Source organism: Novipirellula caenicola (assembly GCF_039545035.1).
Classification (GTDB): domain Bacteria; phylum Planctomycetota; class Planctomycetia; order Pirellulales; family Pirellulaceae; genus Novipirellula; species Novipirellula caenicola.
This window is the reverse complement of sequence record NZ_BAABRO010000028.1, coordinates 1-57,671: the sequence shown is the minus strand read 5'-3', so window position 1 is coordinate 57,671 and position 57,671 is coordinate 1. Positions and strand designations below refer to the sequence as shown.

Annotated in this window: 49 protein-coding genes (1 of these 49 running past the window's edge); 33 read left to right on the top strand and 16 right to left on the bottom strand. The window is 56.4% G+C overall.

Annotated features, from left to right (window positions below):
* The 7 genes from ABEA92_RS29210 to ABEA92_RS29180 all read left to right on the top strand — a co-directional run.
* Positions 1–164: the end of an alpha/beta hydrolase gene (locus tag ABEA92_RS29210; protein WP_345689033.1), read on the top strand. Its footprint begins 685 nt before the window's first position; 164 of the gene's 849 nt are visible here — the last part of the coding sequence; its start codon lies off the left edge, out of view; it ends in the stop codon at positions 162–164.
* Between the two features lie 300 nt (positions 165–464).
* The gene (locus tag ABEA92_RS29205; RefSeq protein ID WP_345689031.1) at positions 465–917 is read left to right on the top strand and encodes a response regulator transcription factor; all 453 of its coding nucleotides are present in this window, start codon (positions 465–467) and stop codon (positions 915–917) included.
* The gene (locus ABEA92_RS29200) at positions 914–1,351 is read left to right on the top strand and encodes a DUF423 domain-containing protein (RefSeq protein ID WP_345689029.1); all 438 of its coding nucleotides are present in this window, start codon (positions 914–916) and stop codon (positions 1,349–1,351) included. The genes ABEA92_RS29205 and ABEA92_RS29200 overlap by 4 nt, the downstream gene beginning before the upstream one ends.
* 301 nt (positions 1,352–1,652) lie before the next feature.
* A complete protein-coding gene (locus tag ABEA92_RS29195) occupies positions 1,653–2,654 on the top strand; it encodes an aspartate carbamoyltransferase catalytic subunit (RefSeq protein ID WP_425572520.1) in 1,002 nt (333 codons plus the stop codon).
* Positions 2,647–3,930, top strand: coding sequence for a dihydroorotase (locus ABEA92_RS29190; protein WP_345689028.1), 1,284 nt, complete (start codon positions 2,647–2,649; stop codon positions 3,928–3,930). The genes ABEA92_RS29195 and ABEA92_RS29190 overlap by 8 nt, the downstream gene beginning before the upstream one ends.
* A gap of 130 nt (positions 3,931–4,060) precedes the next feature.
* Entirely contained in the window at positions 4,061–4,918 is an 858-nt protein-coding gene (locus tag ABEA92_RS29185) for a fumarylacetoacetate hydrolase family protein (RefSeq protein WP_345689027.1), read from the top strand.
* A gap of 124 nt (positions 4,919–5,042) precedes the next feature.
* Complete coding sequence (locus ABEA92_RS29180) at positions 5,043–6,635, top strand: aldehyde dehydrogenase (NADP(+)) (RefSeq protein WP_345689025.1); 1,593 nt, start codon at positions 5,043–5,045, stop codon at positions 6,633–6,635.
* Between the two features lie 95 nt (positions 6,636–6,730).
* Here ABEA92_RS29180 and ABEA92_RS29175 read toward each other — a convergent pair whose 3' ends face one another.
* On the bottom strand, positions 6,731–7,696 hold the full coding sequence (locus ABEA92_RS29175) for an RluA family pseudouridine synthase (RefSeq protein WP_345689023.1): 966 nt from the start codon (positions 7,694–7,696) through the stop codon (positions 6,731–6,733).
* A gap of 5 nt (positions 7,697–7,701) precedes the next feature.
* Entirely contained in the window at positions 7,702–9,057 is a 1,356-nt protein-coding gene (gene rho / locus ABEA92_RS29170; protein ID WP_345689021.1) for a transcription termination factor Rho, read from the bottom strand.
* 22 nt (positions 9,058–9,079) lie between these two features.
* Between rho and ABEA92_RS29165 the strand changes: the two genes are divergently transcribed.
* Positions 9,080–9,310, top strand: a complete 231-nt coding sequence (locus ABEA92_RS29165; RefSeq protein WP_345689019.1) for a hypothetical protein — start codon at positions 9,080–9,082, stop codon at positions 9,308–9,310.
* 859 nt (positions 9,311–10,169) lie between these two features.
* Here ABEA92_RS29165 and ABEA92_RS29160 read toward each other — a convergent pair.
* Positions 10,170–11,816, bottom strand: a complete 1,647-nt coding sequence (locus tag ABEA92_RS29160) for a diguanylate cyclase (protein WP_345689017.1) — start codon at positions 11,814–11,816, stop codon at positions 10,170–10,172.
* 551 nt (positions 11,817–12,367) lie between these two features.
* Here ABEA92_RS29160 and ABEA92_RS29155 point away from each other — a divergent pair.
* Entirely contained in the window at positions 12,368–12,589 is a 222-nt protein-coding gene (locus ABEA92_RS29155; protein ID WP_345689015.1) for a BON domain-containing protein, read from the top strand.
* A gap of 157 nt (positions 12,590–12,746) precedes the next feature.
* Here ABEA92_RS29155 and ABEA92_RS29150 read toward each other — a convergent pair whose 3' ends face one another.
* The 3 genes from ABEA92_RS29150 to ABEA92_RS29140 all read right to left on the bottom strand — a co-directional run bounded on the left by ABEA92_RS29150 (position 12,747) and on the right by ABEA92_RS29140 (position 17,157).
* On the bottom strand, positions 12,747–14,009 hold the full coding sequence (locus ABEA92_RS29150; protein WP_345689013.1) for a DEAD/DEAH box helicase: 1,263 nt from the start codon (positions 14,007–14,009) through the stop codon (positions 12,747–12,749).
* A 107-nt stretch (positions 14,010–14,116) separates the two neighbouring features.
* Positions 14,117–15,460, bottom strand: coding sequence for an ABC transporter permease (locus tag ABEA92_RS29145; protein ID WP_345689011.1), 1,344 nt, complete (start codon positions 15,458–15,460; stop codon positions 14,117–14,119).
* An 83-nt stretch (positions 15,461–15,543) separates the two neighbouring features.
* The gene (locus ABEA92_RS29140) at positions 15,544–17,157 is read right to left on the bottom strand and encodes a sugar ABC transporter ATP-binding protein (protein ID WP_345689009.1); all 1,614 of its coding nucleotides are present in this window, start codon (positions 17,155–17,157) and stop codon (positions 15,544–15,546) included.
* Positions 17,158–17,584: 427 nt separating this feature from the next.
* On the opposite strand from ABEA92_RS29140, the gene ABEA92_RS29135 reads away from it, so the two are divergent.
* Entirely contained in the window at positions 17,585–19,075 is a 1,491-nt protein-coding gene (locus ABEA92_RS29135) for a sensor histidine kinase (protein WP_345689007.1), read from the top strand.
* Between the two features lie 15 nt (positions 19,076–19,090).
* On the opposite strand, the gene ABEA92_RS29130 is transcribed toward ABEA92_RS29135, so the two are convergent.
* Entirely contained in the window at positions 19,091–20,569 is a 1,479-nt protein-coding gene (locus ABEA92_RS29130; RefSeq protein WP_345689005.1) for a hypothetical protein, read from the bottom strand.
* A 611-nt stretch (positions 20,570–21,180) separates the two neighbouring features.
* Here ABEA92_RS29130 and ABEA92_RS29125 point away from each other — a divergent pair.
* From ABEA92_RS29125 to ABEA92_RS29065, 13 genes are all read left to right on the top strand, one after another.
* Complete coding sequence (locus ABEA92_RS29125; protein ID WP_345689003.1) at positions 21,181–21,636, top strand: type II secretion system protein GspG; 456 nt, start codon at positions 21,181–21,183, stop codon at positions 21,634–21,636.
* Positions 21,637–21,652: 16 nt separating this feature from the next.
* A complete protein-coding gene (locus ABEA92_RS29120; RefSeq protein ID WP_345689001.1) occupies positions 21,653–22,288 on the top strand; it encodes a hypothetical protein in 636 nt (211 codons plus the stop codon).
* Positions 22,285–22,785, top strand: coding sequence for a type II secretion system protein (locus tag ABEA92_RS29115; RefSeq protein ID WP_345688999.1), 501 nt, complete (start codon positions 22,285–22,287; stop codon positions 22,783–22,785). The genes ABEA92_RS29120 and ABEA92_RS29115 overlap by 4 nt, the downstream gene beginning before the upstream one ends.
* A complete protein-coding gene (locus tag ABEA92_RS29110; protein ID WP_345688997.1) occupies positions 22,782–23,819 on the top strand; it encodes a PulJ/GspJ family protein in 1,038 nt (345 codons plus the stop codon). The genes ABEA92_RS29115 and ABEA92_RS29110 overlap by 4 nt, the downstream gene beginning before the upstream one ends.
* Positions 23,816–25,483: a type II secretion system protein GspK gene (locus ABEA92_RS29105; protein ID WP_345688995.1), complete on the top strand. Its 1,668-nt coding sequence runs from the start codon at positions 23,816–23,818 to the stop codon at positions 25,481–25,483. Before ABEA92_RS29110 ends, ABEA92_RS29105 begins: the two co-directional genes overlap by 4 nt.
* Positions 25,484–25,496: 13 nt before the next feature.
* Positions 25,497–27,116, top strand: coding sequence for a type IV pilus biogenesis protein PilM (gene pilM, locus ABEA92_RS29100; RefSeq protein WP_345688994.1), 1,620 nt, complete (start codon positions 25,497–25,499; stop codon positions 27,114–27,116).
* Positions 27,113–28,306: a hypothetical protein gene (locus tag ABEA92_RS29095; RefSeq protein ID WP_345688992.1), complete on the top strand. Its 1,194-nt coding sequence runs from the start codon at positions 27,113–27,115 to the stop codon at positions 28,304–28,306. Before pilM ends, ABEA92_RS29095 begins: the two co-directional genes overlap by 4 nt.
* Before the next feature lie 12 nt (positions 28,307–28,318).
* Positions 28,319–29,077 (top strand): ABC transporter ATP-binding protein, encoded by a 759-nt coding sequence (locus tag ABEA92_RS29090; protein ID WP_345688990.1) that lies wholly within the window; start codon positions 28,319–28,321, stop codon positions 29,075–29,077.
* Positions 29,077–29,871, top strand: coding sequence for an ABC transporter permease (locus ABEA92_RS29085; RefSeq protein ID WP_345688988.1), 795 nt, complete (start codon positions 29,077–29,079; stop codon positions 29,869–29,871). The genes ABEA92_RS29090 and ABEA92_RS29085 overlap by 1 nt, the downstream gene beginning before the upstream one ends.
* A gap of 270 nt (positions 29,872–30,141) precedes the next feature.
* Positions 30,142–31,275 carry a Re/Si-specific NAD(P)(+) transhydrogenase subunit alpha gene (locus ABEA92_RS29080; RefSeq protein WP_345689060.1) on the top strand — a complete coding sequence of 378 codons (1,134 nt, stop codon included), beginning with the start codon at positions 30,142–30,144 and terminating at the stop codon, positions 31,273–31,275.
* A 12-nt stretch (positions 31,276–31,287) separates the two neighbouring features.
* Positions 31,288–31,593: an NAD(P) transhydrogenase subunit alpha part 2 gene (locus tag ABEA92_RS29075; RefSeq protein WP_425572519.1), complete on the top strand. Its 306-nt coding sequence runs from the start codon at positions 31,288–31,290 to the stop codon at positions 31,591–31,593.
* Between the two features lie 13 nt (positions 31,594–31,606).
* Positions 31,607–33,013 carry an NAD(P)(+) transhydrogenase (Re/Si-specific) subunit beta gene (locus tag ABEA92_RS29070; protein ID WP_345688986.1) on the top strand — a complete coding sequence of 469 codons (1,407 nt, stop codon included), beginning with the start codon at positions 31,607–31,609 and terminating at the stop codon, positions 33,011–33,013.
* Positions 33,014–33,166: 153 nt separating this feature from the next.
* Complete coding sequence (locus ABEA92_RS29065; RefSeq protein ID WP_345688984.1) at positions 33,167–34,222, top strand: ABC transporter substrate-binding protein; 1,056 nt, start codon at positions 33,167–33,169, stop codon at positions 34,220–34,222.
* Between the two features lie 56 nt (positions 34,223–34,278).
* Here ABEA92_RS29065 and ABEA92_RS29060 read toward each other — a convergent pair whose 3' ends face one another.
* Complete coding sequence (locus ABEA92_RS29060) at positions 34,279–35,121, bottom strand: serine/threonine protein kinase (protein WP_345688982.1); 843 nt, start codon at positions 35,119–35,121, stop codon at positions 34,279–34,281.
* Between the two features lie 455 nt (positions 35,122–35,576).
* Between ABEA92_RS29060 and ABEA92_RS29055 the strand changes: the two genes are divergently transcribed.
* Together ABEA92_RS29055 and ABEA92_RS29050 are read left to right on the top strand one after the other, a co-directional pair.
* Positions 35,577–36,629: a substrate-binding domain-containing protein gene (locus ABEA92_RS29055; protein ID WP_345688980.1), complete on the top strand. Its 1,053-nt coding sequence runs from the start codon at positions 35,577–35,579 to the stop codon at positions 36,627–36,629.
* A 272-nt stretch (positions 36,630–36,901) separates the two neighbouring features.
* Entirely contained in the window at positions 36,902–37,099 is a 198-nt protein-coding gene (locus ABEA92_RS29050) for a putative motility protein (RefSeq protein WP_345688978.1), read from the top strand.
* 25 nt (positions 37,100–37,124) lie between these two features.
* Here the strand turns inward: ABEA92_RS29050 and ABEA92_RS29045 are convergent, their stop codons facing one another.
* Positions 37,125–38,843, bottom strand: coding sequence for an NADPH-dependent assimilatory sulfite reductase hemoprotein subunit (locus ABEA92_RS29045; RefSeq protein ID WP_345688976.1), 1,719 nt, complete (start codon positions 38,841–38,843; stop codon positions 37,125–37,127).
* Positions 38,844–39,027: 184 nt separating this feature from the next.
* Here ABEA92_RS29045 and folD point away from each other — a divergent pair, with 184 nt between their 5' ends.
* Complete coding sequence (gene folD, locus ABEA92_RS29040) at positions 39,028–39,927, top strand: bifunctional methylenetetrahydrofolate dehydrogenase/methenyltetrahydrofolate cyclohydrolase FolD (protein ID WP_345688974.1); 900 nt, start codon at positions 39,028–39,030, stop codon at positions 39,925–39,927.
* A 7-nt stretch (positions 39,928–39,934) separates the two neighbouring features.
* On the opposite strand, the gene ABEA92_RS29035 is transcribed toward folD, so the two are convergent.
* From ABEA92_RS29035 to ABEA92_RS29020, 4 genes are all read right to left on the bottom strand, one after another.
* Positions 39,935–41,368: a class I adenylate-forming enzyme family protein gene (locus ABEA92_RS29035; RefSeq protein WP_345688972.1), complete on the bottom strand. Its 1,434-nt coding sequence runs from the start codon at positions 41,366–41,368 to the stop codon at positions 39,935–39,937.
* Positions 41,369–41,689: 321 nt separating this feature from the next.
* Positions 41,690–42,712, bottom strand: a complete 1,023-nt coding sequence (gene fba, locus ABEA92_RS29030) for a class II fructose-bisphosphate aldolase (protein WP_345688970.1) — start codon at positions 42,710–42,712, stop codon at positions 41,690–41,692.
* Positions 42,713–42,882: 170 nt separating this feature from the next.
* A complete protein-coding gene (locus tag ABEA92_RS29025; RefSeq protein WP_345688968.1) occupies positions 42,883–44,865 on the bottom strand; it encodes a YjhG/YagF family D-xylonate dehydratase in 1,983 nt (660 codons plus the stop codon).
* Between the two features lie 139 nt (positions 44,866–45,004).
* The gene (locus ABEA92_RS29020) at positions 45,005–45,673 is read right to left on the bottom strand and encodes a zinc metallopeptidase (RefSeq protein ID WP_345688966.1); all 669 of its coding nucleotides are present in this window, start codon (positions 45,671–45,673) and stop codon (positions 45,005–45,007) included.
* Positions 45,674–46,162: 489 nt separating this feature from the next.
* On the opposite strand from ABEA92_RS29020, the gene ABEA92_RS29015 reads away from it, so the two are divergent.
* Positions 46,163–47,287 (top strand): phosphatidate cytidylyltransferase, encoded by a 1,125-nt coding sequence (locus ABEA92_RS29015; protein WP_345688964.1) that lies wholly within the window; start codon positions 46,163–46,165, stop codon positions 47,285–47,287.
* A complete protein-coding gene (locus ABEA92_RS29010) occupies positions 47,284–48,066 on the top strand; it encodes a TatD family hydrolase (RefSeq protein WP_345688962.1) in 783 nt (260 codons plus the stop codon). The genes ABEA92_RS29015 and ABEA92_RS29010 overlap by 4 nt, the downstream gene beginning before the upstream one ends.
* Before the next feature lie 923 nt (positions 48,067–48,989).
* Here ABEA92_RS29010 and ABEA92_RS29005 read toward each other — a convergent pair.
* A complete protein-coding gene (locus ABEA92_RS29005; RefSeq protein WP_345688960.1) occupies positions 48,990–49,319 on the bottom strand; it encodes a nucleotide pyrophosphohydrolase in 330 nt (109 codons plus the stop codon).
* A 24-nt stretch (positions 49,320–49,343) separates the two neighbouring features.
* Between ABEA92_RS29005 and ABEA92_RS29000 the strand changes: the two genes are divergently transcribed.
* From ABEA92_RS29000 to ABEA92_RS28990, 3 genes are all read left to right on the top strand, one after another.
* Positions 49,344–50,051 (top strand): hypothetical protein, encoded by a 708-nt coding sequence (locus tag ABEA92_RS29000; RefSeq protein WP_345688958.1) that lies wholly within the window; start codon positions 49,344–49,346, stop codon positions 50,049–50,051.
* A gap of 76 nt (positions 50,052–50,127) precedes the next feature.
* Positions 50,128–51,561: a phytoene desaturase family protein gene (locus tag ABEA92_RS28995; protein WP_345688956.1), complete on the top strand. Its 1,434-nt coding sequence runs from the start codon at positions 50,128–50,130 to the stop codon at positions 51,559–51,561.
* Positions 51,562–52,146: 585 nt separating this feature from the next.
* The gene (locus tag ABEA92_RS28990) at positions 52,147–53,679 is read left to right on the top strand and encodes a sulfatase family protein (RefSeq protein WP_345688954.1); all 1,533 of its coding nucleotides are present in this window, start codon (positions 52,147–52,149) and stop codon (positions 53,677–53,679) included.
* Positions 53,680–53,761: 82 nt separating this feature from the next.
* Here the strand turns inward: ABEA92_RS28990 and ABEA92_RS28985 are convergent, their stop codons facing one another.
* Together ABEA92_RS28985 and ABEA92_RS28980 are read right to left on the bottom strand one after the other, a co-directional pair.
* The gene (locus ABEA92_RS28985) at positions 53,762–54,313 is read right to left on the bottom strand and encodes a DUF488 domain-containing protein (protein WP_345688952.1); all 552 of its coding nucleotides are present in this window, start codon (positions 54,311–54,313) and stop codon (positions 53,762–53,764) included.
* Between the two features lie 36 nt (positions 54,314–54,349).
* Positions 54,350–56,251, bottom strand: coding sequence for a transketolase (locus ABEA92_RS28980; RefSeq protein WP_345688950.1), 1,902 nt, complete (start codon positions 56,249–56,251; stop codon positions 54,350–54,352).
* Positions 56,252–56,520: 269 nt separating this feature from the next.
* Between ABEA92_RS28980 and ABEA92_RS28975 the strand changes: the two genes are divergently transcribed.
* Positions 56,521–56,751 (top strand): acetyltransferase, encoded by a 231-nt coding sequence (locus tag ABEA92_RS28975; protein WP_345688948.1) that lies wholly within the window; start codon positions 56,521–56,523, stop codon positions 56,749–56,751.
* Positions 56,752–56,808: 57 nt separating this feature from the next.
* Positions 56,809–57,450: a PDZ domain-containing protein gene (locus ABEA92_RS28970; RefSeq protein ID WP_345688946.1), complete on the top strand. Its 642-nt coding sequence runs from the start codon at positions 56,809–56,811 to the stop codon at positions 57,448–57,450.
* Positions 57,451–57,671: the final 221 nt, after the last annotated feature.

Genomic DNA, 57,671 nt, shown 5'->3' with positions numbered 1-57,671 from the left:
GTGCTCAGCTCGAAATTCGCCAGTACTGCGATGACGATGAGATGAATACGGTCACCTTGGCCGATATCAATCAGTGGATCATGGACAAGGTGGTCGCCGGCGCCGGGAATAGCGGTTCCAGCGATCGTTGGGCATCGTCGCCCACTCGATTCTCGTCCAACTGAGGCGGTTACGGGGCAGTCTAGTCGCTTCTTTCGGCCGTTTGAGCCCCTCCCCAGCTGCGTCTGATTTGACGGTCGGCTGATCGCTTTGGTTCTGTTTGATGCCAGAGCCCCGGTGATAGCAGCGGTCTGCGACAACGCTCGGGCCGGAATTGCGGGTAGAGATCTCTCCCCCCCTAATTGATTTTGCCTCTCGTTTCCTGTTTCCAGACGTGTTGCTCCGTCATCTGGTACGCTATGCTGACGCGTCCCTTTGCGTAGACAGTTTTTTCGCTTGATTCCGCTTTGCCTGAACGAGAAACGATGACCCGCGAGAACAGCAGCGACGATGCCGTCGAGAAGAGCTCCGATTCCGAAAAAGACCTTGCGCCCACCACTGCCGCAGCTTCGGGTGGCAAGCGGATTTTGATTGTCGATGACGATCATGAAATCATTGAATCGGTTCGCTATGCACTTGAAGGCGCAGGTCACGAAGTCGTCATTGCTCGCGATGGAAATCAAGGGCTTGCACTCGCCGAACGCGAAAACCCCGATCTGATGATTTTGGACATGATGATGCCCAAACGCAGTGGTTTTCTGGTGCTTGAAAAACTGCGACGCGTCCGTGATGTGCCTTTGCCCGTGATCATGATTACCGGCAACGAAGGAAGTCGTCACAAGGCGTATGCGGAATTGCTTGGGGTGAGCGACTACATTCGCAAGCCGTTCCCGATGGATCGTTTGATCAAAGCTGTCAACAAGTTGCTCGAGTCGTGATTGGCACCGAATTGATTGGCACCGAATTGCAAAGACGCACCTTGGTTGCCGCGGCGGTATGCGGTGCACTGGCTGTGTTGTTCGGAGCCTTTGGTGCTCATGGGTTGCCCGATTTTTTGCAATCGCGTGGGTTGGATGCGGAAACGATCATCAAGCGAAGTGGCCAGTTTGACGTGGCGGCTCGCTACCATCTTGTGCACGCGGTCGTGTTGCTTGTGATCGCCGCGATTCCATTCGGCTCGGACCGCATTCGCCGCGTTGCCGCATGGCTGATGTTGCTGGGCATCCTGTTTTTTAGCGGCAGTCTTTATCTGCTGGTGGCCCTGAATACGCCCTGGTTGGGAGCTGTTACCCCGATCGGCGGGCTGCTTTGGATCGCTGGCTGGTTATCGCTGCTCGGTTTGGCAAAGCGTCCCGAAGCGGTAGATCGCTAAGGCCGCTTTTTTTTAACTGAGCGAAATTCGCCTAGGGTTGCGGTCGCCATCCCCCCGCTTATTTAGCGGTGCGGCGCAAACCCAATGCCATCTACTTTCGCACTTGGCGGGTGTTTTTTATAGCGGTGCGGCGGGAGTCGCCCGATCAAAATCGAACGTTTTATTCGCTGCCGCCGGGCGGCTGATCACGTGCTCGAAGTAGAAAAACTTGATCCAGGGTGCTCGCGGAAAAGCAATAAATCTCGTAACGTGACGCCACGATCCTTTCTGAATTTCCTTCACAGTATTGAAGATCGAAACGATGTCCACGGCGGATGAAATCGACTTAGCGTTTCCAGAAAACTGGCACCGGCGTCATTTGCTTGATTTGGAGAGTCTGTCGGCCGACGAAATCCAGATCCTCTTAGACACCGCTCAAAAGCTAAAAGAGTTGACCGGCGGTTGCCGCAACAAACTGTCGCTATTGGCAGGAAAAACGCTGGCGAATTTGTTTTTCGAAAACAGCACGCGGACTCGCAATAGTTTCTCGCTGGCGGCCAAACGGCTGGGCGCCGATACCGTTGAATTCAGCAGCGGCGGCAGCAGCGTTGCCAAGGGGGAAACCTTTGTCGACACCGCGAAAACCATCGAAGCAATGGGGGTGGATTGGGTATGCACGCGGCACGTCACGCCGGGGACCCCGCATCTGCTCGCTCGCGAGCTTCGCTGTTGTGTGATCAACGCTGGCGACGGGCCGCACGAGCATCCGACGCAGGGGCTGCTTGACATGTTGACGATCCGCCAGCATCGCGGACGTCTCGATGGATTGACCGTGGCATTGGTCGGTGACATCTCGCATAGTCGCACCGCGCGAAGCAACATTTGGGGGCTCAGCAAGCTTGGGGCTCACGTGATTATCTGTGGGCCACCGACGCTGGTTAGTCCGCGTTGGCAGGAACTTGGGTTCGAGGTGGCGCACAATTTGGATGCCATCTTGCATCGCTGTGACGTGTTGAATTTGTTGCGGATTCAGTTCGAACGTCAAAAGGCTCGGCCGTTCCCGAGCGTTCATGAATATGCGGCGCTGTACGCGATGAACGGGGCTCGCATGCGGCGAGCCAAAGACGACATTTTGATCATGGCACCCGGCCCCATCAACCGAGGCGTCGAGATTACGCCGGAGGTGGCTGACGGGCCGCACTCGGTCATTCTCGAGCAAGTGACCAACGGTATCGCAGTGCGGATGGCTGCGTTGTGGTTACTCTCGGGGGCCAAGGACGCTTCCAATTCAACGACCCCAGCTGAACCTATCCACTATGTCTGATTTGCTGATTGAAAATGGGCGTGTCATTGACCCCAGCCAAGGGGTAGATCGTCAGGCACGATTGCTGATTCGCAACGGCTTGGTTGCCGCGATTGACCCCCGGCATGAAGAGATTCCTGCAGATTGCCCTCGCTTGGATGCAAGTGGTTGCATCGTGGCTCCTGGTTTGGTCGATCTCGGAGTCGAGCTGCGTGAACCGGGCAACGAGGAAGACGAGACGATTCAATCCGGCAGCGACGCGGCGCTTGCGGGCGGGTATACCTCGATTTTATGTACCGCCAACACCGAACCGGTGATCGATTCGCCCGGTGCAGTGGAATTTGTGCGGCAAAAAGCGTCTCGCGCCAACGGCGTTCGCGTGCATGTGATTGGCTGTCTAAGCCGGCAACGCGAAGGCGAACAGATGGCCGAGTTGGGGTTGTTGGCCGAAGCCGGCGCGGTGGCGTTCAGCGATGCTCCGCGACCGATCGCCAACGACGCGCTGCTGAAGCGATCGCTCGATTATTGCCGGATGCTCAACCGAGTCATCATCGACATTCCCGAGATTCCCGAACTCGCCGAGAGCGGCGTGATGCACGAGGGGCAAGTCTCGTTGACGCTCGGATTAAAAGGCTTGCCGACCGAAGCCGAGGATTTGGCGGTCGCGCGTGACGTGCGGTTGGCCGAAGCCACGTCGGGGCGATTGCATGTCGGCCCGGTCAGCACGATGGGAGCGGTCGATATGATCCGCCGCGTCAAGTCGCGTGAAATCGCCGTGACGGCGTCGGTGTGTCCTCACAATCTGTGTCTGTTGGACAGTGAACTGCGTTCGTTTGACTCGCGATTCAAAGTGCATCCTCCGCTGCGTAGTCGCCGTCACGTCGAAACGCTTCGCGAGGCGGTGGCCGATGGGACCATCGATGCAATCCAAAGCGGTCATCGTCCACGCAGCCGTGAAAAGAAGATGAACGATCTCGATTTGGCCCCGTTTGGTGCCGCGACGCTCGAAACCACGCTTTCGACCGTCTCAAAATTTATGATCGAAAATGGGATTTTGACGTGGCCCCAAGCAATCGATCGGCTATCCACGGCACCTGCACGGATTGCATCGATCGGCGGCGGATCCTTGGCGGTCGGTTCGCTCGGTGACGTGGTCATCATCGACCCCAATGCCAAGTGGCAAGTCGACGCTTCGCAATTCCGTTCGCACTGCGTCAGCAGCCCGCTTGATGGCCAGGAATTGTCGGCGCGAGTGACGCACACGATCGTCGGCGGCGTCATCCGGTTTCAAGCGTAGCCCACGCGACGGCGGTTTTTCTTGCCTGTTTGCTATTCTGTCAATTCGCGTTGGGGCCACTCGGCCCACGTCGCCGATCTTGCCGCGTGATGGCTCCCGCGGCGATTTGCTTTTCGTTATCCTTAGCGGTATGAAAATCGCAAAATACCTAGATGCTTCGGGCTCGCCGCGGATCGCTCGCGTGGACCATGACCAATTGATTCCACTGCAAACCGAGGGGCCGTTCCAATCGCTCGCCGATATTATCGCCGCGGAGGAGCCAATCGCCGCCGCGATGTCACTCGCCACCGAATCGCCGATTGCGATCGATGATTCGGTTCAGTGGTTGCCGCCGATTGATGCCCAGGAAGTGTGGGCCGCCGGGGTGACCTATAAACGGAGTCAAGCGGCGCGGATGGAAGAATCCGAGGCCGCTGCATCCTGTTACGACCGCGTTTATGGCGCCGACCGGCCCGAGCTGTTTTTCAAGGCGACGCCGCACCGCGTCAGCGGACATCGGCAGCCGCTGCGGATTCGCGAGGATGCCACTTGGAACGTGCCCGAACCCGAAGTCACGTTGGTGCTCAGCCCCAAGATGAAGATCGTCGGATTGACGATCGGCAATGACATGAGTTCGCGGGATATCGAAGGCGAAAATCCACTCTATCTGCCGCAAGCGAAATGCTACAACCAATGTGCGGGGCTTGGCCCTTGGATCGCTCTGTTTGACAAGCTGCCTGCCAATGCAGAGATCGGGATCGATTTGAAAATCGTTCGCGGTACCGAGGTTGTGTTCGATCAACAAACCTCTGCCGCGGAAATGGCTCGCGGTTTCGAGGATCTCGTGCAGTGGCTATCGCGTGACAATCGTTTTCCCAATGGTGCATTCTTGATGACGGGGACAGGCATTATTCCGTCGAGCGATTTTACGCTTCACGTCGGCGATCACGTTCACATTACCATCGATGGAATTGGGACGCTCTCTAATTCCATTGTCCAGGGTTCCTAGTTTTTGCTCCTCGACTTTCACGGCTCTTGCGTCTCGATCGCGTGAATGTTCCGCTCGCTTGAGTTGCCAGCGGAAACGCTTGAGTCGATACTTCCATTCTTATAACCACAGCGTAGGTGTTTCGATGTCCGTAGCGAATTCAACTGCACGTCAAGTTCTGATCAAAGGTGGCTGGCGTGACGCCGACTTCAGTAAAACCTTTCAGGCAACCGATCCAAACAAGAACGAGGCTTTAGACGCTGAGTTTCCAGTCAGCGATTGGTCCGACTGCGATGCGGCGCTGGATGCGGCGGTCGAGGCGGCTCGCGAATTGCGAAAGCTTCCCAAGGCGAAGATTGCAGAGTTTTTGGAGGTCTACGCCGACAAGATCGACGCCGCAAAAGACGCGTTGGTCGAGGCTGCGTTTGCCGAAACCGGGCTCGCTCGCAGTCCACGCTTGGCCGATGTCGAATTGCCGCGAACCAGCAATCAATTGCGTGCTGCCGCCGCAGCGTGTCGCAGTGGCAATTGGGCGATGGCGACAATCGATACCAAGGCGGGCATTCGCTCGTGCTACGAATCGCTCGGGCCGATTGTGGTGTTTGGACCGAATAACTTTCCATTCGCCTTTGGCAGCGTTTCCGGAGGCGATTTCGCTGCGGCGATTGCAGCAGGCAATCCGGTGATCGGAAAAGCCAACAGTTCGCATCCCGAAACGACGCGGTTGTTCGCCGATTTGGCGCTACAGGCGATCGAGCAAACCGGATTGCCACCGTCCACTGTTCAGTTGATCTATCGCACCAGCCATGCCGACGGTGAGCGTTTGGTTTCGGATCCACGGGTCGGCGCTACCGGGTACACCGGCAGCCGATCGGCGGGATTGAAATTAAAAGCCGCCGCCGATGCCGCGGGCAAGCCGATCTATTTGGAACTGTCCAGCGTCAATCCCGTCGTCATGACTCCCGCCGCGCTGCAGCAGCGAGGCGAAGAAATCACCAACGATTTCGTGACCAGCGTTTTGATGGGCGCCGGGCAATTTTGCACCAACCCCGGCATGGTCTTGTTGATCGCCGATGAGTCATCCGAGAAATTTGTCAGCGCGGTAAAGGAGCGGTTTGCTTCCACGGCCTCTGGCACGCTGTTGTCGCCCGCTGTTTCGGAAGGTTTGTCGCGTAGCGTGAAAACGCTTTGTGACTTTGGCGCCGAATTGTTGACTGGCGGAGGCCAGCCCGAGTCTGGTCGTTGTGCTTATGCCAATACGCTGCTTCGTGTCGATGGGAAGACGTTTTTGGGCAACCCCGAAGGTTTTCAGACCGAGGCGTTCGGCAATGCATCGCTGATGGTGGTGGCAAGCAATTTGGATGAGTTGACGGAGGTGATTTCGCACCTCGAAGGGAATCTGACCGGTGGTGTCTATTCCGCTGCCGATGAAAGCGACGAAGCGATGTATGAAAAGATCGCGTTCGAGTTGACGCCCAAAGTAGGGCGAGTCTTGAACGACAAGATGCCGACCGGAGTGGCCGTCAGTCCGGCAATGAATCACGGCGGGCCTTACCCAGCCGCGGGGCATCCGGGGTTCACCGCCGTCGGAGTCCCTGCGTCGCTGATTCGGTTTGGCAAATTGACTTCGTACGATAACGTGCGGCAGTCGCGGTTGCCCGAATTGCTGCGGGATGCATCGCCCACCGCACAGACATGGCGTTACATCGACGGCGCTTGGACGCAAGGTGACGTGTAGTTCGCAAGCTTCGCCGTAGGTCGCTACGAGAGGCTCTACAGCGTGAGCCCACGCGGCAAACGGGAATCGTGACTCAAGGTGAACGCGAGTCCGATTTAGTTTGCTGCATCTTCCGCGTTTTCGCCCCACCACTTCGGTGGTGGGCTCTGGAAGGTCACCGGTGTCATGCTATCTGGATGGCAGAACGTCAAACGGTGAGCGTGCAGGCACATCGGTGGATCGGTCATCGTGTGCGTTTGCTGTTCGCCGATTTTTTTGTCCTGCAAATACAGCAGGTCCCCGACGATGGGAAAGCCGAGCGACCAACAGTGCACGCGAATTTGATTGGTGCGGCCGGTCAGTGGAATCGCTTGCACCAAGGTCGTGTTGTCGGGCAATCGTTGGATCACTTTGAAATCGGTCCGTGCTTCTTGGCCGCTTCGGCAGGTCACGCGGGCGCCGACCGACAATCGTCGCTTGAGGACGTCCGAGGCGTGAGCGATCGAGAGGTCGCAGCGATGTTCGTCCCAAGGGATGGTGCCCGAGACACGAGCAAGGTACAGCTTTTGGACTTCGCGTCGTTCGAATTGAGGTTGCACAAAGCCGGCTGCTGCGGCGGTGCGGCATAACACTGCGACGCCTGTTGTATTGGCGTCGAGTCGATGCGCAACACGAAGTTTCTCGCCGTTGTAATGTCGCTCGAGCATCCAGGACAGCGTGTTGCGATGAAATCGGCCGCTGGGGTGCACCGGCAAAGGAGCCGGTTTGTCGACTGCGATCAGCGAATCGTCTTCGTGCAGAATGGTGATCGCCGCATTGACATCGGGTTCCACCACGTCGCTCATTACGTGCGTGTAGCGGTCTCCCTCACGCACGATTCGTTCCGCGCGAACCGGGAACGAGTCGATCAAGATTTCGCCCGCCTCGATCCATCCGAGCCACGCATCACGTGGCGTCGGTGGATGGTATTCGCCGAGGAAGTCGATGAACTTCATCCCCGAAAACTTTGCTTTGACTCGGATCGAGCGATGGTTTTCGTACGGGATGCTGCCGGGCAATGGGTCGACGACAAAGCGTTTCATCAAAGCTACAGTGACGTTTTGGCGCCGCTGATGAGTTTGATGAATTCGTCATTGCTGTCGAATCGGCCAAGCTGTTTGGTCAGCTGTTCCATTGCGTCGACTGGATGCATGCTGCTAAGCGTTCGCCGCAACATCGTGACCGCCTCGTAGGTCTCTTCGTCGTGAAGCAATTCTTCGCGTCGAGTACCACTTTGGCTGATGTCGATCGAAGGCCAAACGCGGCGATCGGCAAGTCGGCGATCGAGCACCAATTCCATGTTGCCCGTTCCCTTGAACTCTTGGAAAATCGCTTCGTCCATACGGCTGTTGGTATCCACAAGTGCGGTGCCGATGATGGTCAGCGAGCCGCCTTCTTGGAACGCTCGAGCCGTGGCGAACAGCTTCTTAGGAATGTCCATCGCTTTGATGTCCAAACCGCCGGTCATCGTCGCACCACCGCGTCCGCCGCGTCCAACCCATTTGTTGAACGCGCGAGCGAGTCGGGTGATCGAGTCGAGCATCAAGAAGACGTCTTGCCCCATTTCGGCGAGCCGTTTCGCACGGTCAATCACCAATTGGCTTAATCGAACATGGCTTTCGACGTCCATGTCTAGGCTGCTCGCGACGACTTCGCCATTGTGGACGTTGCGACGCATGTCCGTGACTTCTTCGGGACGTTCGTCAACCAGCAAAACGATCAGTTTCACGTCGGGGTGGTTTTGCGCGATGCCTGAGGCAATGTCTTGCAACATCACGGTTTTACCGCTGCGTGGTGGTGCAACGATCAGGGCGCGTTGTCCCTTGCCCATCGGAGCCAGCAGGTCGATGACGCGATTCGTCAGCGGTTTGCGGCCGGCTTCCAGTCGTAGCCACTGCTCGGGGTTGATCGCTGTCAACGAGTCAAAGTTTTTGACTTCGAGGTACGCCTCGGGCGCCATCCCGTCGACGTCGACAATTTCACGCACCCGGGGACCTTGTTGGCGACGTGCTTGTTGGACCATGGCCTTTAGGTAAACACCTTGGCGAAGTCCAAACTTTTCAATCATCGTGCCGGGGACAAACGGATCGCTGCGTTCACGCGAGTAATTGTTCTCGGTGCTCCGCAGGAAGCCGTAGCCGTTGGGGTGCAGTTCGAGGATGCCAACGCTTTCCTCGAGCGGCGCATCGCTGGGGATATCCGCTGGTTCGCCATTGCCCTGTCCGCCGCCTTGGCCGCGGTCATTTTGGCCGCCGCCACCACCGCCACCGCCACCGCCGCGTCGACGTCGGCGGACACGAGGTTTTCCGTTGCCACTATTGTTATTGCCGCTGTTGCCATACGAACCTGAGGCTCCGTTACCGGAACCGCTTCGGCTGCGACTGGTCCGTTTCTTTTTTGCCATTTTTGATCCAGATGCGTTTTAAGTGAGACGCGATGTCAGCGTGTTGCATCCTCGCGAAGCGGGAACCTTCGCGGAGTTCCGACGCACCAAAATCGAAATCGAAGTGCGAGGCTCGCGTGAAGGCGTCACCACAAAGGTCGCCGTAGCGTTCCGCTTAAAAGCGGGAAATCGAAGAAACACCGCACAAATTCAAGGGAAAAAAGCCTACCAGGAGTACGGCGGTGACATGCCCTGGAGAGGCGAAACAGTTTAATGATGGGGTTGGTAAGCGATCGCGGGATCACTTTTCAGAAAGGGTCAAAACGAATGATCCAAAGATTCGTGCCTGAGGCGAGCCAAACGACGGTGCGTGCTCCGCAAGACGCGTTTCTATCCAACGCGTTGTCGCCAAACTTGGCCTAGCCGGAAATCTCAGCAGAATCGCAGATGGTCGTGTGCGACTTAAAATCCATTCAGTAGTAAATTAGGGGGACGTGCGATTGAGAGACCAATCGTGATTTCAAAACGAAGTGTTGTGTATGGAGGCGGCCGTCGCGATGCGAAAGCGGCAAGCAACCTCGGTTACATGTGTTTGATCAACCGTCCTCTTAATCCTCAAGCCGTTATTCTGTATGGCGAGCGTAACTGCTTTTTCCTCAAGCGAGCTACTAAGAGGGACGTGATCAAGCGTCCTTAGGGAGAGGTGGGCAGCAAACTTAGCGCCGACCTTCATAACGCTCTCAAATATATACATGAAATCAGCGAAGTCAATAGCAGCTTGATTCACGCGATCGCGGCAAAAACAGCGGTTTTTGCAGCATTCCCCTGGAAAAACTAAGAATTCTTGCAGTTCCCTTCGCCGCAGACGCCGAATGGCAAACACTCAAGTCTTTTTCGTTTTTTGCACATTAGCCGCCTGTTCTTTGAGACACTCCGCCGTTTCTCGACGATCGCAGAGTGTCGATTCAACCCCAACGGTGGCGACGTAGCGGCACGCCGCGGGGCCCGTCTGGTAACGGCGAGTAAAACGTTCGAAATTTACCGGGTGGCTCGCGCCGCTCCGCTATAAAAACCACTCGGTTAGGGCCAAAGTCGATGGCATTAAGCGTCCGCTCGCTCGGCACCGCCGGCAACTAGGCTTCCGAGGAAGCCGTTCCACTTGGCAGCGGAGATGTCAGCGGGGGTATCGCTGCAGCCGCAGGAGATCCGGAGGATGGCGATTTCGTCGGCTCGGTTTCCGTTTCGGTCGCGGATGATTTCCTGTCGGGAGATTCGTTGGCGGGCTGGGGTGATTTGTCAGCCAGCGATGTTTCGCTAACCTCGGTCGCCGAATCTGACTCGGATGCGGCCGACGGGGTCGCAACCCGAGCAAACGCCTGGTCCAGCGTCTCGTCAAGTTCGACCGGAACGATCGTGATCTGCAACCGGGGTGCATCGCTGGTTTCCGATTCGCCGAATTGTAACGAGGCAGCGGACGATTGAATTTGTTTAACGCGTTCTTGAGCATCTTCGTCGTCGATCCCCGGCATGCACACAAGCAGCGTGGTGGCGTCGTCGGCGCCGATGCGATCGACGCTTCGCAGTGTCGCTCGCACAATCTGCAGCAGCGTTCGCATCGCTCCGGCCGCTGGTGTGCCAGTGACGTGAAGCTTCATGATCTGTGTGGGCAATCCAATCGACTTGGAACGTTCTTGCATATCGCCCATCGCCGCGTTCAGTGCCGCGCGGGTCGGCAGACTCGAAAACGCGCCGCGGTTCGGCTGAGTCGATGAAGGTTTCGCTTTGGCGGCGTCTTGTTTTTTGGGTTTGATCGTGACCGTGGGAGCCGTGTCGATGTCCGGAATCAGCGCAGATTCCGTACCCAACGTGATCAATTCCGGCGTCGTCCCGTTCATCGAGTGACCGCAATTGCGTCCATGTTTCTTTGAGTGGTACATCGCGGCGTCGGCACGTTCGATCCATTGTTCGATCGACTCGTCTTCGAGCAGTTCGGCCAACCCGATGCTGGCGGTCACGGCAAGCTCTTTGCCTTCGAATTCGACGATGTGTTGTCCGATCGCGGCGCGAGCCGATTCGACGATCCGTTTGGATTCTTCGACGGTGTAGCCATCGATAATGGCCGCGAATTCTTCGCCCCCGAACCGCGCGACGATCCCGTACGACTTCAGTCTCGCGTGCAACATATTGGCAACCACCTTCAGCACCTCGTCGCCGGCGCGGTGGCCATGTTCGTCATTGAATTTCTTGAAATGGTCCACATCCAACAACATCAGTGTGCCTGCGCGTCCAGGGCCGAGGATATGACGCCGCGCCAAATGTTCGTCAAAGGCACCGCGGTTGGAAACCCGCGTCAACGCGTCCGTTTGTGCCCGCCGCTCGGCGGATTCAAGTTGGTCGGCTTGCTCGGAAATTCGTTCTTGAGCCGATTTCAGTTTGGACTGCATCGTCTCGTTGGCTTCGATCAAACGATTGACCGCTTCGCCAAGTTCGTCCGCTGAAAAGGTCGATTCAGATGTCAACACATCGCTGACCGCTTGGACGCTGGTTTGATGTTTGTCGACGTCCATCGCCATCGACGTGGCGTATTCGCGAAGTCGATCGGCCGCCGTGGCAAGTCGCTCGTATTCGGCTTTGACTTGCTCGAGTTCTGATCGTTCCACCAGCGTAAGTTTGTCGTCGCCGTCTTCAAAATCGACGCCCCAGCCAAGCCCGTTCATGATCCATCCACAAACGACACCGACGCCGGCACAGCTCAATGCGATTGCTAAGTCGAGAATCATGGGGCGAGTTTATACGTAACGAGAGGGGGGGGAGCGTTTAACGGGCGAGGATTTCAAGACACAAATCCACCCATGATCGATATAGGTCATCCCGATCGCCCGAGGGCGGTTACCGCATCGATCCGTACGCTTTCAAGCCGGTTGCCGGACACGGCGGTGCCGGTGCAAGCCGTCGTAGGGATTGTGACGGTTGTGGGAACGCAAGCCGTGTCGTCGTCGGTTTTCGCGGCGACTTGATGTTTTCTTGAAACTTTCCGCTTCTAGGGGCCATGCATATTGGTTGCGCTGTCGGTGGGGCTCCTGGCGGAATTCGGCGCAGATTCGCATAGGCAAAATTCAGGAAATGTGTGATATTTGGTTGAACTCCCATCGCTCTGCTTGCCAGCCTTCGCTCACGCCGCTTTTTAGCAGTGCAAATCATTCGCGTGGACAATCCAGCCTTTCCTACCGAATGAACGTCCGCTTGCGATGGTTCTCGTTCCTAACCTGTGGCCAAGCTCACTCGATTTTAGTGAGCCGCTGCCCTTCGCAACATTTTCCGGGAGCACTCGATGATTCAGCAGCCTAGTCAGGACATCGCCATCGCCGCCAATGCCGTCCTCGCCAAAAGTTCGGTTACCGAGTTACGTCAGTTGCGAGTCGATGAAAGCGGAAGTGAGTTGAAGCTCAGCGGGCTGGTTCGCAGTTTCTATCACAAGCAGCTCGCTCAAGAGACGGTGCGTGGCGTCGCAGGTGCATTGCGAGTGAACAATGCCGTCCGAGTCAGCGGTTAAGGCAAGCCGCAGAGAGGCCGTTGTCCAGCGTGGCAGCGTGTGGGGGAGGCGTTTCGACCCTGATGCTCGACGAAAAAAGCCGTATGGCAATTCGCCACACGGCCGTGATCAGGATTTCATGTTAACCGGGTTCGCCGGCAATCAACAACGCCGCCAATCAACGACGCCGACGAGTCACTTTGCGGTGCATCGGATTCAATTTAGGAGCCGCTTTCTTGACTGTCTCTTCGGCTTTGGGAGCCAATTGGACTGCCGCAGGAGGATCGAGGCCTTCAAAATGATCTCGTTTTAGCTGCTTGTTGATCCGCTGTTCGATGCTGGTCAACGAGTCGCCTTCGCCGGGAACCACAAACGTGAACGCGATGCCATCGCGTCCCATACGGCCGGTCCGCCCAACGCGATGAACGTAGTCATCGCAATCTTGTGGCATGTCATAATTGATGATGTGAGAAATCGTGCTGATGTCGATTCCCCGCCCCACCACATCGGTGGCGACCAAGATTTGTAGTTTGTCGTCCCGCAGTTGCTGAAGCACTCGGTCTCGTTCGCGTTGAGCCAAGTCACCATGCATGCTGCCACAGGCGGGATAGGTCCGGCTCAATTGGCGATAAAGACGGTCCGTTCCACGCTTGGTACGACAGAAAATGATCGCTTGCTTCGGATTCTCGCGTTCGAGCAGTCGTTCGAGCAATTCCAGTTTTTTGTCATGCGAAACGGTAAAGTATCGCTGCTCGATCGTGTCGACGGCGATGTCCTTGTCGCAACAATCGATCACCGCTGGCTCGTGCATGTACGTTTCGGCCAACCGGCGAACGGTGGGGGGAAGCGTCGCTGAGAGCAGCAATGTTTGCCGATCCTTGGAACATTTCCGCAAAATCCGTTCGATTTGCGGGCGAAATCCGATATCGAGCATGCGGTCGGCTTCATCCAGCACGACGCACCATACATTGCCGGTGCGAAGCGACCGACGCTGCAGATGATCATGCAACCGGCCTGGGGTGCCAACCACGATCTGAACGCCATTTTCGAGTTGGCGCAGTTGGCGTTTGATGTCCTTGCCGCCAGCCAATACGGCGACTTCGGTTGGCACGCCATGGGCCAACATCTGAGTTTCCCGTCCGACTTGGTCGGCTAGTTCACGGGTGGGAACGATGATGATCGCTTGAGGATCACGGCATTCTTCGAGCGGATCGAGCTGCTCGAGAATTGGGATCGCAAACGCGGCGGTTTTACCCGTTCCGGTTCGTGCTTGCCCGATCACGTCCTCGCCTTCCAAGGCAAGCGGGATCAATTGAGCCTGGATGGGACTTGGTTTCTCAAATCCAGCGTGCTTCAGCGCACGTCGCATCACAGGGGATAGATCGAGATCGTCAAATCCAGGGATCTCGGCGGTTTCCGACTTTTGTACCACGTAATTCATGGCATGAGTGTATCGCGTGTCACGGTTTTGCACTACGCGGCTGTTATACGAGTTTTTAAGGATTCGACAATGCTTTGGCCGTCGGATCGGGATTACCGCCCGAATCGCTACCACCCCGAATCGCTACCACCCCGATCGCTGCTGCCCGAATCACTGCCGCCTGAGTCGTGGCGTCGCAATCGCCGGGCCAACTGGAACCGACGGATGATTTCATCCACCAGCACGCTGGCCAGCAATGCGGCCCCAATGATGACCATTTCCCATTCTTGAGGGATGTCCAGCACGATGATCGCTTTGTACAGACACCGCATCACGGCGGCACCCGCGATGACGCCTAGGATCGCACCGCGTCCCCCCCGCAGCGAGCAGCCACCGAGCACGGCGGCGGCAATCGCGTAGAGTTCGTAAAATGAGCCGCTGGATCCAGGTTGGATCGAATTCCACTCGAGCATGAACAGGATGCCTGCCAATCCCGCTAGCATGGCACACACGACATAGGCCAGCACGATCAACCGATCGGTGGCAACGCCGCTGTAAAAAGCAGCCTGCTTGTTTTCTCCGGTGGCGATCAAATGACGTCCCCAAATCGTGCGGTTCAGAAAAACCCAAGCGATGACCGCGACGATCGCCAGCAGCACGCCGGTGACCGGAAAGTCGATCCAGACGATCTCGGCGAACGATTCCCGTTCGCCCGACACCCGACCGATCAGCGGGACGGGGATTTCGATCGCTTTCCCTGTCACGGTCGCTTTGAAATCCGACAATGCACTCAGCAGCCCGACTTGGTCATCGCCCGTCCAAACTCGCGCCATCCCACGGTAAATCAGCAATCCGCAGAGCGTGACGACAAAGGGCTGCAAGTTCGCACGCGTGATCAGCAGCCCATGAATCAACCCGAGGAATGCCGCGAACAACAGCACGATGCCACACGCCAATAGCGGCGGGGTGTACTGGATCTTGTCGATCTGGATCGCCAGCCCCGGTTTAATCGATCGCAGCGAATCGTGTGTTTCGATCCATACTTGATCGTCCACGTTGACGCTGCGATAGACGTTGATTGTCGATTCCCCGCGGTAACTTTCGTAGACCAATCGATCGCCATCTCGCAAATCCGGTGGTGGGTCGGTGAAGCGGAGCGTGGGTTTATCAAACCCTTCGGTTGGTTCGTTTTGAACGGCCGCAATCGTGCTGGAAAAATCAATTCGCTCGTGGCGGATATTGATCACTTGCACCAACATCACGCCGCACAGTGCGATCATCGAACCGATCGAAAGATCGATGCCGCCTGTGATGATCACCATCGCGACACCAATCGAGATCAAACCATACAGACTGGTGTCACGCACCAAGGTCTTCAGATTCGCCGGGGCGACGAAGACGCCATTGATCCAAGAGGTGATCACGATGATCGCAATCAGCAATGCAAAGATACCAATGTTTTTTAAATGCACGTTTCTTCGTCTCGACTTCAAAAAATGAACGGACCCGATCGATCCGCGTTTGAAAATAGCTCGTTTCCGCCTTCCACCGGTCATCAAGCGGTCGTCGGTGGCGGTTCGCCCGCGATCCCCACCGCCAACCGCATGATGGCTTCCTCGGACATTTCCGATCGCAGCAGCGAACCGGTGACGCGGCCTTCGTGCATGACGATCACGCGGTCGGCCAACGCCAGCAATTCTTCCATCTCGCTACTGACAAACAGGATTGCCATTCCCTGTTTTGCCAACGATTCGAGCAGCCGATAGATCTCGTCCGTTGCACCCACGTCGACGCCCCGCGTTGGTTCGTCAAGCATCAGCACCTTGGGGTGTTCGATCAGCCATTTGCCCAACGCAATTTTTTGTTGATTGCCTCCGGACAAGTTGGCGATCATGGTTTCTTGGGATGCCGTTTTCACCTGCAATTGATCGATCAACGCTGCGGTGACCCGGTGCTGCCAACGCTGGCTAACCCACGGCGCGGTGTCGCAGTCTGAAATGCCGACGATCGTGGCGTTTTCGCGGACCGAGGACTCGATCAACAATCCGGTGCGTTTGCGATCCTCGGGAACCAAGGCCAATCCAGCGGTGATCGCCGCTGGGACATTGCCGCTGGGAATCAAGCGGCCTGCAACTTCGATCTTGCCCTCACGCGGCGGCGTGACCCCAAAAATCGATTCCAGCAGCTCGCTGCGTCCCGATCCCACCAACCCGCCGATGCCGACGATCTCACCGGCGCGTAGCGAAAAATCGACGGGCGCCGCATCAGGAAATGGGGTTCGCAGCCCGCTGACCTTCAGCACCACGTCGCCTGAGGGAATCGCGGTGCGATGAAAACGCTTGTCGATATCGCGGCCGACCATCCGGGAAACCATCGACTCATGATGGATTTGATCCTTTTTGTCTTGGGCGTGTTTGTACAGCGTTCCAGCGTTGCGTCCGTCGCGGAGCACTTCCACTCGATCGGCCAACCGAGTGACTTCGGCCATCCGGTGCGAGATATAAATCACGCTGACGTTAGCGTTACGAAGCGAATCGACCACCTCGAATAATTGCAACGCTTCTCGTGTGCTGAGACTGCTGGTTGGTTCATCCATGATGACCACCGACGCTTCGGTTGAGATCGCTTTGGCGACCTCGACCAATTGCCGCGCTGCGGTGGAAAGTTCGGCGACCGATGTGCGAGGCGAAATCGCCAACCCAACACGCCGCAGCGCGGTTTCGGCTAACGCTTCCATGGTCTTGCGATCCACGATTCCCCATCGATTCGGTTCGCGTCCGAGGAAGATGTTTTCGGCGACCGACAAATTCTCGTGCAGGTTCAATTCTTGATGAATCAGCGATACGCCTGCCTCCATGGCCGCGGCGGTGGAGGCGAAGTGGACTGGAACGCCGCCAAACAGGATCTGGCCTCGATCCGGTGGCTGAATCCCCGCCAAGATTTTCATCAACGTACTCTTGCCTGCCCCGTTTTCGCCGATCACCGCTAACGTTTCGCCCGCCATCACGTGCAGCGAAACATGGTCCAACGCCAACACCCCGGGAAATTGTTTTGAGATTCCCGATACGGCCAATCGGGCAGTTTCCGGCGGCGCAGGAGTCAAGTTCTCAGAGGCTACGCTCGCTGATGATGGATCGGTCGGGGAATCGGTAGCGGCTGGATCGGACATAACGATGACGAACAGACGAGCGAAAACGATAACGCGATAAGGCAAACGCAGCGGGGCGGAGGACTTAGTTTAGCCATCGCCGAGACGCCGATGTTGAATCACGCGGATCGGCAGCCATCACCTAGCGAATTCGGGTCGCCCTCCCGCAGGATCCTCAAATCACGCACGACACGCGTCGGAATCGAGCGATCGCGTCAGCATCGGCGACATTGGCTTTGGCCGTCGTCATAGCGATGACGATGCAACGACAACGCTCGATCTTGCTTTACGATCAGCAAAGCTGCAATTGGATCAGACCGCCAATTTGAACCAAGGGTGACCGGCTTTGCTGAATGGCGTGCCCCACGCGAGCTCGCTCGAACTGTCAAACCGGAGAATACCGCCGATGTCATCATCGAACTTAACCGCACAAACACCCCCATCAGCCGTGTCTGAATCATCGCCCCAGCTTCAAGCATCGTTACGGAATCCGACACAGCCGCCTGCGATGTCGCGACCTCATGGTTTCGACGCAGCACATATCGCTTCGCACCAAATCGCGTCCGGCCAAATTGCTACGGAGTCGGAATTTGACGACACCGTCAATGCGATCGTGCAGATGATGAGCGAAACGGCGGTCGATCTACGCACGCCCTTGACCACGGTACGCGCATCGCTTCGATCGCTGGTCGCAGGCAATCAGGGAGCGGTCAGTGAGTCCCAGTTGCAAACGCTATCCGACGCGATCGATCAATGCGATTGCATGGATCAAATCGTTGGTGAAATGATGCAGCTGCAGCGGTTGCGTGCCGGGTTACCTCGAGTCCGTCGCCGCTGGGTTGCCGTTACTGAGATCCGCCGCGCGGTCGATGAGTCGCTACGGCCTTGGTTGCTGCGAGGTCAAATGGATGTGCTTTGGGATGGCGCCGATGATTCCAAGGTGATCGTGTTTGCCGATCCTGACATGCTCCGCCGTTTGTTGGTGAATTTGGTTGCCAGCGCGATCCGCACGTCGGTCCAAGGCGATGACATCTTGATTCGCTTGCAGATGGCTCCGAGCGGCGGTGCGATCACGTGGTCCGTGGTCGATCGTGGCGAAGGGATTTCGCAACAACAAATGAAGCAGATCGAGCTCCGACGCAAATCGTCGGCTCGCAATGAAGGGCTCGGGTTGGCGATCAGCCGTCAATTGGCGGCGCTGCATTTTTCGCCGCTGCGGCTTCGTTCACGTGTCGGTTGGGGGACCGAGGTGAGTTTCCAAACGCCCGTTTCCGGGTCAAAATCGGTCGCGGAATCTTGGGTTCGTTGGCGTCAACGCGGAGGGATGAATCGGCGTGCGGCGAGCGAAAACTCGTCCTCCGGCAGTGCCAGTCACATTCAGCGACATGTGCGTTTGGATCCACCGATGTTGTCGGTCGAACTCGCCCACGACAGCGTCGTGCCGCGTTTACACGATCTCGCCACCGTCACGACCGTATCGATGGGGGCGGCGATGTCTCGCGCCGACGCGGATCAATTCGACAGCCTGTTGCAACGTGACGCGTGGTTGTTTGATCTGATCTATCGCGTCGACACACGTCGTTGGATTTGCGTGCTCGATGGCGATAGCGAAGAATCCCGTCGCCGTGCTTTGATCATCACCGAAACGGCCCGCCAAAAAATGGGTAGCGTGCGATTGGATTGGGGGCTGCCGAGCCCATTGGATCTGCAACATCGAGGTGCCGCCGCCAAACTGAGTGACCTGTTCGTTCGTGAAACGTTGGCGGCGTCATCCTCCGCGACCGTCACCGACGCAAACCAAGTCCGTTTGGGCACTGCACCGATTGCGATGTCGCCGGTCGCCGCCGAACGGCTTGACGAAGAACTGCGGCGGCTAGCCGAACGGTTGCAACGTCAAGCAGTCACCGTGTCTGGGCAAGCCGAAATGCTGCGACCGTAACACGCCCCCGATCGATCACGGGGGCAGGATCTTGTTGTCCGTTTGCATGCCTTCGGTTTGTCGGCGATACAATTCCGGCAGATTGCTCGGATAACGCTGAGTTGCTCCGACACCGGTATCCGGTGGGAAGTCTTCTCCGCGTACCGCTGAACCGAGCGGGGTGGTCAACGTGTCGTCGATCGTCTTCAGGTAGGCTTGGAGCTTCCAAGCCGGGATCACCGACACGCCAAGCTCTCTCGCCAATTCCTTGATCTTGCCGATCTGGATCACCTGTTCTTGGTTAGCACCATCATCGCCAATCTCCTGAGCTTTTTCGTCGATCACGAGGAAGCGGACGCTGGCATCAAGGGTGCCTTCGACCACGCCGGTCGGCGAGACTTCGGCAACCACGGTGGCGCCGGCTGCGGTGATCATGCCCTTGATCGCTTCGTTATCGGGACGATCATCGTTGTCGATATCGATCTCGCCCGCCAACGCAATCTTGACCTTACGTCCCGGTGCCCAGAACGGCGAGTAGATGAAATCACCCGGGATAATTGGATGGCGGATATCAGGCCGTGCCACCACGCGGGCTTCGGCCAAATGGTCCGACAAAATGCGAGTGACTTGGATGGTCGCTTTGACCTTGGCATCTTTCAAACGGGTTTCGTCGCCACCGACGACTCCGAAGGTCACGCCTGGACGCAGTGCATCGGCCGATCCAAGGTTGATCGTGACCGTTTCGCCTCGTACAAAACGAATGTTGCCCTGAACGGTTTCGAATTGATCGCTGCGAAGCCGCACCAGCTCCATCTTTTGCGTTTCGATCGTGTTTTGACGTTGATCCAGCTCGCGATTGAGCTTTGTTTTTTCATCATTGGTGACCTGGCGGAATCGCGTGAATTCTTGCACGGTCTTCGTCAAACTGTCACGCGTGTCCTCTTTCTCTTTGTTGATGCGTTCACGGTCCTGAGCAAACAACAATCGTTCTTGGTCGAGTTTCTTTTGAATATCGTCGGCACGCTGTTCCGCCACCTGCTGAGCTTTTTGGGCGATCTGGATGTCGCTTTCGGCTTGCGCTTTGATCTGTTCCACTTCCTTCAACAGCAATCCGTATTGCTCGTTGCGTGAACGGATCGTGTTCATCAGGAACTCAGGCACCTTGGGGTAGCTTGGGTTTTCGGCGCCTTCACCCGAAAGCAATGCCATATCACGAACAAATTGCTGTTCGATCAACTGCATCTCGGGGTCGCCGCTGGCACTCTGCTTCAACAGCTCGAGCTCCGCTTCGGTCATGCTGCCCACGCCCAACATCGATTTCATCAATCGCGCTTGGTCATCCTTTAGCTTCAGCTCACTTGTTCTGGATTGCAGTTGATCGGCTGCCTTGTCGGCTTTGATCGCTTGCACGTTGGCGGATTGCCAAAAGAAAAAGTTGAGCGCAGCAGAGAGAACCAGAAAGATAAGACAGGCAATCAAGCTGCCACGAATGACAGAATCGTCGCGTGCGGCCATGTTTTTCTTGTTTGGAGCAAGGAGGAGTGAAAAGGATCAATTCGAAGCGGAATGCGTTCGCCGCAGTCTTGGGACGCAGCGTGCCTGCTTCTTAGTAGCATATTTGCGCATTTGCCGCATTCTACCTACGCTGCCCACAATTACCTAGTAAACAGGTCGGTTTCGAGCAGTTTTTCCAATTCTAAGCATGTTGAGGGGGTCACGTCCAAAAAACTCTCGGAATTTACGTCTCAAACCATTCGCCTCGTTTGATTCCGTCAGGTTGTCTCGGGCCCACCGAGTGAGTCATTCGGCGTCAGGTTGATGCGGAGAATTTGGCCGGAACCTTTGCCATTTGTCACGGTTAGTATATTGTTGACGATCACGATCCATGACGATTTCTGAATTGTCGCAGCGGCATTGCCCCTCGGTTCGGCAACGTTGTTGGCAACTTTCAGCGCTCGCGGATGGATTGTGACCGTCCGCTGACGATGCCGGTGAAAAAAGACGGCACCGCGGACGTGGATTGCTTTGGCCGGTTTGTTCGTTTTTGACCGAGCCAGCAATCATACCCCGCCCCCTACGGCCCCTTACCCGTCCCCCTTCCTCTGCTTGAAGATATTGCAATCCAGATGAATTGCCATTCGCAAACCAACCCCACTTGTGTCCGACGTCCCCACGCCCGAGTCGCTAGCCGGCGACGAAAAGGCTTTACGCTGCTCGAGTTGTTGCTCGTATTGTCCATCCTTGTGGTGATTGGCGGTATCGCGATCATGAATCTCGGTGGAGCCCAAGAGGACGCGTACCGCGACTCGACGACCACCCAACTGAACTCGCTCAAACAAGCGATCGAGCGTTATCGAATCAAGTTGGGGTCGCTGCCCGAGACGCTCGAAGCGCTCAAGGACGGTCCTAGCGACGCGGCCAAGAAAGCCAAGTGGACTCGCCCCATCCTGGACGCCATTCCGAATGATGCTTGGGGCAATCCATTGGTCTATTCGCTCAATAGCGGAAAGTATGAAATTCGTAGTGCCGGACCCGATGGCCAAGTCAACACGGATGATGACATCACGGCTGAAGGCTCCTAATTAAGGACGCTTGTCTGTGAATCGTCGCACCGCGTTTACCCTGCTTGAATTGCTGCTGTCGATCTCGTTGATGGCAGCCATTGCGGCGGTGGTGATTCCGAATATCACGTTGATGCTGGGCGACCAGCGTTTGACGCGTGCCGCTGAACAATTGCAAATCGAGATGACTCGCTTGCGACTCGATGCGATGCGTCAGGGGCGTGTGATGGTGATGGACGCCGCGGTGCAAAGCAGCGTGTTAAAAACCCGTCCCTACTTCTCGATGACGGACGCGGTCGAGACCACCGACACCGCCGGGCAACCATCGAGTTTGATGATGGGCGCGGATCAAGCGTCGGCGGTGGCGATGCCGCTGCCCACCGCTGAAGAGGTCGAGGTGACCGTCGAGCTCCCCGACGAGGTCGTGATCGAATCGGTCCAAGTCGTTTCGTCGGCGCGGTCGCTTACCATCGCTCAAGAAAGTGCGGATGTCACCGCCGGGGCGTCGCCGGCCGGCACGTCACCGTCGATCTTGTTTTACCCCGATGGCACCACCAGCACGGCTGCCGTGGTCGTGGTACTGCCGCAAGTGGGACGGATCACCGTTCAGCTTCGCGGAATCACTGGTGATGTCACCATTGGCGAGATGACGGCTGCGGAGATTTCACCATGATTCGCTCAGCCGACCCTTCATCGATCATGCTCAATCGTCCCACGCAAAAACGCAACGGGTTTTCGCTGCTCGAGATTCTGCTCTCGATCGCCATCCTAGGCGGTTCGTTGGCAGTGCTCAGCCAGCTTGCGTTGACCGGAACCGATGCGGCACGCGAAGCACGCGAGTTGTCGGTGGCGCGGATTTTGTGTCAGACGAAGTTGTCTGAGATTTTGTTGCAAGACATTTCGCCGCAGAGTTTGCCGATGTCGCCGGTTGAGTCCGCGGACACGGGATCGATGATCCCCTTTCAATACTCGGTCGAAGTCCAGCCTGGATCGCTTGACGGGTTGTTGTCCGTCCGCGTGACTGTCGAAGCGACCGATCCCGATAGCGGAGTGGCGATCGCGACCTATGCGTTGACTCGCTGGATGATCGATCCCGCTTTGGGACTCGCCGAAGCGGAAGCCGAGGAAGAAGCGGCCGAGGAAGCCGAAGCTGCCGAGGCCGCCGAATGAACATCGCACCTCACCGTACAAGAACGTCGTTGATCGCTCTGCGATCAACGACAACGAGTGGCTTTACACTGCTTGAAGTGATCTTAACGTTGGCATTGTCGGTCGTGTTGATGATGTTGATCGGCGGGGCAATCCAGTTTTATGCCGACACCATGAACACTCGCGATATGGATGTCCGCCAAGTCCAATTGGCGACCGCGGTGCTGCAAATGATCGAGGATGATTTGAGGTCGGCCGCGCATCCGATCCCGATCGACACCTCGCCCCTCGAGACACTGCTTGCCTCGGCCGCCACGCAGGCGGTGGGCGGAGGCGGAGGTGGCGGCGGCGAAGAAAGTTCCGGTGAGGATCTTTCTGCTGCCGGATTGGCCGATGAAAGCGACATGGCAATCGACGACATGGCGATGGACACCATGACCGATGCGACTGCCGATTTGCAAACCGGTACCTCGGTGCTGCAAACCCCGGGATTGATCGGCAATCAGTATCAAATTCAGATCGACCTTAGCCGTTTGCCTCGGCTCGAAGAGTACTCGGTGTTGATGGATGCCTCGACCGCCACGCTTGACGATATCCCGAGCGATCTAAAAACCGTTACCTACTTTATCCAAGACGCCGGTGCGATTGGTGGGGTCGTTGATTCGCTACAAGACCCCAATTCGGCGGTGATGGATTCACCGGGTGGACTTGTACGTCGCTCGCTCGATCGCGCCGCGACGATCTATGCGATGGAAAGCGGAGCGATCACGTCGCTCAACCAGACCGGTGAATTGTTGGCCCCTGAGATTGTCGGCATTGAATTCTCGTACTGGGACGGAACCATTTGGCAGATCGAGTGGAGTAGCGACGAAATGGGCGAATTGCCTGCGGCGGTTCAAGTTCGTTTGACCATGAATGATCCCACCATAGTCGCTGCGAATGAATCAGGGCTTTCCGACGAGAGTCCGACTCGCACCTTTACCCACATCGTCCGTTTGCCGTTGGCACGTCCCATCGAAGTGACCGAAGACGAGTTGATGGAGACTGGATTATGAGCTCCGATCTGTTTTCGCATTCGCGTTCCAATCGTCGGCCGAGACGATCTCGCCATGGTTTCTTTCTCGTGTTGGTGTTGGTGGTCGTTGCGGTAGCGACCATGGCGGTTTATTCGTTCACCGAGTTGATGGTTGCCTACGATGATTCCGCCAACCTGTCTGGCGATTTGGTGCAAGCACGTGTGAACGTGGAATCAGGCGTCGATACGATCCGCTTGCTGCTTTCGCAGCCGCCAACGACACGGCTCGATTATGGTGGAATCTACAACAATCCATCGATGTTCCAAGCGATTACCGTTTCCAGTGGAATCGATGGTGTTACTCCCGCTAATTTTACCGTCGTGGCACCTGGCATGACCGAAACAGGAACGTTTGGAGGCATCCGATTCGGATTGCAAAACGAATCCGCTCGCTTGAACATCAATACCTTGACCGTGCTCGAGGAAAACTCGGATCTGATTGTTCCCACCTTGGCGCTCACCGGTGCCGATACCGAAGAAGTGGACACGGAAAACTTGGCTGTGTCGCTGTTGATGGCGCTGCCGGGGATGACCGAGGATGTTGCCGATGCCATTTTGGATTGGCTCGACAGCGACGATGAAGTGCGTCCGTTCGGTGCCGAGCTGGAGTATTACAACACGTTGTCGACGCCCTATACGCCTGCCAACGGACCCATCAAAAGTGTCGAAGAACTGTTGTTGGTTCGCGGGGTGACCCCGACGCTGTTGTTTGGCGCCGATGCCAATCGAAACGGCGTGCTCGATGCCGATGAACAGCAACGCTATGGCGTTGGAATCGAAACGCCCGGCGCGCTAGGCTGGGCCGCCTATTTGACCGTCAACGGAGCCGAAGGCAGCAAGACTCGCGATGGCTTGCCGCGTGTTGACGTCAATAGCGACGATCTGGAAACGCTTTACGACGAGCTGATCGAAGCTCTTGGGGACGAACTGTATGCGAGTTACATCGTTGCCTATCGGATGTACGGCGAATCGCCGGTGACCGCCGCGGTCGGCGGTGGTGGAAATGGAAACAGTGACAATGTGCAATCCGCAGGCGTGTGGACCGCCGATATGTTTGGGCAGCTTGATTTGAGCGCCGGTGCAAAAACGTCCGTCAACCAGGTGCTCGATCTAGTCGGATCGAGCGTGACGATTGGAAACGGGGATAATCAGCGAAAGTACACCTCGCCGTTCGCCGAGGATCCGATCTCGATGGCGATCTACTTGCCGCTTTTAATGGACGTTTTGGCAACTCAGGATGTCGACTCTTTGCCAGGTCGGATTAACCTGAATGAATGTCCTGCTGAATTGTTGTACGGCATTCCTTTGCTCGATGAAGAGACCGTGCAAGCCATCGTCGAAGCGCGGACGGCGGAGTCGGATGATCCGAATCGTGAATTCGCTACTTGGCCGCTCGTCGAAGGCATTGTGACCTTAGAGCAAATGAGAACGTTGATTCCGCTGCTGACCGGCGGAGGCGACGTCTATCGAGCTCAAATCATTGGCTATTTCGAGCAGTCCGGGATCGCCAGTCGTAGTGAAGTGATCATTGATGCAACCACGGTGAACCCAAAAGTAATCTCCTGGAAAGACCTCAGCCATCTGGGACGAGGTTTTGATTTGTCCGTGTTGGGCCAGCGATCTGCCGGTTTGTCCAACGAATGACCCTAAGAAAACCATGCCAAAAAAATTAGCAATCGATTGGGACGATACCGAATTACGGTTCGTGGCCGCGCAGTGCGCTGCCAACCAGGTCACGATTACCGACGCGGCGGTCGTGCCAATGATGCCGTCGGGTATTTATGAAACACTTCGCAAAACGATCTCCGAACGCGGGCTTGAGAAAACCGAGACGCTGGTCGCGATCGGACGTGGCAAAGCCGAGCTGCGGGAATTGCAATTGCCACCGGTGCCGGACGAGGAATTGCCGGACATCGTTCGCTTTCAAGCGATTCGCAGTTTCGCTTCGGCCGGTGAAAGTGCCACGATTGACTACTTGGTGACCAATCGCACTGATGCGAACGTCAACGCAATCGCCGCCGCCGTCGCTCCGGCAAAGCTTGCCGAAGTCAAAGAGATTTGCAGTGATGCGTCGTTGTTGGTCAAACGAATCACGCTGCGTCCTCTCTCTGCGGCGGCGTTTTATCTGACGCGTCCAAAGCGATCAGCGGCCGGTGGCGATGTCGTGTTAATCGATTTGTTATCCGATGACGCCGAGATCGTCGTGGCTCGCGAGAGCAAGGTGATTTTTGTGCGTACCGTCCGCATGCCTTCGGGCGAATCGGCACGGCCACGCGCGCTTGTCAACGAGCTGAAACGCAGCTTGCTCGCGTGCGGCTGTAAATCGCCTGAGAAAATCGTGCTCTGGGGCCGTGACTCGGTTCACCGCGGCGATGTTGAAATCCTCAGCGAAGCGCTTGACGCGCCGGTGGAAGTCGTCAATCCATTTGAATTGGTCGAGGTCGACGCAAAGATCAAAGACCAATTGCCAAGCCATGTCGGTCGACTCGCTCCGCTGGTCGGTTTGCTGGCTTGCGAAGAAACACATGCCGATCGTTTGATCGATTTTTTGCATCCTCGCGAACGAGTCGAAGAGAAACCGAATCACCGGCGCACCGCGTTGCTCGTCGGCGTGCCGATCGCCGCAGCAATACTGCTGGGCTATCTAGGCTATCGCAAACTCAGCAACCTGGATGCCGAAATTGATCGACTCAATCAAGCCAACGCGGCCATGAAAGAGCCTGTCAAAGAGGCAGAACAGTGGATCGCCGAGACAGAAAAGATTGACCAGTTCCTTGATGCCGATGCGATCTGGCTCGACAAACTCCGCACGCTTGCTGAAAAATTGCCGCCTGCCGAGGAAGTGATCCTCAAATCGATTGTCGCAACCAGCGATATTCGCACCGGCGTCAGCACGGTGGTCTTGAGTGGTTCCGCAACCAGCCCCAGCGTGATTGAAAAACTCGAGTCATCGATTCGTGACGAAAATCACAGCGTCACGATTGAAGGGGCCAGCGAGCAGGACGCTAAAAACGCCTATCGCTGGGTGTTTACCGAGAAAATCGCGATCCCGCCGCATCATGCTCGCGCTCGGCGGTATGCCGGGGTCGAGCAGGCTCGCACGGCGTCAGCCGATGAGTCGCAAGACGTGACGCCAGCGGAATCCAAAGCCGACGCACCGGCCGCCGAGACGCCTGCTGCGGATCCACCGGCTGCCGAGAACGCGCCTGCGTCCACGGAAACTTCTCCCTCGAACCCTGAAACGGCTGCGAACTCGGTCACTGAGGTGCAATCATGAATCAACGCGAACGATTCTTGGCGATCGCCATTGGTGGCTTGGTGGGCGCATTGGTGATCCAGTGGGGCATCAACAAATATCAAACCGCTGTCAAAAGTCGCACCACGCGGATTGATGCGCTGACCAACGAGAAACTGAAACTCGAAGATCGCTTGTTGGACGGAGCTTATGCCGACCGACAATTGGGCGAATACTTATCGCGTTCCTTGCCCGGCGATCCCGAACGCGCCCACAGCGATTACCAAAGTTGGTTGTTGGACGCGGTAGAGCAAAACGGATTGAGCAACCCGCGTGTCAATCGAACTAACATGTTGCCTGTTGGCGACCTTTATCAACGATTGTCCTATAGTGTCGATGGTCGCACCGATTTTCCCAAGCTGATCGAGTTTCTGCATGCGTTTTATGCAAAGGACTATCTGCACCGGATGAGCAAACTGGCGATCACCCCGGCACGTGACGAACCGAGCCGTTTCGATGTCAAGATGAGCGTCGACGTGATTGCCCTTTCGGCAGCGCCCGAAGACGCCAAACCGCCCACGGCGCCGTCGTGGCGGGTGGATCCCGCGGTCACCGCGTACAGCGAACCGATCTTGAATCGAAACTTTTTCGAACCGCCGAACAAGGCACCTCAATTCACGGGCAAGTCGGTGGTGGACGCGATTGTCGGCAAAGACTCGACAACGCCACTGACATTCAAAGATCCGGAAGGACACCAGTTGCGATTTGAATTACTTGAATCGGCACCCGATTTTGTCCGGCTCGATGAGCGAACCGGGACGTTGACGGTCAAATCGGATACCAAACAAGAGTTCGATGTGAAGGTCCGCGTGACCGATGATGGCTACCCCAACCGCACGATCGAGCAGAAATTGGTCGTCAAAGTTGGCGATCCACCACCGCCGCCGGAACCGCCCGCCGCCAAACCGATGTTTGACGATTCGACGCAAACCGTATTGACCGCGCTTGTCCAAGGTCGTGATGATTGGACGGCATGGATGAATGTCCGCACAAAGGGTAAAACACTGAAGCTGCGTGTGAATGACGAATTTGAGATCGGAACGCTCAAAGGAAAAGTCGTTGAAGTGACGCCGAAATATGTGTTGCTCGAGATCGACGGTCGGCGGTTTGAATTGAAACCGGCCGGCGTGTTGGCGGACGCAGCGAAGAATTCGGAACCGGTAGAAAACTGAGTAACTCCCGCATTGACCCTGCGTGCCTCTTCGATTCGATGTGACCAAGTCAGCGTCCAATTCGACAACGGCATTCGTGCCGTTGACGAGGTTCATGCCGATTTTCCCGCTGGCAAGATCACCACGTTGATCGGTCCGAGCGGTTGTGGGAAAACGACGCTGCTGCGGTTGATTGCAGGGCTGCAGACGCCGGTTTCCGGCAAAGTGCAATTTGTGGACAGCACGGCGGCGCGTCGTCGCGGCGATGTGGCGTTTGTGTTCCAGCAGCCCTCGCTATTGCCATGGCGAGACGCGATCGGCAATGTGCTGTTGCCGCTCGAGTTGATTGCTCGCGACACGGCCGCTCAGCGACGCAGCAAAGCGGCGGCGATGCTCGAGATGGTGGGTCTTGGCGACGCTCTAAATCGTCTTCCGCATCAATTGTCCGGAGGCATGAAGATGCGGGTCTCGTTAGCACGCGCCTTAGTGACCGAACCGAGTGTGTTGTTGATGGACGAACCGTTTGCTGCGCTGGATGACATGCTGCGGAACTCGCTCGGTCAATTGTTGCTGAAACTTTGGCACGATCTTTCGCTGACCGTCGTGATGGTGACACACAATATCGCCGAGTCATGTTTGTTGTCGCACCAAATCCAGGTCATGCACCGCGGCAAGATTACGCAAACAATCGACAACCCATTGGCGTGGCCGCGTGATCCGCAACTGCGTCGCACCGCCGCGTTTGGCGAGTTTTACGGTACCGTCAGTGATGCGCTGAGGGGGACGGCGTGATGAACCCTCAAACCTGGAAATCGGTTGCCTTCAGTGTCGTTTCGGTTCTCGCGGGGGCCCTAGCGTTGTTGGCGATGTGGACGGGGGTGATCTGGTATTTCGAATTACCGCCCATCCTGCTGCCTTCGCCAAGCCAAGTGCTCTCGACCGCGATTCAGGAACGTCAATCGCTGCTTCGCGGCACCTATGTCACCGGACTTGCCGCCACCGTAGGGCTGGTTTCCGCGGTCATCATTGGATGCGTGATCTCGATTGCCTTCAGCCAATCGCGGTCGATTCGCAAAGCCTTTTTCCCTTATGTCGTCTTTTTGCAAACCGTTCCGATCGTGGCAATTGCACCGCTATTGATCACGTGGAGCGGTTATCAATTTCGCACCGTCGTGATCGTGACGGTGATCGTTTGTTTGTTTCCGATCGTCAACAGCGTCACCGAGGGACTGCTGGCGATCCAAACGGACCTCAACGACATGTTTCGCTTGTATGGGGCGTCGCGAACGCAGCGGTTGTTGAAGCTGCAATTGCCCACATCGGTTCCCTATTTGATGCTGGGGACAAAGACGAGCAGCGGGTTGGCGGTGATCGGCGCGATCGTCGCCGAGTTTTTTGTCGGCAATGGATCGAACTACGACGGGCTGGGAACGTTGATGACCGGTTGGCAAGGGTTTCAGCGAACCGATGCACTGATCGCCGCGATTTTTGCCTCGACCGTTTTGGGATTGGTATTGTTCGCCGTCGTCAACCTGCTCGCCGCGACGGTGTTCACTCGTTGGACATCGACCGATCGCAAAAGGTAACGAAGTTGCCGGTCACTCTGCTTTCATTGTGATCTCGGTTCGCTTACGCTTTTGTAATTACCTCTTTTTCACAACCCGAAGCGTTAGCGAGGGAATCTCGATATTGATTCGATCCCTCGCTTACGCTTCGGGTTATGATTTGCCGGTGAAAACTGCGAAAGCGCAACTGCAAAACTAACGCGTTGGTTATGATTTGCTGAGACATACGGTGAAAATGTTCGCTTGGGGACCGAGCGAATGAAGAATCGAAGCATCACGACGAGGGACAATATGCGAATCGGAGTGCCCAAGGAAACTTGGCCGGGTGAATTGCGAACTGCGTTGGTGCCCGCCAATGCGAAGAAGCTGATCCGCAGCGGTTTTGAAATCGTGGCCGAGACCGGACTGGGGTTGGGTTCGGGATTCAGCGACGATGCCTACACCGAGGCAGGTGTGACGATTCAATCGGATCGGCAATCGGTGTTGGCCGACGCGGATGTGATTCTGCGAGTCCGTAAACCCGACGTTAACGAGATCAGCGGACTGCGGCGTGGTGTGATCCACATCAGTTTTCTTGATCCGTTTAACGAACGATCCTTGGTCGATTCGTTGGCGGCTGCGGGAGTGACCGCGATCTCGATGGAGATGATCCCGCGAAGTACACGGGCTCAGAAAATGGACGCGCTCTCCTCACAAGCCAACTTGGCTGGCTACGTCACCGTGATCCAAGCGGCGTATCACAGTACCAAAGCGTTTCCGATGATGATGACTCCCTCGGGGACGATTCGTCCTTGCCGCGTGTTTGTGATCGGCGTAGGCGTCGCGGGACTACAAGCGATTGCAACGGCGAAGCGACTTGGGGCTCGCGTCGAGGCCTTTGACACGCGTCCGGTGACGGCCGAACAAGTGCGTTCGTTGGGGGCGAAGTTTGTCGAGATCGATCTAGGCGAAGTCGGGCAAACCGAACAGGGCTACGCCAAAGCATTGACCGAAGAACAGATTGCGTTGCAAAAAGAAGGGCAAAAGAAAGTGATTGCCGAATCGGATGTCGTCATCACCACGGCGCAGTTGTTCGGCCGGCCTGCCCCAGTCATCGTCACTCGCGATATGATCGAAGCGATGCAGCCCGGCAGTGTGGTCGTCGATATGGCGGTCGAAAGCGGCGGCAACGTCGAAGGGTCGGTGCTCGATGCGGTCACCGAAATTGGCGGTGTCAAGGTGATCGGGCAAGGCAATTTGCCATCGAAGGTCAGCCGCAACGCCAGCGACATGTACTCCAATAATCTGCTGAACCTGATCGAAGAGTTCTACGATAGTGAGAGCAAACAATTGGTGCTCGATCCCGAGGACGAAATCATCCAAGCGGCGGTGATTACCCGCGACGGTGAAATTGTCAACGAAACCATCCGAAACCTGAACAAGTAAGCGAGAATTCTGATGACGATGGAAGCGGTCTACCTTGGCTTCGTTTTGATGCTTTCGATTTTCTTGGGCTTTGAATTGATTTCCAAAGTACCGGCGACGCTGCACACGCCGTTGATGTCCGGGGCGAATGCGATCTCGGGGATTACCGTGGTCGGCGCGATCACGTCGGCCGGCGCTGGATTGAGTGATTGGGCCACGGTGTTGGGAGCGATCGCCGTCTTTTTTGCTATGGTCAACGTCGTTGGCGGCTACATGGTGACGGATCGCATGCTCGGCATGTTCAAGAAAAAAGAAGCTCCTGTCAAAGACCAAGTTTGAGAAAAGGCGATCCATGAGTGCGGAACTAATCGGCGCTGTTTATATCTTCGCCGCCATCTTGTTTATTTTCGGTTTGAAGTTGCTCAGCTCGCCTGCGACGGCGGTACGAGGCAACTTGATTTCCTCGTTTGCGATGCTGGTGGCCGTCCTTGTCACGCTGGCGTCCAACGAGATCATTGATTATCGCTGGATCGCAGTGGCTGCCGTGGCAGGTGCGATCGTCGGGGCGGTCGCCGCGCGACGCGTCGCGATGACCGGGATGCCGGAAATGGTGGCACTGTTTAACGGATCGGGCGGGATCGCCAGTCTATTGGTCGGTTGGGCGGCACTTTACATGAGTGATAGCGCGCATATTTCGACCGTGGTTGATACCCCAGACGCGCCCGCGGTTTCGGCGTTCACGATGATCACGATTTTGATTTCCATTCTGATCGGCGGCGTCACGTTTTCTGGAAGCTTGGTGGCTTGGGGGAAATTGTCCGAGGCGATCAGCAGTGCGGCTGTTTCGCTGCCAGGCCAACGTTTCCTCAGTTTGTTTAACCTCATTGCCCTGTTGGCGTGCAGCGTGCTTGTGTTTGTCCAACCCGCATGGACGCTGCCATTGGTCATCGCGGTGATCGTGTTGTCGTTGATCTTGGGAGTGATGGCCGTGATGCCGATCGGCGGTGCCGACATGCCCGTGGTGATCTCGCTACTCAATAGCTACTCGGGCTTGGCCGCTTGTGCCGCAGGGCTTGCGATCGACAATTCGATTTTGATCGTGGCCGGTTCGTTGGTCGGGGCCGCCGGCATCATTTTGACGAACATCATGTGCAAGGCGATGAATCGCTCGCTTAGCAACGTGCTGTTTTCTGGCTTTACCGCGACCACGCAAGCGACCAAGGTCGAAGGCGAGGTCAAACCGATCTCTGCCGATGATGCCTACCTGATCCTCGAAGCCGCATCGTCGGTCGTGATGGTGCCGGGCTACGGCATGGCGGTCGCGCAAGCCCAACATGTGGTACGGGAATTGGGAGAATTGCTCGAAGCCAATGGGGCCGAAGTCAGTTACGCGATCCATCCCGTCGCCGGCCGCATGCCTGGTCACATGAACGTTTTGCTCGCCGAAGCCAATGTGCCTTATGACCAATTGGTCGAGATGGAAGACATCAATCGGCGGATCGAAAACGTCGATGTCGCGGTCGTGATCGGAGCGAACGACGTCGTCAATCCGGCCGCTCGCGAGGACGAGAATAGCCCGATCTATGGAATGCCGATCATCAATGTCGATCATGCACGTACCGTCTTTGTGCTGAAGCGTTCGATGGCGTCCGGGTTTTCCGGAGTCGATAACCCGCTGTTCTTTGGCCAAAACACGCGGATGCTTTTCGGCGATGCCAAGCAGTCCTTGTCCGCCGTGATTGCACAGTTCAAAAACTGAGCGTATCGTGGGATGATCTGATGCAAAGTAAGTAATTGACGTAGTGGATCTTGCCAGAAATCCTTTACGAGGGAATTTTGGCAAGATCCACTACTGGGAGGACTACGTCACTACCTGGTTTATCAACCTCCGATCCGCACGAAGAAAATTGTCATGATCTCGAGCCACCCGTCCACGATGCTGCGGTCTGTATTCATCCTCATCGGCTGTGTCATGATCAGCGGTTGTGGAATCTCGGATTCATCGACAAATCCTTCGCCACCGCCGATCTCCGGCGGCGATGCTTTGCAGTCCGCGGCAGTTCAGCTGAATTGGTTTCCTGAATCCGAGCATGGTGGTTTGTATCAAGCTGTAGCCGATGGAACGTTCCAAGCACACGGCTTGGATGTAACGATCCGGCCTGGCGGGCGACAAAGCCCGGTGGCGCCGGAATTGGTGATGGGACGCGTCCAATTTGCGATGGCCAACGCCGACGATGTGGTGCTGTTTCGTAATCAAGGGGCCGACATCGTCGCGGTGCTCGCCACGATGCAGAATCATCCCCGCTGTATCTTGGTTCGCGAAGACAGCGGCGTGAAGACGTTCGAGGACCTCGCGGGTAAAACGCTGCAGCGGCAAGGGGGCCGCGCGTTCCTCGAATTCATGCGTTCCAAGGGATTGTTGGATCAAGTCAAAGAGGTGCCTTATCACGGCAGCGTCTCGTCGCTGGTGACGGACAAGGATGTCGCGATCCAGGCCTACTCGTTCGCCGAACCGCTGCTAGCGGAACAACAAGGCGTCAAGGTGCGCAAGTTAATGCTCAGCGATCTTGGCTGGAATCCGTACTCAAGCGTGTTGATCACGACCGGCGACATGGTTCGCAAGCAACCCGACTTGGTCCAATCGTTTGTCGATGCGACACGTGAAGGTTGGCAGCACTACTTGGACGATCCCACGCTGGGCAACCAGGCGATCTTGAAAGCGAACCAGCATGGGATGACCATCGAAGCGTTGCAATTTGGGCATCAAGAACTCAAAACGCTCGCCCTGCCCGATGACATGCCGCCGGAATCGCTCGGGGAAATGACCGACGCGCGTTGGCAAACCTTGGTCGCTCAAATGGTCGAGCTTGACCTCGTCGACGGCGACAAAGTCCGCGCCTCCGACTGCTACACCACTCAATTTACCGAAAGTGCCGAAAAGATGCCGGACACCGTTTCGGTAGAGTAGGCGACGTTCCGAGGGTGAGAGCCAGATTTTTTAGCCTGCGGTTCTAACTTGCGGTTTTAGGCGGCGCGGCGACGTTTCTCGGGTTCGATGTGGCAACCAAGGCTCTCGATTTCGAGCCGCAATAGTTGCCGTGTCACGTGGGCGGCGGTGGGACGATCGTTTGGACGCGGCGAGATCATGGTTTCAACCAGTTCTGCGACTGGCGAAAGCAACAAGTCGCTGGCCGCTTCGACTCGCGTTAGCCATTGCCAAAGGATGCGTCCGAGTGAGAAGATGTCCGACGCCGGAAGCGCCACCATCTTGTCAGACATCGTTTCGGGGGCCGCGTACTCAGGCGTGCCGCGAAACAATCGTTTGGGCGAACAGTGCACTCGTTCGGCAAAGCCAAGGTCGATCAGCGTGACGTGGCCGGTCGCGCCGACCATCACGTTCATCGGTTTCACATCGCCGTGGACCCAACCGCTTGCATGCAGTGCCTCGAGCGCCTGTGCGACTTGACGCACCAACCACAGCCCCACCGGCAACGGTTTGCGAGGTTGCTGATTCAAATGCTCGTGCATCGTCAACGCATCCAACCGTGGCATCACCAAAAAGGGCGACGTGCCGGAATCGGAAGCGTCCAACACGGCGATCAAATTCGGATGGAACACCTCGTGGGTGCAGGCGGTGAATTGCTGGATTTGCCGAAGCGATTCGAGTGTGTTTTCGCCAATCCCTCGTCGCACGACATAATCCCAGCGAGGGCTGCCGGTCGCATCGGCTGGTTGAGCGTACGACAATTCGGCGGTTTCACCTTGGTGGATGATCTTTCCAAGACGCCAAATTCCTAAGATCGATCCACGCGAATGGGCGGGGCGGGGAGCGGAAGCAATCGGATTTTTCGTTGAAACTTTGGACATCGTAAGTTTCCCCACCAGCGTGTTGAACTAAGAAGAAGAAGCGAGGCAACGCACTCTCATCGGCGAATCACGCCAACGCTTCGGTGCGTTCCACCGTCAATGCATCGACCAGACAGCCCAGCTAGGTCGAACCGCTAAAGCCGGAACCCTAGAAACATCCGAATTTGCCTAACCGGAACCACCGCTGCGATTTAAAGTCCGAAGACTCACAACGCGGCGGAAAGCCAGTGACCTTCGGCGTCATGGCCGAGGTCACTCGGCCAGCTTGCCGCGTTGCGGCTGAGCTGAGGAGTCCTGCGAAATCAAAAAATGCGACTGTTGCGGATCCGGCGGCACCGGTGATCGCGTGACAACGCGAGATGAAGTTCCGTTATGATGAGGATTCGAATTTTGAAATCTCGATTCCATTTTCTTGATAGGCCTTCGCTGTGCGTTATTTATCGTTTGCAATGTGCATGTTGCTTTTGCTGGGATGCGGTTCATCCAAGGAAAATCCGTCCGCTGGCGCTGGCTCGGAAACAAAGCCGGCTGCAACCAAAGGCTCGGGACGATTTCCGCTGGAAGCAGGGAAGTACACCGTTTTGGGGATCCTGACTGACAACCAAGACAACAGCAAAGCGAAAGAGAACGCCGAAACGACGCTGCTGACACACCCGGATGTCGGCTGTTTGGTCGGGGTGTGGAATATCAATACGCCGATGATCTTGGCGGCGCTGCGCAGCAGCGATGCGGTCGGCAGCGTCAAAGTGGTCGGCTTTGACGAGCATCAAGAAACGCTGGCTGGCATTCGCGAAGGCAGCGTGGTGGGGACCATCGTCCAGCAGCCATACGATTTTGGTTATCGCAGTACGCAGTGGTTGACGATGCTTGCCAAAGACAAGCCGGTCGACGTGCCCGAATCGGGACTAATCTACATCCCGCACGATACCATCACTTCGGAAAACGTTCAGGCATTCGCGGATCGGATTGAGGCGATCAAGGCTGGAAAAGGACCCATGTTGTCGCCCGAATCGGATCTGGACGGCTCCGGCGTGCATGTGGCATTCATCACCAACAGCATTGATCCATTCTGGACGTTGGCCGAATTCGGATGCAAAAAGGCTGCCGAACAATTCGGCTGTAAGGTCGACGTGCAGATGCCGGCAACCGGTTCGATCGAAGAGCAAAAACGCTACCTCGAAACCAATGCCGCAAACAAGCTGGACGGCGTCGCCATCAGCCCGATCGATCCCGCCAACCAAGTGGGCATGATCAACGCGGCGTGTGAATCGATGACGGTGATCTGCCAGGACAGCGACGCCCCGTCGTCAAAACGTGAATTTTATCTTGGCACCAGCAACTACATGGCTGGCCGAGCCGCCGGCAAGTTGATCAAAGACGCGTTGCCCGACGGAGGCGAAGTGATGATGTTCGTCGGCAAAATGGAGGTGCTGAACGCTCAAGAGCGAAGCCAAGGGATCATCGACGAATTGTCCGGCAAACCCGTGCCGGAGATCTTCCTGCAGTAGCCCAATATCATTCCCGGAGCCGCAGCGCAATCGCAATCCTGACCCGAAGCCGGACGCTCTCTACGAGCCTGTCCTACAATGGATGGCATTTTGCTTACCCAATCGCTACAACCGGACGGATTGGGGGGAAGCGTTGGAATTCGGTCCGAGAATCCTCGAGTCCTGTCCGAGTGAATGCCGAATCGGACTCGGTAGGTGACGTACGTTTTGGCAAAGGGTGAAGCGATTCATCCATTGCCGACTATTCTCTGATCTCGACCCCAGGTTCGCTCATGTCATCGATTCATCCTGCCGTTGCAAGTGTGCTAAACGCACGTAACGATGCGACGCAGCAGCAAGTGCAGATGGCTGTGGTCGCCAAAGGCTTGGACGTCCAGGAACAAACCGGCGACGCGATCAACGCGATGCTCGAGCAAGCCAAGCAGGTACAAACCCAAATCGCCAACGGACGTCTCGACGTCCGTGTCTAAAGTGAACTCGTTTTCGGGCAGCTAGCTACGGGCGAGGAGCCGCCGCGGCGAGCACTTCCAAATCATCGCGGCCGACGCGGGTACAGAATGTCCCGAGTGATTCACCCTCGAGGCGATTCGTTTTGTAAGCCGAGAAGATTCCGACCAACTCATCGGCGACATCGGCGTCCTTCACCAAGTCCTTGTAGATGTAGCCCAGTCGGTCGCCGACCCAGCCACCACCGACAAACAACGTGTACTTGTCCTTGGCCTTACCGACCAATGCCAAGTCAGCGTTGTAAGGCCGGGCACAGCCGTTGGGGCACCCGGTCATTCGCAGCGTGAATCGCTCTTTGTCCAACCCAAGTTTGGCCAATGGCTGTTCGATCGAATCGATGATGCTAGGCAGCCGTCGCTCGCTCTCGGTGATCGCCAAACCGCAGGTGGGCAGCGCCACACAAGCGATGGACCAACGACGCACCATGCTGATGTCTTCGGTGAGCGGTGCGTTATGCTTTTTGATCAACGCGATCAACTTGTCTTTATCACCTTCTTCGATATCGGTGAAGATGATGCTTTGATTGGTGGTCATGCGAAGTTCGGTTTTGAACTCGTTGCATACCGCGCGGATCGTCGCTTTGAGTTGATGGTTTTCGTTGTCGTACAAGCGGCCATTTTCGATGTTCAACCCGTACGACCATTTGCCGTCACCTTGTTCTTGCCACCCCATGTGGTCATCGACTTCATGCACGTCGTCTTCGGTGCAATCTTGCAGCGGTTCGCCGAAATACTCTTCGACTTTGCTGCGGAACTTTTCGATGCCCCAATCGGCGATCAAGTATTTCATCCGGGCGACTTTTCGGTCTTCGCGATTACCAAAGTCACGTTGCACCTTCACGACCGCGACGGCCACCTCGACCGCTTGTTCCGGAGTGCAGAACGCCATCCGTTTGGCGAGTGCGGGGAAGGTCTTTTTGGCCGATGGGGTCGTTCCCATGCCGCCGCCGACCAACACGTTGTATCCGATGACCTTGTCGTCACGAATGACCGCCAAGAACCCAAGGTCCTGGGTGTAGATGTCGATGCAATTGTCATGAGGCAACGCAATGCCGATTTTGAATTTACGCGGCAAGTACGTTGGTCCGTAAAGCGGTTCGACGACTTCGCCGCTGCCGCCCCCTTCGAGTGTCGACTCACCCGTTTCAGGATCGGTCACCCACAATTCGTGATAAGCCGGGGTTTGTGGTGCAAGGGCCACCACCAGTGAATCGGTCAGCGTATGCAGGTCGCGATATACCGCGTTGTCACGTTTAGCGGGACAGCAAACGACGTTACGGTTGACGTCGCCACATGCCGCCAACGTCGACAGTTGGATTTCGTTGATGCGGTGAATCGCCTTGCGAAGGTTGCCTTTGACAATCCCGTGCAGCTGAAGCGTTTGCCGCGTGGTGATCTTGAGCGTCGAATTGCCGAGTTCGTCACATAGGTCCAATTGAGCGAGCATTTGGTCCGACGTGATGCGGCCACCCGGAATGCGGCAGCGAACCATCATCGAATACTCTTTGCCGCCGCCGGTCTTTTTGGCGGCCAAGCGAGCATCGCGGTCGTCTTGCTGGTAGGTGCCGTGGAACTTCAGCAGCTGTTGATTGTCTTTATTGAACTGGTCCGTGTCCTCGGTCAACTCGACGTCGATCGTGCCTTTCAGGAATTGGCTTTCCTCTTTGATTGCTTCGTTTGCGCTTAATTTGGGAGCGTCGGTAGACATCGAGACTCAAATCCTGTGAGATTTCATTTGCGTTAAATAGTTGACACAATTCGTCGGCACGTCGGCCTCGTCGTTGTGTCTAGTGGGGTTCCGCAAACCTGTGCGGTTTACGAATACTATAACGACGAGATCGAAATGCCACTATGGCGATCCAACCGACACTTTGTCCCAGGCGAAAAACTCAATGGCTGAAATACTCGATGGCAAGCGAATTGCCGCTGAAATCCGTTCCGAAGTGGCCCAGGATGTCGAGAAACTCAAGCAAGATCTTGGTCGCGATGTCGTCCCCTGTCTGGCTGCCGTGTTGGTGGGTGAAGACCCCGCCAGCCAGGTGTATGTCCGCAATAAACAGCGGGCCTGCGAAAAAGCGGGAATCGAGGGACGGACTCACCGTTTGCCGGCCGAGACCAGCCAAAGTCAGTTGTTGGAGCTTGTCGATCAGCTAAACCATGATGACACCGTCAACGGGATTTTGGTTCAGCTTCCGCTTCCCGCTGCCGGAAATGGCGGTGCCGGATTCGACGAACGAGCGGTGTTGGACGCGGTGGACCCATTGAAGGATGTTGACGCTTTTTCGCCGGTCAATGTGGGGCTTTTGATGCAGGGCCGGCCTCGATTTTTGCCCTGTACCCCGCACGGAATCGTGCAATTGCTGCATCGCAGTAACATTTCTGTCGCGGGAAAACATGTCGTGGTGGTCGGACGCAGCGACATTGTCGGCAAGCCGATGGCGATGATGTTGGCCCAACGCGATGGAAGCTGCGGCCGCGAAGTCGCCAATGCCACCGTCACGATCGCACACAGCCGGACTGCGAATCTAGCCGAAGTTTGCCAGTCGGCCGACTGTTTGATCGCCGCGGTGGGCGTACCGGAAATGATCAAAGGCAACATGGTCAAACCCGGTGCCGTGGTGATTGATGTCGGAATCAACCGCGTCGGCGACAAATTGGTTGGTGACGTCGCCTACGCCGAAGCTGCCGAAGTTGCCTCGGCGATCACACCGGTTCCTGGAGGCGTCGGCCCGCTGACGATTGCCATGCTGCTGCACAACACCGTGCTGGCAACGCGTCTGCAAAAGAGCTAAGCCTTCGTTACTCGATCGCGGAAAATCGGTTTTCAAGAATGCGGCTGCGGCAAATTGTCCCTTTTGCTGTCAGCTCGTCCCTGATCGCACTCAGCGACGGCGAAAAGTAAAGCAGTTGATCCGGGACCTGCCACGAAGCCTCCTCGGCCAGCAATTGGCGAACACTGTCATCGATTTCGCAGCGGTCCGCGTCTTGGTGAAGATCAAGCCACAACTGCAGCGAATGGTCACGGTAAACCAGCATCGAATGCCGGACCCCCACCACACGGTTGACACGCTGCTCGACCGAGGCCGGAAAAATCTTGTGACCGTTGGGAAGCACGATTACGTCATCGCTGCGTCCTAAGACTCGAAATTGCTGCGACTGCGGATCGACTTCGACAACATCGCCTGTGTCGAACCAGCCATTCCGGTCAATCCGCTGAGCGGTCGCTTCGGGATCATTCCAATATCCCAGCATCACGTGATCGCCGCGGACAAACAACCGTCCGTCGCGGATGTCGATCTCCCAGCCTTCGACCGGACGACCGACCAATCCAGCAATGGGTTCCGCAGGCGTTGCGCTGCAAATCACGGGACCGGTCTCGGTGCACCCGTAACCTTGGATCACGGTGACGCCTCGCTCAGCCCAACGATCAAACGTTTCGCGTGTTAGCCCCGCACCGCCACAACCAAGAATCTTCAGAGCCGACAACCCAAATGAGTTTGGCTCTTCATCAAGCAGCCGATTGGCCAAGCTCGGGACGACGTTGGCGAGCGTCGGTTGGACATGCGTCGCCATCTGTTTCCAACCCGCATAGCCATAGGTCAGCACAAGGGTACAGCCACTTAATAACCAAGTGCCGAAGTCGCACGTCCGCGCGTAGGCATGCGCCAGCGGCAGACTGGTGAGCCGCACGTCCGCAGGCGATTGCGGAACCGCCTTGAGTTTGGCGTAGGCGTTTTTGACGAGCGTTTCGTGAGAGAGCGTGACGCCTTTCGCCGTCCCGCTGGTGCCGCTAGTCCAAAGGATCAACGCAGCTGATTTGGGATCTATTGCTTCTCGGTCTGCGAAAAAAGCGTTGTCTGCAACGTTAACATAGCGAACGGCGACAAAGGCTTCTTCGTCAATCCAGTGGCCGCCGACGCGGTCCCAACATGCTTGGTGATGAGCCGGGTTTGTCCGACGGCTGATCGGAACATGGATCGCGCCGATGCGGGCCGCGGCGAGCGTTAACAGCACGTCGTCAACCGTATTGCCACTGAGGTAGCCGATGCGTCTTGGCAGCGATGGCGACGACGCGAAGAGGTCATCAAGATAGGCCGCCGTCGTTTGGACCAGCGACGCAAGTTCCCGCCAAGATCGTGAGCAAACTTGATCGTTTTCCCAGGTAATCAAGGCAACCGAATCGGCTCGCGATTGCACCTGTTCGTCAAACGCATCGAGCAGATTGGTGTGCATAAGAAGTGGGAAATATAATCCCGTTTATTAATTTCTTTCCGTAGCGAAAGTCGCAGAGACTTTCGGTCGCCATCCCTCGTGGGCGATACTCTCTGCGGCTTGTTGATTTAGTCGTACGATGGACTTCCTAGTCCGTCGAATACGCCATTGACGGACTAGAAAGTCCATCATGCACCCCTTGCCGAAGGAAACTTCATTGAATCAACAAGCCGTCTGCGAGTTTCGCTACGCACAAAACCGACTCATGCCAAACCTTCCCCAATCGAGGTTGGGGAAGGTCTTTGGATGATGCAATGACAGGCTGGAAGCCTATCCCACGACTTAGGCAGTGGCGGCCATCGATTTGCGAAGCTTCTCGGCGTTGCCGGCTTGGCCGAACGAAACCATACGTGCGACACAAACTTCCTTCATCGCGGTGCGAGCTGGCTTCAAGTAAGCACGTGGGTCAAACGCAGACTTGTCTTCAGCGAAGACTTTGCGGATCGCACCGGTGATCGCCATACGGCAATCGGTGTCGACGTTGATCTTGCGAACACCGCTCTTGATGCCGCGTTGGATTTCTTCGACAGGCACGCCGTAGGTTTGCTTCATTTCACCACCGTACTTGTTGATGATGTCTTGAAGCTCTTGTGGTACCGAGCTGCTGCCGTGCATGACCAAGTGAGTGTTAGGGCATTTCGCGTGAATCTCTTCGATTCGGCTCATCGCCAAAACTTCACCGGTGGGCTTCTTGGTGAACTTGTACGCACCGTGGCTGGTGCCAATCGCAACGGCCAATGCGTCAACGCCGGTTTCGGCAACGAAGCGTGCTGCTTCATCCGGATCGGTCAACAATTGGTCGTGAGTCAAAACGCCTTCGGCACCGTGGCCGTCTTCTTGCTCGCCGCCACCCGATTCGAGCGAACCGAGGCAACCGAGTTCGCCTTCGACGCTGACGCCGCGAGCGTGAGCGGCTTTGACAACTTCGGCGGTAACGCGAACGTTGTAGTCGTAATCGGCCGGGGTTTTGCCGTCGGCTTCGAGCGAACCATCCATCATCACGCTGGTGAAACCGTTTTCGATGGCCGACAAGCAGGTTTCAGGGCTGTTGCCGTGATCTTGGTGCATCACGATCGGGATGTGGGGGTACAACTCGGTCGCTGCGATCATCAAGTGACGCAGGTAGTTGTCTTGCGTATAAGCACGCGCACCACGCGATGCTTGGATGATCACGGGCGAATCGGTTTCTTCGGCCGCCTCCATGATCGCTTGAATCTGTTCCATGTTGTTGACGTTGAACGCGGCAACGCCGTAATCATTTTCTGCTGCGTGGTCGAGTACAACGCGAAGTGGAACCAAAGCCATGACTAGCTACCTGAGTGCTTGAGGAAAAGTTTGTAAGTTCAAGAATTGTACGAATTATCCCCGAGTGACGCGGTCTCGCAAGGGCTTTATGTCGCGGTTTCCAGCGCCGGCGGAAGTTGGTCGGCAGCAAGCCGATTGGGTGATTCGATGTGCGAAACAGCCGATTTTCCTCAACGGCTTTCTCGTTGCCCCTGTCTTGCCTTTAGTCCCGCTTGAAGCGTCGCTACGATCTCATCGACATCGTACACACAGCCGCCCCACGTCCCCCCGCCGACTTGCTGAAGCGCCGCCCACAATCTTGTATCGGCGGGCATTTCTGCTTCGACCGATAAATCCGGGTGCGGTTCACGTGCGGCAAACCGCTGCTCGACCGTCGTTTCGGCCGCCCCCGGTTCGAGCACCAAATCGACTCGGCCCGTCAACGAAACCCGGTCGACTTCGATTTCGATGATGTCGCCATCGCGGACTTTGGCAATCGGGCCGCCCGCCAATGCTTCGGGACCGATGTGCCCAATGCAGGCCCCGGTGCTGACCCCCGAGAATCGGGCATCGGTAATCAAGGCCACCTCTTTGCCGAACGACAAGTATTTTAGTGCCGAGGTGATTTGGTACGTTTCTTCCATACCGCATCCCAGCGGACCGCGGCCGATCAACACGATCACGTCACCCGCTTTGATCGCCGGTTCGGTTTGTCCCTTGATTGCGGCGATCGCCGCCCGCTCGGTGGTGAAAACTCGGGCCGGACCTCGTTTGCGATAGACGTTGTCTTCGTCAATCACACTTGGATCGATCGACGTGGCTTTGATCACCGATCCTTCGGGACAAAGATTGCCGCTGGGAAAGCAAACGGTGCTGGTCATCCCGCGTCGCGTCGCTTCGGTTGGCGGGATGATCACTTCATCGGGATCGACACCGTCTGCTTCGACAAGTCGTTCACGACAAACTTGCCGTCGATCGCTGGTCTGCCACACGTCGAGCAGTTCGTTCCATGTCTTGCCGGTGACCGTGATTGCGTCGGCGCGAAGCAGTCCTTGTTCTCGCAGGTGCCATGCGACCTCGGGGACCCCGCCTGCTAAAAATAATCGCACCGTCGGATGTCCAACGGGACCATTGGGCAGACAGTCGACAAAGCGAGGCACCATCTGGTTGATCTTGCGAAACGCCGCCGCATCGGGGCGTTGAAGACCCGCCGCCGCTGCGATCGCGGGGATGTGCAGTAACAAATTTGTGCTGCCACCAACCGCGGCGTGGATCAGCATCGCATTGAAGATCGCATCGTCGGTCAACACGTCGCGAAGTGATTGGCCTCGCAGCACCATTTGTCGCGATGCGTCGGCCGAATCGCGAGCCAGCTTGGTCCAAATCGGTTGCCCGCTCGGTGCCAGCGCCGCGTGTGGCACGGTCATCCCAAGAGCTTCGGCCACGACTTGGCTAGTCGCCGCCGTTCCCAAGAATTGACAACCACCCCCCGGGGTTCCGCACGCTCGGCAGCCTTCGAGCGATGCTTCTTCGAGCGACATTTCACCGCGTGAATAGCGGGCGCCGATCGTTTGCACTTTGCCTGCGTCCTCACCCACGGTGGGCGGAAGCGTCACCCCGCCCGGCACCAATACGTTGGCAAGTTGGCTGGATCCGGCCAGCGCCATCATCATCGCAGGCAATCCCTTGTCACAGGTTGCAATGCCGATCACGCCTTTACGCTGCGGTAGCGATCGGATCAATCGCCGCATCACCATCGCGGCGTCATTGCGGTAGGGCAGCGAGTCAAACATGCCCTGAGTTCCCTGCGTCCGACCATCGCACGGATCGCTGACGAACGCGGCAAACGGAACACCGTCATGTTGGCACACCTGTTCTGCCGCCGCTTGGACCAACAACCCGACTTCCCAGTGCCCCGTGTGGTAACCGAGCGCAATCGGGGTGCCATCAGGATTCCGCATCCCGCCTTGCGTGCTGAGGATCAGGTACTGGTCGCCCAATACCCGTCGCGGGTCAAAACCCATGCCAACACTTTGGGTCAATCCGAACAGATCGCCGCTGCTCCAATTCCGCAGGATCTCGTCGCTGAGCGGCAGCTTTCCGCTCGGACCCGCTGCCTTGGTTTGGACGGCAGCAACATTTTCGAGAGCACCAAAGTAGTCAGGTTCGCTCATGGGGAACACCAAAAAAAAACGGTAGGACGAATGGGGATCGTCCTACCGTAGCTGGAAATGATCTGCGACGCCATCGACGAGCTGAATGGCACGCCGCAAGGCGAATGCGATTCACTCGGCTCGATGCCCATTCCACCCGTTAACGGCGATCGTTCAACAGGATGAATAGGTAATAGGCCAGCGTCATGATCGATTGCAGCGTTGCTGCGACATAGGTTAGTGCTGCCGCGTTAAGGACTTTGGCAACGTAATGTTCTTCGTTGCCCGCGATGATCCCTTGCGCGACCAGTTGTTCGCGAGCTCGTGAGCTGGCGTTGAATTCGACAGGCAAGTTCACCACTTGGAAAAAAACGACCGCGGCGAACAAAATCACGCCAATCCAAGCCAACGCTGGGATCCCGAACCAGATACCTCCCAACAGCATCCAAATCCCCGCGCCAGAGCCAAAATTCGCAGCCGGAACGGCAGTATTGCGGATCATCAGCGGCGCGTAATTCTGTGCGTCTTGGAACGCGTGCCCCGCTTCGTGACATGCCACACCGACGGCGGCCATGCTGTGACCGTTGTACACGTCGTTGCTCAATCGCAGCACCTTTGCCCGAGGGTCGTAGTGATCGCTCAACATGCCGCTGACTTGTTCAATTCCCACGGAATGAAGTCCGGCACTATCCAGCATGCGGCGAGCCGCTTGCGCCCCCGACATTCGGGTCGAAATCTTACTCATTTGCGCAAAAGCCGATTTCACCTTCCACTGGGCATACAGCCCCAAAAGGAAGGGGGGCAACACAAACAAAAAGTAAAGCATCATTGGCTTTCTATCACCTCATTCGGGAAAACACACACCTTGACGCCAAAACGACAGCGCAAAGCGATATCGTGTCCAATACGCAACTTGTGGACCATTCGTAACATCCAGAGAAATTCTTGGTAACCAAACCGCGAATTCTGGCATTTTCGGGTCCAAAAAAACGGGTCGGAGCGTGCTCGTCAGAACGTGGGTCCAGCCATTACAATCCCAGGCACGATGGCCACCGGGGGGAAGGGAGCGACGGCATTTCGGACTGCGATTTAGCTGGGAATCTGCGTTGACAGCCACTTGGTTCGACGGCCAGCTTGTTTGTTTTATGTCCGCCAATGGTCAAGGCCCGCCTAATCGAGGAGCCGTTTTGATTGGAGGCCCGCATTGATTCGAAGCCCGTTTGATGATGAGCTCGACTAGTCAACCGGGAAATTGATCTACGCTGGTTGCGGTCTTAATGGTTCGTGGCTGGTCGATTGCACTGCATTGAAAGTTTTCGTGAACGTTTTAAGTCAAATTTCCACCGCCGCATCCGACCTGCTGTCGTCGCTACGCCCGAGCGTTTGTGGCTTTCGACCAAGCGGGATGCTAGCCTCGGCCGATGGCGTGCTAGCAAACGCGCAGTGGCTTTCCAATCGCACCTATATTCTGCTGGCAGTGATCATCACGGCACTTGGCATCGCCACGGTGGTTGGCGAAGTGCTCTCGCGTCGTGAACCGATGGGGATTGAATCGGCGCTGATCGCGAGGTTCAAGCACAAAGTCCGCGTGTGGTGGATGATGCTGGCGATCTTTGTGTTCGGCTTTGTGCTGCACCGCGTCGGGGTCGTCGTGCTGTTTGGTTTCGTTTCCTTTTGGGCGCTGCGTGAATTCATCACGATGACGCCCACGCGGCGAGGCGATCACCGCACGCTGTTTTGGGTGTTCTTTATTTTCACCCCGCTGCAGTACATCTTGATTGGACTGGGCAGCAGTCCGCCCAGCTGGATCACGACGGACCCCAACCGTGATTTTTATGATTTCTACAGCATCATGATTCCAGTTTATGCGAGTCTGTTTATCCCGGCCCGGGCGGCGATCGCCGGCGATTACAAACGGTTTCTCGAACGCAGCGCCAAGATTCAATCGGGGTTGTTGATCTGCGTCTACTCGCTCAGTTACGCGCCGGCGCTACTGGACCTTGATTTGGTGCAAACCGGCAAAATTCCTTGGAACGGCAGCAACGTCAGCCTGCTCGTTTTCTTTGTCTTGATCGCACAGCTCGCCTCGGTGTTCGAACGCGCCTGGGGGAAACTTGCCGGTCGCAAAGTGATCGCCGAGAAAATCAACGCATCGCGAACCTGGGAAGGTTTCTTGGGCTCGATGGTGACCACGGGACTGGTCGCTGCGGCGCTTTCCTGGGCCACTCCGTTTCATCCGTGGGAAGCTTGGATCCTGGGGGCCGTCGTGACCGTGATGGCATGTGCCGGAACGATGACGATGAGTGCAATCAAACGCGACCGAGGCGTCACCGACACGGGAACGCTTGTCCAAGGACACGCAGGACTGCTGGATCAAATCGACACGATCTGTTTCGCCGCCCCCGTCTTCTATCACCTCACTCGTTTCTTTTGGTCGGTATGACGCTCACGCTCTTTGATACTCACGCTCATCTCAATACCGATGCCTTTGACGGAATCGTTGACGACGTGATCACACGTGCCAAGGATGCGGGGGTGGTCGGAATCAACGTGGTTGGGATTGATGTGAAAACCAGTCGCCGCGCGTGCGAGCTTGCCGCAGCGTATCCGGATTACTTGTTTGCCACGATCGGGATCCAACCGAACTCGGCCGCCGAAGCGGGCGAAGAAGATTTTGCCCAGATCAAAGCGATGGTTTCCCAAGTTGGCGTCAAAGCGATCGGCGAAACGGGATTGGATTGTTATTGGGACGACACGCCACTGCCGTTGCAACACGACTACTTTGATCGTCACATGCAGTTGTGTCGCGACACGGGATTGCCGATGGTGATCCATATGCGTGAAAGTGGCGATTTGATTGTCGAGCAATTGCAGCGGCAATCGTCGGTGCCCGCAGGCATCATGCACTCGTTCACCGGCAATATCGCGCTGGGCAAACAGTGTTTAGAGATGGGGCTGCACCTCAGTTTCGCCGGAATGGTGACGTTCAAAAAGAGTGATGATTTGCGTGCCGTTGCGGCAATCGTTCCCGACGACAAATTGCTCGTTGAAACCGACGCCCCCTACCTCAGCCCCGAACCACTGCGAGGCAAACGGCCCAACGAACCGGCGCGCGTGGCTCACACGCTTCGCTGTCTCGCCGATGTCCGAGGCGTATCGCCCGAGCGATTAGCGGCGATCACCACTGAAAACGCCTGCCGTTTGTTTGGATTGCCGGTTTAGTCCGGAGCGGTATCCGATAGTCGCTCGGCTTTCCAAGCCGTTGGCGTGCTTCACCTCCCCGAAACTTGTTTTGGGGAGGTCAGAGCGAGTGAAGCAAGCTCTGGGTGGGGCCTCGTTGTGTTAGAGATTGCAACGTTCAAGTTCATTGCGTAGGTCGAATCAAGTTGCTGCAAACGCTGATCCGGTATCCGATAGTCGCTCGGCTTTCCAAGCCGTTGGCGTGCTTGACCTCCCCAAAACTTGTTTTGGGGAGGTCAGAGCGAGCGAAGCAAGCTCTGGGTGGGGCCACGTTGTGTTAGAGATTGCAACGTTCAAGTTCATTGCGTAGGTCGAATCAAGTTGCTGCAAGCGCCGATCCGGCATCCGATAGTCGCTCGGCTTTCCAAGCCGTTGGCGCGCTTCACCTCCCCGAAACTTGTTTTGGGGAGGTCAGAGCGAGCGAAGCAAGCTCTGGGTGGGGCTACGTTGTGTTAGAGATTGCAACGTTCAAGTTCATTGCGTAGGTCGAATCAAGTTGCTGCAAGCTTCGATCCGGTATCCGATTGTCGCTCGGCTTTCCAAGCCGTTGGCGTGCTTCACCTCCCCGAAACTTGTTTTGGGGAGGTCAGAGCGAGCGAAGCAAGCTCTGGGTGGGGCCACGTTGTGTTAGAGATTGCAACGTACGAGTTCATTGCGTAGGTCGAATCAAGTTGCTGCAAACGCCGCCGATCCGGCAACCGATAGTCGCTCGGCTTTCCAAGCCGTTGGCGTGCTTCACCTCCCCGAAACTTGTTTTGGGGAGGTCAGAGCGAGCGAAGCAAGCTCTGGGTGGGGCCACGTTGTGTTAGAGATTGCAACGTTCAAGTTCATTGCAACCAGCTCACTCCAGTTGGCACTCCCCAGGGGGGCTGGGAAGCCGGAGCTTCGCTCCGACCTACGGACCATTACGGCGCCGGATACTTCACTGCGTTGCGGACCATTTTGGCTCGCAGCGTCTCGCTCAAATCGATTTCCATCGCGTTGGCGATCGCGATCACGTAAGCCAAGCAATCGGCGAGTTCTTCGCCTGCCTCGTGTTTGCGTTTTTCATCCAGCTTGACCTTGGCTCCCTCTTCGAGCGTCAGCCACTGGAAATGCTCCATCAATTCGGCCGCTTCGATTGCCAGCGACATCGACAAGTTTTTTGGATTGTGGAATGGATGCCAATCTCGCTCGGCAACAAATTTCTCGACCAGGATTCGCAGTTCGTTGACGGTGGTTGTTTCATCGCTCATGGTTCACACTCTACAATTCATTCCATGGATGATCGCCCCACCGCACCGCTGTCCGATCTCGAAACGCCACCACGCTCTGGCGGGAATGCTCGTCGTCAATGGAGTCTGCGCGAGTTTTGGGGGTTGGTCACGATCGTGATGTTGGTGGTCGCGTTTGTCGTCACGCTACAGCGGTTACGACGAGCCGAAATGGAACTAGATCGACTTCGCCGCGAGCATGGCTATTTGGAACCCACCACCGAGAGCGAAATTGCTGCCTCACGTGCGCCGTCGGACCAACCGCTGACCTATCGAGCCCGCGTGCGGGTTCCCGACCAGCCGCGTTATCGCGTGTGTTATAGCACATTGTGGCCCAAAGATTCGTCGGCTCCTGATTGGTTTGCGGCGGTGGATTTACCGCCGGGTGAGTCCGTTGTGACAGTGAAAATTGGCTCTGACCCGCGTGATTTGCAGTGGAAGATCACCGCGACAGTCCAAAGCGACCGTGGGACCAAGCGTTTGGCGACCGTTTTGCCAGCCGAGCATGTGACCATCTTTCGTGGCACGCATGACGCGTTGCGGTCGGGAATCGGTAAACAGACGGTGCGAGCCGAGAAAACCGGTTCGATCCGCTTGATCGACGACCGCTGGCTCGTCGGCAACGCTGGCGTGATGCTTTACGGTGATAAACCGCCGGCGGAAAACCAAATCGGGGTGTTTGCCGAGCTGCAGCCCGATCAAGGCCCTCTCTAACGAATCCCCGTTTTGCTGTATCTTCTAACGCTGGTTTCTCACATCACCCCCCTTCTTTGTTTTTGTAGTTCCATCGATGGCGAAAGATTTCCTAAAAGGTGCCGCGGACGAATATGACGTGGTCGTGATTGGCAGCGGGCTTGCCGGAATGACCTCGGCCAATATCCTCGGCCGTGCCGGCCATCGCGTCCTGTTGTTGGAACAACACTACAAACTTGGTGGGCTCGCGACATGGTTCCTACGTCCCGGCGGCCATATCTTTGACGTGTCGCTGCACGGGTTTCCTCACGGGATGATCAAATCGTGTCGTCGCTATTGGAACCGAGACATCGCCGATCGCATTGTCCAATTGAAAAACATTCGCTTTGACAATCCTCAGTTCTCGCTCACGACCACGTTCAATCGCGAAGACTTTACGCGGCTATTGACCACCGATTTCGGCATCGCCCCGGACACGGTCAACGAGTTCTTTGATACCGCGCGAAGCATGAACTTTTACGATGACCAAGAACTCACCACGCGTCAATTGTTTGACCGTTTCTTTCCCGGTCGCGATGACGTGGTGCGGTTGTTGATGGAGCCGATCACGTATGCCAACGGATCCACGCTCGAAGACCCCGCGATCACGTATGGAATTGTGTTCAGCAATTTTATGAGCAAGGGCGTGTTCATCTACGAAGGGGGCACCGAAGACCTTGTCGCTCGGATGAAGAAAGAACTCGAATCGAACAACGTCGACATTCGCATCCGCTGTGGTGTCGACAAAATCAATGTCAAAGATGGACGCGTCAATTCCGTCGAAGTCAACGGGCGTACGATTCGCTGTCGCGCCGTCGTCAGCAACGCAAACCTTAAAACGACCGTGCTGAACATGCTCGGCAGCGAAGTGCTGGATAAAGACTATGTCGAGCGAGCTGAAGAGGTGCGGCTGAATAACAGCAGCACACAAGTCTATATGGCACTGAAAGAAGGTGAAGAAATTGATGAGTCCGGCGGCGATTTGTTCTTTACCAGTACGGCAAAAGAGTTCCGTACCGACTTGTTGCTAAGCCGTGATATCACCAGCCGCACGTTCAGCTTCTATTACCCGCGCACTCGTCCCGAGAAAAAGAAAGAACGTTACGCGATCGTCAGCAGCACCAACGCCAATTGGTCCGATTGGGCCAACATGAGTGACGAAGAATACGCGGCCAGCAAGCAAGACCTCGTCGAATCGACGATCGATGCTTTGGAAAAATACATCCCAGGGATCCGCAACAAAATCGATCGCGCCGAAGCGGCCACGCCGCGGACATTCAATCACTACACGCGACACGAGCTGGGGGCCAGCTTTGGAACGAAGTTCGAAGGGCTTGGCGTCAGCCGCGAACTACCACAGCAAGTCGGCGGCATGTTCCACGCCGGCAGCGTCGGGATCATCATGAGCGGTTGGCTCGGCGCAATCAACTACGGTGTGATTGTCAGTAACGAAGTCGATCAGTTGCTGGTTAGCACTGCCAACGCAACTTAATTTTTTGTCAGCCGTCTGCGGGGTTGGCGTTCGGTAGCAACGCTCGCCAGAGCGTGGAGGCTTGCTGTCCGCTGCGATTCACCACCTCCGCATTTCGTAGCTATGCTCGCCAGAGCGTGGATGGTTGTCGTGCGTTGCGAGTCGTCACCTCCGCATTTCGTGGCTACGCTCGCCAGAGCGTGGGGGCCTGTCGTGCGTTGCAAGTCGTCACCTGGGAAGCAGGTAGGCAGGTGTCGTGCGGTGCATTCGCCGTTTTGGCCAACGCTAGGAAGAATTTCTGAGTCGTGTTCCGTCGGGTCATTGCAACCCGAACGCGTCAGTCTTGATGTTGCGCCACTGTCGTTTCCCCCAGCAAATCCCAACCCGCCGCGTCAGCGAGGGACCGGTGCTGGTTCGAGATTCCCTCGCTGACGCATTCGGGTTATGAAAAATGCTTCGCAGCGTAGACCGACGCGGCGAATGGGATTTCACCCGATGATTCCTGCCTACCAGCTTATCGAAGGTAGCGACTCGAAGCCGTCTCGATGCTGCGTGGGGGTGACATTACTGGTATCTTTGGGGTTCCCCTTTTTTGAATGGATCACCATGAGAATACCCGCTTGTTTTGCCATTACGTTGACCCTGTTGGCGGCCGGGCAATTGAAGGCTGAGACACCTCCAAACATCGTCTTTGTGTTGTGTGATGATCATCGATTCGATTGTCTCGGCGCGGCGGGACATCCGTTCATTGAAACCCCGCACATCGATTCGATCGCTCGCGACGGAGCGATGCTGACTCGGGCTTACGTGACGACATCGCTCTGTTCCCCCAGCCGTGCATCGATTCTGACCGGCCAATACGCTCACAATCATCGTGTGGTCGACAACTACCATCCGGTTGACCCCACGCTGACGTTTTTTCCTGAACACTTGCAAAAAGCCGGTTTCCAAACCGCGTTCATTGGCAAGTGGCACATGGGGGGCGAAATCGATGATCCCCAGCGTGGTTTTGATCACTGGGTGGCCTTCAAAGGCCAAGGCACCTATTGGCCCGATGGCCACGGCACCACACGCGAAGTACCCCAGACGACTTACGATGGGCTAAACGTCAATGGGAAACGGGTGCCACAAAACGGTTACATCACCGACGAGTTGACGGACTATGCAATCGACTGGTTGCAAAAGCGAGACGCTGAGAAGCCGTTCTTTTTGTACGTCAGCCACAAGGCGGTGCACTCGGATTTCGTTCCCGCTGATCGACACCGAGGCCGTTATGCCGATCAACCGCTTCCGATTGAAACACCGACCGTTGAGCAAATGGACGCGGGCAAGTTGCCGATGTGGGTTCGCAATCAGCGAAACAGCCGACATGGAGCCGAGTTCGGATACAACTTGGCCGATTTTTCGCCCGAGGTTTATTATCGGCGGTATTGTGAATCGATCCTGGCGGTCGACGATAGCGTCGGTCGGTTGCTAAGGTTTCTGGAACAGAACGATTTGCGAGACAACACCGTGTTCGTCTTTATGGGCGATAACGGGTTCCAGTTTGGTGATCATGGGCTGATTGACAAACGAACGGCATACGAAGCCAGTGCACGCGTTCCGCTGCTGATCATGGCACCAGGACGCATTCCCGCAGGGCAATCGTTTGATGCGCTGGTCGGAAACATCGACGTCGCTCCGACCCTATTGGAAGCCGCTTCCGCACCCGCCCTGCCCAAACAAGACGGCAAAAGTTTCTGGACGGCGCTGACGCAAAACGATGCGAGCCGTTTTGATCGCAAGACGCTGCTGTACGAGTATTACTGGGAACGCAACTATCCCCAAACACCGACGCTGCATGCGATCATCGGAGGGCGTTACAAATACATTCGCTGTCACGGATTATGGGATCGCGATGAACTGTACGACTTGCAATCGGATCCCGCCGAGATGCACAATCTGATTGATTCGCCTGAGCACGCCGATCGAATCGAACAGCTCAACGCCCAACTGTGGGACCTGTTGCACGCCAGCGGCGGTGACGAAATGCCGCTATTGGAAGATCGCGGAGTCCGATTCCCGTGGCGAAATCCCAACAAGTCAAAACAAGCTCCGTTCCCCGCCGAATTCTTTCGTACCAGCGAACACGGAAATTGATTTCTTGTTCATCCTTCCAAAAACAGTAAGTTGCCCGTCTTGCCGCGAAGGTGTGTGGCCAAGAAGGTGCATGGCACCTTTCTTACGCGGGATAGATGACTTGCGGGGGATCGCTTGAGTTTTTGATCACCGCTTCGGTCGTCATCGCATGCGGGCGGGTTTTGCCGTCGGGGAATAGGTGGTGTACCGTTCCACCTGATGCGACCGTGTAGTCGCTAACGAGGCGGCGGTGGCACCTCCAAAAGACGCTTTCCGAGCACATGATCGCAGTTCGTTTGGCAGCAGCAATCTGCTTGAGCTCCGTAAAGGCGTGTCGAAATGCCTCGGTCATCATGTAGTCGGCGTAATTTCGAAAACTTTGGTTTCGAAGTCCGTCGTTGGGCGATGACGATGTCGCGTCTTGCCGAGGGCGGCGACCTCCGAGGCCTTCCAGCCAACGATAGTTGATTCCGTGCGACCGAAGCGATTCGGAAAGAGAATCCTGGCCAAAGTGCGGGAATTTTCGAGAGCCAGGGAATCGACGAATGTCGCACACCATCTCGATATCGTGTTGCTTTAGCAGTTCAACAAAATCGTCGAGCTGCAAGTTGGAGTGACCAATCGTCCATATTTCCATCGAGTTGGCTTTCACCATCTAGGTCCCATCACGTGTCGAGCAGAGCGGTGTCCGCTAGGCCGAGGCACCGCTATCCTGTTTGACAAATCGCATCACCGCGTCGACGATTGCATCGGCCGAGATGCCTTGCAGCTCGAGCTGTTTGTCGGGCGATCCGCTGAGCGGCTGCTTGCGGACGGCCAGACAATTCACGGCGGTCGCATGGTCTGACAGACTCGTCAGCACCGCTTCGCCGATGCCTCCGTCGGGCACATGGTCCTCGATCGTAAAAATCACTTTGGTTTGGTCTGCTGCTTGGCGTACCGTGGCGTGGTCCAGCGGCTTGATCGAATACAAATCGATCACGCGTGTGACAATCCCGTGTTCCTTCAGTTGCTCGTGCGCACGCAGCGCCTCGTGTAGTGTGATGCCGGCGGCGATCAGCGTTACTTGATCCTCGTCGGATTGACGCAGTACTTTGCTGCCGCCGATCAGGAATTTCTCGTCGATGTCATAGATCACCGGTGTGTCACCTCGCGTCGTTCTTAAATAGGCGATGCCTCGGTGCTCGGCCATCGCTTCGACCAAGGCTTCGGTCGATACCGCATCGCTTGGATACAGCACCACCCCGTCGCGAATTGTGCGGAACATCGCGATGTCTTCCAGCCCCATTTGCGATGGTCCGTCTTGGCCAATCGAAACGCCACAGTGCGAGCCCACGAATTTGACGTTGGCTTGGCTGTAAGGCAACATGCGAATTTGATCAAACGCTCGGGTCAAGAACGCGGCAAAACTGGAAACAAACGGCAATTTGCCTCGCAGTGCCAATCCGGTTGCCGCTCCCACCATGTTCTGTTCGGCAATGAACATTTCAAAGAAACGGTCGGGGTAGTCGTCACGAAATTGTTCCGAACGCGTCGAATTGCAGACTTCGCCATCCAGTGCGGTCATGTGTGGGTACTTCATCGCCAAACGACACAACGCGTTACCATAGGCATCACGTGTTGCCACTTCCTCACCGATTTTATATTCCGGTGGCTCCGCTTCGTCGGACTCGAGTGACTTTAGTTGCACGTCATCGGGTTTGGCGATTTTTCCAAACACCGGTTCGTCAAGTTCGCCAATGTCGGACAATGCTTCGTCCAAGCGGTCTTGGTCGACCGGCTTGCCGTGAAAACCATCTTGATTCTCGAGGAACGAGACGCCTTTGCCTTTGATGGTTCGGGCAATGATCATCACGGGTTGGTCGGTCGATTGGCACGCATCGGCATAGGCATTGCGAACCTGTGAATGATCATGGCCATCGCTAACGAGGATGCATTTCCATCCAAACGCTTCGATTCGTTGTTGGTAGGCTTCTAAATCGTAACCGTACATCGTTTCGCCGCGTTGACCGAGGCGATTGACGTCGAGAATGCTAATCAAGTTGTTTAGTTTGTAATGGGCCGCCAATTGGATCGCTTCCCACTGGGACCCTTCGGCCATTTCGCTATCGCCGAGCAATACAAATGTGCGGTAGGGCAAATGGTCCAAGTACTTACCGGCAAGCGTCATTCCCAAGCCGATCGACAATCCTTGACCGAGCGAACCGGTGGCGGCTTCGGTAAATCGAAAACGAGCCGTCGGATGGCCTTCTAGTTTGCTACCAAACGTGCGGTAACTCATCAGTTCTTCTTCGCTTACCTGACCCGCTGCCGCCCAGAGTGCGTAGAACAGCGGAGAGGCGTGTCCTTTGGAGAAAATCAGCCGATCGTTGGCGGGATGCTCTGGATGTTCAACGTCGTAGCGGAAGGTGCCAGCAAAGACGAGGTCCGTCATCAATTCCACCGCGGACAGCGACGAAGTCGGGTGCCCTGAATCGGCTGCCGAAGTGGATTGCACGATCCAGCGGCGAATTTGTGTTGCCAGTTGTTGCAGTTGCTTCGTTTCGATGTGCGAACTGGGTTGTGAGGAAACCGTTTGTGAGGAAACAGCCATGGAATTGCTCCTGGTTGGTTTGTCGTCAACGTGGTCGCCCTGCCATCAGCCGGCGGTGTGTGTCGGGGGCTCGCTGCGGCGGAATTGTGCGGCGATAAGAGGGTTTGTTTGGCAGTTGAATTTCGAGCAATTGTCGCGCCGTCGATATCTCGGATCACCGCCGTGGATAGGAATGCGAGTTGCAGCATTGATGGCAACCAACCGGCAACGCTCGCAGACGTCTACGACACCGGAAAGCAGAAAATTCCTAGGGAGCTACTGAAATGTTTATGAAAGTGAAAAGGTCGGATGACCTCGTTCGTATCGACGATCTTCAAATGCTTGCCAGCCCATTGGAGGAAAGTGTCAAGGGATGTCGTCAAGCGGGAGAGGAAGAGCAAGACGCAGAGATGTTTCGCAAAACCGAGTTGGTTTTCCCGTCGGGTGAATCGTTACCGAAGTGCTGGGTCGATGCGGATTATCAAGTCCATCACACCGCTGCCCATTCATCGCATGCCTGATCTGTACTGCATCAATGTTCACATTCAAAAGGGCCTAGCATGGATAAAGGTACTAGCATGAGTTTTGTACGTTGCTGCTCGCTTCTACTTCTGGCGTGTCTCGCGTTGACGTTTGGAGGATCGCAGGTATCCGCACAACAATTTGACACACCGGATCGCGAACGTGGTCGTGACGCTGCAGGTCAGCGTGAAGGTGGCATTCCTCGGTCGGAAGTGTCAAACGAAGCCGACAACGCCCAACAAGGCACCGAAGAAGGAATGCCGCAAACGAGCCTATCGCGTGCGAACACGAACCAATCGCGTGCGAACACGAGGGTTCAGCCCCACGTCGTTCCACCGCAATCGGATCACTGGAAGCTAGGCGTGTATGCCCGCAACACCGACACCGGTGTCGTCGTCACCCGAACCATTCCCAACACCGCCGCGCACCGTGTGGGGCTCGAGCATGGCGATCGGATCGTGGCGGTAAGTGGTTTCCAGGTGGGCTGGATCCAAGATCGTCTGTACCCCCTTGGTGCGGAACTGAATCGTCAAGCCGGTCGCCGAGGGGATGTCACGTTGTTGGTGCAGAATGTGCGAAACGATCAATTGATCAATCTCGAGGTCCAGTTGGATGCCCAGGGGCGATTTCGTATTCAAGAGCGATCGGAGCGATCGTCTCGCGATCCTTCGTTTCCCCGCCCCTCCTTACCCGAATAAGGATCGAAGTCCTCGGTGATTCCCTTGTTAAAAACGGCGCATGACGGCACCCACACTTTGTAGCGACGCTCGCCAGAGCGTGGATGGTCGCAATCTGTAGCTACGCTGCTCCGAAAACGGCATCCGGTAATTTGCTGGGTGCGGGCAGACCGATAGCGATGGCTCTTATGGACAAGGCCTTAAATATCGGCTTGTGGATTATTTGTGTTTAGGTGACGTGA

Coding starts and splice junctions, on each gene's coding strand:
- ABEA92_RS29080 (WP_345689060.1), top strand. CDS start 30,142: ATGCGAATCGGAGTGCCCAAGGAAACTTGGCCGGGTGAATTGCGAACT.
- ABEA92_RS28975 (WP_345688948.1), top strand. CDS start 56,521: ATGAAAGTGAAAAGGTCGGATGACCTCGTTCGTATCGACGATCTTCAA.
- ABEA92_RS28995 (WP_345688956.1), top strand. CDS start 50,128: ATGGCGAAAGATTTCCTAAAAGGTGCCGCGGACGAATATGACGTGGTC.
- ABEA92_RS29055 (WP_345688980.1), top strand. CDS start 35,577: ATGTTGCTTTTGCTGGGATGCGGTTCATCCAAGGAAAATCCGTCCGCT.
- ABEA92_RS29180 (WP_345689025.1), top strand. CDS start 5,043: ATGTCCGTAGCGAATTCAACTGCACGTCAAGTTCTGATCAAAGGTGGC.
- pilM (WP_345688994.1), top strand. CDS start 25,497: ATGCCAAAAAAATTAGCAATCGATTGGGACGATACCGAATTACGGTTC.
- ABEA92_RS29115 (WP_345688999.1), top strand. CDS start 22,285: ATGATTCGCTCAGCCGACCCTTCATCGATCATGCTCAATCGTCCCACG.
- ABEA92_RS29140 (WP_345689009.1), bottom strand. CDS start 17,157: ATGTCCGATCCAGCCGCTACCGATTCCCCGACCGATCCATCATCAGCG.
- ABEA92_RS28970 (WP_345688946.1), top strand. CDS start 56,809: ATGAGTTTTGTACGTTGCTGCTCGCTTCTACTTCTGGCGTGTCTCGCG.
- ABEA92_RS29065 (WP_345688984.1), top strand. CDS start 33,167: ATGATCTCGAGCCACCCGTCCACGATGCTGCGGTCTGTATTCATCCTC.
- ABEA92_RS29195 (WP_425572520.1), top strand. CDS start 1,653: ATGTCCACGGCGGATGAAATCGACTTAGCGTTTCCAGAAAACTGGCAC.
- ABEA92_RS29150 (WP_345689013.1), bottom strand. CDS start 14,009: ATGAATTACGTGGTACAAAAGTCGGAAACCGCCGAGATCCCTGGATTT.
- ABEA92_RS28990 (WP_345688954.1), top strand. CDS start 52,147: ATGAGAATACCCGCTTGTTTTGCCATTACGTTGACCCTGTTGGCGGCC.
- ABEA92_RS29025 (WP_345688968.1), bottom strand. CDS start 44,865: ATGAGCGAACCTGACTACTTTGGTGCTCTCGAAAATGTTGCTGCCGTC.
- ABEA92_RS29185 (WP_345689027.1), top strand. CDS start 4,061: ATGAAAATCGCAAAATACCTAGATGCTTCGGGCTCGCCGCGGATCGCT.
- ABEA92_RS29190 (WP_345689028.1), top strand. CDS start 2,647: ATGTCTGATTTGCTGATTGAAAATGGGCGTGTCATTGACCCCAGCCAA.
- rho (WP_345689021.1), bottom strand. CDS start 9,057: ATGGCAAAAAAGAAACGGACCAGTCGCAGCCGAAGCGGTTCCGGTAAC.
- ABEA92_RS29110 (WP_345688997.1), top strand. CDS start 22,782: ATGAACATCGCACCTCACCGTACAAGAACGTCGTTGATCGCTCTGCGA.
- ABEA92_RS28980 (WP_345688950.1), bottom strand. CDS start 56,251: ATGGCTGTTTCCTCACAAACGGTTTCCTCACAACCCAGTTCGCACATC.
- ABEA92_RS28985 (WP_345688952.1), bottom strand. CDS start 54,313: ATGGTGAAAGCCAACTCGATGGAAATATGGACGATTGGTCACTCCAAC.
- ABEA92_RS29160 (WP_345689017.1), bottom strand. CDS start 11,816: ATGATTCTCGACTTAGCAATCGCATTGAGCTGTGCCGGCGTCGGTGTC.
- ABEA92_RS29155 (WP_345689015.1), top strand. CDS start 12,368: ATGATTCAGCAGCCTAGTCAGGACATCGCCATCGCCGCCAATGCCGTC.
- ABEA92_RS29010 (WP_345688962.1), top strand. CDS start 47,284: ATGACGCTCACGCTCTTTGATACTCACGCTCATCTCAATACCGATGCC.
- ABEA92_RS29035 (WP_345688972.1), bottom strand. CDS start 41,368: ATGCACACCAATCTGCTCGATGCGTTTGACGAACAGGTGCAATCGCGA.
- ABEA92_RS29070 (WP_345688986.1), top strand. CDS start 31,607: ATGAGTGCGGAACTAATCGGCGCTGTTTATATCTTCGCCGCCATCTTG.
- fba (WP_345688970.1), bottom strand. CDS start 42,712: ATGGCTTTGGTTCCACTTCGCGTTGTACTCGACCACGCAGCAGAAAAT.
- ABEA92_RS29050 (WP_345688978.1), top strand. CDS start 36,902: ATGTCATCGATTCATCCTGCCGTTGCAAGTGTGCTAAACGCACGTAAC.
- ABEA92_RS29205 (WP_345689031.1), top strand. CDS start 465: ATGACCCGCGAGAACAGCAGCGACGATGCCGTCGAGAAGAGCTCCGAT.
- ABEA92_RS29105 (WP_345688995.1), top strand. CDS start 23,816: ATGAGCTCCGATCTGTTTTCGCATTCGCGTTCCAATCGTCGGCCGAGA.
- ABEA92_RS29130 (WP_345689005.1), bottom strand. CDS start 20,569: ATGGCCGCACGCGACGATTCTGTCATTCGTGGCAGCTTGATTGCCTGT.
- ABEA92_RS29045 (WP_345688976.1), bottom strand. CDS start 38,843: ATGTCTACCGACGCTCCCAAATTAAGCGCAAACGAAGCAATCAAAGAG.
- ABEA92_RS29095 (WP_345688992.1), top strand. CDS start 27,113: ATGAATCAACGCGAACGATTCTTGGCGATCGCCATTGGTGGCTTGGTG.
- ABEA92_RS29175 (WP_345689023.1), bottom strand. CDS start 7,696: ATGAAACGCTTTGTCGTCGACCCATTGCCCGGCAGCATCCCGTACGAA.
- ABEA92_RS29125 (WP_345689003.1), top strand. CDS start 21,181: ATGAATTGCCATTCGCAAACCAACCCCACTTGTGTCCGACGTCCCCAC.
- ABEA92_RS29075 (WP_425572519.1), top strand. CDS start 31,288: ATGACGATGGAAGCGGTCTACCTTGGCTTCGTTTTGATGCTTTCGATT.
- ABEA92_RS29005 (WP_345688960.1), bottom strand. CDS start 49,319: ATGAGCGATGAAACAACCACCGTCAACGAACTGCGAATCCTGGTCGAG.
- ABEA92_RS29020 (WP_345688966.1), bottom strand. CDS start 45,673: ATGATGCTTTACTTTTTGTTTGTGTTGCCCCCCTTCCTTTTGGGGCTG.
- ABEA92_RS29060 (WP_345688982.1), bottom strand. CDS start 35,121: ATGTCCAAAGTTTCAACGAAAAATCCGATTGCTTCCGCTCCCCGCCCC.
- ABEA92_RS29000 (WP_345688958.1), top strand. CDS start 49,344: ATGGATGATCGCCCCACCGCACCGCTGTCCGATCTCGAAACGCCACCA.
- ABEA92_RS29085 (WP_345688988.1), top strand. CDS start 29,077: ATGAACCCTCAAACCTGGAAATCGGTTGCCTTCAGTGTCGTTTCGGTT.
- folD (WP_345688974.1), top strand. CDS start 39,028: ATGGCTGAAATACTCGATGGCAAGCGAATTGCCGCTGAAATCCGTTCC.